Source organism: Microbacterium sp. SCN 71-21, from assembly GCF_001725695.1.
Taxonomy (GTDB): Bacteria; Actinomycetota; Actinomycetes; order Actinomycetales; family Microbacteriaceae; genus Microbacterium; species Microbacterium ginsengisoli.
In genome coordinates this window covers 1-56181 of sequence record NZ_MEGA01000002.1, presented here as the reverse complement: position 1 = coordinate 56181, position 56181 = coordinate 1, and the positions used below count along the sequence as shown (strand labels likewise).

The 56181-nt window shown below is 70.0% G+C and carries 55 protein-coding genes and 3 tRNA genes; 29 read left to right on the top strand and 29 right to left on the bottom strand.

The genetic code is table 11. From position 1 onward, the window contains the following. Positions 1-36 precede the first annotated feature (36 nt). Positions 37-675 carry an alpha/beta hydrolase gene (locus ABT08_RS00615; protein ID WP_056519652.1) on the top strand — a complete coding sequence of 213 codons (639 nt, stop codon included), beginning with the start codon at positions 37-39 and terminating at the stop codon, positions 673-675. Positions 676-723: 48 nt separating this feature from the next. On the opposite strand, the gene ABT08_RS00610 is transcribed toward ABT08_RS00615, so the two are convergent. Both ABT08_RS00610 and ABT08_RS00605 read right to left on the bottom strand, forming a co-directional pair. Then, a complete protein-coding gene (locus ABT08_RS00610; protein ID WP_056519648.1) occupies positions 724-1938 on the bottom strand; it encodes a lactonase family protein in 1215 nt (404 codons plus the stop codon). 8 nt (positions 1939-1946) lie between these two features. Then, positions 1947-3233, bottom strand: a complete 1287-nt coding sequence (locus ABT08_RS00605) for an adenylosuccinate synthase (RefSeq protein ID WP_045247953.1) — start codon at positions 3231-3233, stop codon at positions 1947-1949. Between the two features lie 108 nt (positions 3234-3341). Here ABT08_RS00605 and ABT08_RS00600 point away from each other — a divergent pair, with 108 nt between their 5' ends. From ABT08_RS00600 to ABT08_RS00580, 5 genes are read left to right on the top strand one after another with little or no spacing between them, the layout of a single operon-like run. After that, positions 3342-4046 (top strand): Pr6Pr family membrane protein, encoded by a 705-nt coding sequence (locus ABT08_RS00600; protein ID WP_045247952.1) that lies wholly within the window; start codon positions 3342-3344, stop codon positions 4044-4046. Positions 4047-4096: 50 nt separating this feature from the next. Then, positions 4097-5539: an argininosuccinate synthase gene (gene argG / locus ABT08_RS00595; protein ID WP_045247951.1), complete on the top strand. Its 1443-nt coding sequence runs from the start codon at positions 4097-4099 to the stop codon at positions 5537-5539. 59 nt (positions 5540-5598) lie between these two features. Further along, positions 5599-6237 carry a TetR/AcrR family transcriptional regulator gene (locus ABT08_RS00590; protein WP_056519642.1) on the top strand — a complete coding sequence of 213 codons (639 nt, stop codon included), beginning with the start codon at positions 5599-5601 and terminating at the stop codon, positions 6235-6237. After that, positions 6237-7004, top strand: a complete 768-nt coding sequence (locus ABT08_RS00585) for a hypothetical protein (RefSeq protein WP_288113665.1) — start codon at positions 6237-6239, stop codon at positions 7002-7004. The genes ABT08_RS00590 and ABT08_RS00585 overlap by 1 nt, the downstream gene beginning before the upstream one ends. Then, a complete protein-coding gene (locus tag ABT08_RS00580; protein WP_056206176.1) occupies positions 7001-8860 on the top strand; it encodes a YhgE/Pip family protein in 1860 nt (619 codons plus the stop codon). Before ABT08_RS00585 ends, ABT08_RS00580 begins: the two co-directional genes overlap by 4 nt. 151 nt (positions 8861-9011) lie before the next feature. On the opposite strand, the gene ABT08_RS00575 is transcribed toward ABT08_RS00580, so the two are convergent. Beyond that, on the bottom strand, positions 9012-9902 hold the full coding sequence (locus tag ABT08_RS00575) for an NAD-dependent epimerase/dehydratase family protein (RefSeq protein ID WP_045247948.1): 891 nt from the start codon (positions 9900-9902) through the stop codon (positions 9012-9014). 80 nt (positions 9903-9982) lie between these two features. Here ABT08_RS00575 and ABT08_RS00570 point away from each other — a divergent pair, with 80 nt between their 5' ends. Next, positions 9983-10537: a TetR/AcrR family transcriptional regulator gene (locus ABT08_RS00570; protein WP_056206173.1), complete on the top strand. Its 555-nt coding sequence runs from the start codon at positions 9983-9985 to the stop codon at positions 10535-10537. Positions 10538-10606: 69 nt separating this feature from the next. Here the strand turns inward: ABT08_RS00570 and ABT08_RS00565 are convergent, their stop codons facing one another. Next, the gene (locus ABT08_RS00565; RefSeq protein ID WP_056206172.1) at positions 10607-11452 is read right to left on the bottom strand and encodes an NAD(P)H-binding protein; all 846 of its coding nucleotides are present in this window, start codon (positions 11450-11452) and stop codon (positions 10607-10609) included. A gap of 94 nt (positions 11453-11546) precedes the next feature. Between ABT08_RS00565 and ABT08_RS00560 the strand changes: the two genes are divergently transcribed. The 3 genes from ABT08_RS00560 to ABT08_RS00550 all read left to right on the top strand — a co-directional run bounded on the left by ABT08_RS00560 (position 11547) and on the right by ABT08_RS00550 (position 14754). Further along, the gene (locus ABT08_RS00560; RefSeq protein ID WP_045247945.1) at positions 11547-11927 is read left to right on the top strand and encodes a winged helix-turn-helix transcriptional regulator; all 381 of its coding nucleotides are present in this window, start codon (positions 11547-11549) and stop codon (positions 11925-11927) included. 300 nt (positions 11928-12227) lie between these two features. Further along, complete coding sequence (locus ABT08_RS00555) at positions 12228-13046, top strand: aggregation-promoting factor C-terminal-like domain-containing protein (RefSeq protein WP_045247944.1); 819 nt, start codon at positions 12228-12230, stop codon at positions 13044-13046. A gap of 52 nt (positions 13047-13098) precedes the next feature. Continuing rightward, complete coding sequence (locus tag ABT08_RS00550) at positions 13099-14754, top strand: MFS transporter (protein WP_288113661.1); 1656 nt, start codon at positions 13099-13101, stop codon at positions 14752-14754. On the opposite strand, the gene mnhG is transcribed toward ABT08_RS00550, so the two are convergent. The 7 genes from mnhG to ABT08_RS00515 form a co-directional block, all read right to left on the bottom strand. Next, positions 14751-15161, bottom strand: coding sequence for a monovalent cation/H(+) antiporter subunit G (mnhG, locus tag ABT08_RS00545; RefSeq protein ID WP_045247943.1), 411 nt, complete (start codon positions 15159-15161; stop codon positions 14751-14753). The genes ABT08_RS00550 and mnhG overlap by 4 nt on opposite strands. Then, positions 15158-15424: an MrpF/PhaF family protein gene (locus tag ABT08_RS00540; protein WP_045247942.1), complete on the bottom strand. Its 267-nt coding sequence runs from the start codon at positions 15422-15424 to the stop codon at positions 15158-15160. The genes mnhG and ABT08_RS00540 overlap by 4 nt, the downstream gene beginning before the upstream one ends. Next, entirely contained in the window at positions 15421-15981 is a 561-nt protein-coding gene (locus ABT08_RS00535; protein WP_056206168.1) for a Na+/H+ antiporter subunit E, read from the bottom strand. Before ABT08_RS00535 ends, ABT08_RS00540 begins: the two co-directional genes overlap by 4 nt. Continuing rightward, positions 15981-17555: a Na+/H+ antiporter subunit D gene (locus tag ABT08_RS00530; protein WP_045247940.1), complete on the bottom strand. Its 1575-nt coding sequence runs from the start codon at positions 17553-17555 to the stop codon at positions 15981-15983. The genes ABT08_RS00535 and ABT08_RS00530 overlap by 1 nt, the downstream gene beginning before the upstream one ends. Continuing rightward, positions 17552-18097, bottom strand: coding sequence for a Na(+)/H(+) antiporter subunit C (locus ABT08_RS00525; RefSeq protein ID WP_045247939.1), 546 nt, complete (start codon positions 18095-18097; stop codon positions 17552-17554). The genes ABT08_RS00530 and ABT08_RS00525 overlap by 4 nt, the downstream gene beginning before the upstream one ends. Next, positions 18094-21024 carry a Na+/H+ antiporter subunit A gene (locus tag ABT08_RS00520; protein WP_056519640.1) on the bottom strand — a complete coding sequence of 977 codons (2931 nt, stop codon included), beginning with the start codon at positions 21022-21024 and terminating at the stop codon, positions 18094-18096. The genes ABT08_RS00525 and ABT08_RS00520 overlap by 4 nt, the downstream gene beginning before the upstream one ends. Before the next feature lie 122 nt (positions 21025-21146). Beyond that, positions 21147-22196 (bottom strand): LacI family DNA-binding transcriptional regulator, encoded by a 1050-nt coding sequence (locus ABT08_RS00515; protein ID WP_056206166.1) that lies wholly within the window; start codon positions 22194-22196, stop codon positions 21147-21149. Positions 22197-22260: 64 nt separating this feature from the next. Between ABT08_RS00515 and ABT08_RS00510 the strand changes: the two genes are divergently transcribed. Continuing rightward, entirely contained in the window at positions 22261-23505 is a 1245-nt protein-coding gene (locus tag ABT08_RS00510) for an MFS transporter (RefSeq protein ID WP_045247936.1), read from the top strand. Positions 23506-23513: 8 nt separating this feature from the next. Here ABT08_RS00510 and ABT08_RS00505 read toward each other — a convergent pair whose 3' ends face one another. After that, a complete protein-coding gene (locus ABT08_RS00505) occupies positions 23514-23909 on the bottom strand; it encodes a VOC family protein (protein WP_056519633.1) in 396 nt (131 codons plus the stop codon). Positions 23910-23985: 76 nt separating this feature from the next. Here ABT08_RS00505 and nucS point away from each other — a divergent pair, with 76 nt between their 5' ends. Genes nucS through ABT08_RS00490 form a run of 3 tightly spaced genes read left to right on the top strand, consistent with a single transcriptional unit; the run spans position 23986 to position 27515 of the window. Then, positions 23986-24681 carry an endonuclease NucS gene (gene nucS, locus ABT08_RS00500; RefSeq protein WP_045248013.1) on the top strand — a complete coding sequence of 232 codons (696 nt, stop codon included), beginning with the start codon at positions 23986-23988 and terminating at the stop codon, positions 24679-24681. A gap of 51 nt (positions 24682-24732) precedes the next feature. Next, positions 24733-25401, top strand: coding sequence for an HAD hydrolase-like protein (locus ABT08_RS00495; protein WP_045247934.1), 669 nt, complete (start codon positions 24733-24735; stop codon positions 25399-25401). Between the two features lie 41 nt (positions 25402-25442). Further along, complete coding sequence (locus ABT08_RS00490; RefSeq protein ID WP_288113655.1) at positions 25443-27515, top strand: bifunctional lysylphosphatidylglycerol flippase/synthetase MprF; 2073 nt, start codon at positions 25443-25445, stop codon at positions 27513-27515. Between the two features lie 58 nt (positions 27516-27573). Here ABT08_RS00490 and ABT08_RS00485 read toward each other — a convergent pair whose 3' ends face one another. Continuing rightward, positions 27574-27780 carry a cold-shock protein gene (locus ABT08_RS00485; RefSeq protein ID WP_045247932.1) on the bottom strand — a complete coding sequence of 69 codons (207 nt, stop codon included), beginning with the start codon at positions 27778-27780 and terminating at the stop codon, positions 27574-27576. 672 nt (positions 27781-28452) lie between these two features. Here ABT08_RS00485 and ABT08_RS00480 point away from each other — a divergent pair. Further along, positions 28453-29208: an SDR family NAD(P)-dependent oxidoreductase gene (locus tag ABT08_RS00480; RefSeq protein WP_056519627.1), complete on the top strand. Its 756-nt coding sequence runs from the start codon at positions 28453-28455 to the stop codon at positions 29206-29208. A 51-nt stretch (positions 29209-29259) separates the two neighbouring features. Here ABT08_RS00480 and ABT08_RS00475 read toward each other — a convergent pair. Further along, positions 29260-29343 (bottom strand) — tRNA-Leu (locus ABT08_RS00475). A gap of 151 nt (positions 29344-29494) precedes the next feature. Between ABT08_RS00475 and ABT08_RS00470 the strand changes: the two genes are divergently transcribed. The 7 genes from ABT08_RS00470 to pknB all read left to right on the top strand — a co-directional run bounded on the left by ABT08_RS00470 (position 29495) and on the right by pknB (position 38472). After that, a complete protein-coding gene (locus ABT08_RS00470) occupies positions 29495-30250 on the top strand; it encodes an FHA domain-containing protein (RefSeq protein WP_056206161.1) in 756 nt (251 codons plus the stop codon). A gap of 5 nt (positions 30251-30255) precedes the next feature. Continuing rightward, positions 30256-30834, top strand: a complete 579-nt coding sequence (locus ABT08_RS00465; protein WP_056206302.1) for an FHA domain-containing protein FhaB/FipA — start codon at positions 30256-30258, stop codon at positions 30832-30834. 9 nt (positions 30835-30843) lie between these two features. Then, positions 30844-32082: a Stp1/IreP family PP2C-type Ser/Thr phosphatase gene (locus tag ABT08_RS00460; RefSeq protein WP_045247929.1), complete on the top strand. Its 1239-nt coding sequence runs from the start codon at positions 30844-30846 to the stop codon at positions 32080-32082. Continuing rightward, positions 32079-33467 (top strand): FtsW/RodA/SpoVE family cell cycle protein, encoded by a 1389-nt coding sequence (locus ABT08_RS00455; RefSeq protein WP_045247928.1) that lies wholly within the window; start codon positions 32079-32081, stop codon positions 33465-33467. The genes ABT08_RS00460 and ABT08_RS00455 overlap by 4 nt, the downstream gene beginning before the upstream one ends. Before the next feature lie 52 nt (positions 33468-33519). After that, positions 33520-34977: a peptidoglycan D,D-transpeptidase FtsI family protein gene (locus ABT08_RS00450; protein WP_056519625.1), complete on the top strand. Its 1458-nt coding sequence runs from the start codon at positions 33520-33522 to the stop codon at positions 34975-34977. Beyond that, positions 34974-36710 (top strand): protein kinase domain-containing protein, encoded by a 1737-nt coding sequence (locus ABT08_RS00445; protein WP_056519622.1) that lies wholly within the window; start codon positions 34974-34976, stop codon positions 36708-36710. Before ABT08_RS00450 ends, ABT08_RS00445 begins: the two co-directional genes overlap by 4 nt. A 61-nt stretch (positions 36711-36771) precedes the next feature. Next, the gene (gene pknB / locus ABT08_RS00440) at positions 36772-38472 is read left to right on the top strand and encodes a Stk1 family PASTA domain-containing Ser/Thr kinase (RefSeq protein ID WP_288113651.1); all 1701 of its coding nucleotides are present in this window, start codon (positions 36772-36774) and stop codon (positions 38470-38472) included. On the opposite strand, the gene ABT08_RS00435 is transcribed toward pknB, so the two are convergent. From ABT08_RS00435 to ABT08_RS00425, 3 genes are read right to left on the bottom strand one after another with little or no spacing between them, the layout of a single operon-like run. Then, complete coding sequence (locus ABT08_RS00435) at positions 38436-39113, bottom strand: anthranilate synthase component II (RefSeq protein ID WP_288113649.1); 678 nt, start codon at positions 39111-39113, stop codon at positions 38436-38438. The two genes, pknB and ABT08_RS00435, sit on opposite strands and share 37 nt — an antisense overlap. Then, positions 39110-39265, bottom strand: coding sequence for a hypothetical protein (locus ABT08_RS00430; RefSeq protein ID WP_200934407.1), 156 nt, complete (start codon positions 39263-39265; stop codon positions 39110-39112). The genes ABT08_RS00435 and ABT08_RS00430 overlap by 4 nt, the downstream gene beginning before the upstream one ends. Next, positions 39265-40074: a class E sortase gene (locus ABT08_RS00425; protein WP_235557456.1), complete on the bottom strand. Its 810-nt coding sequence runs from the start codon at positions 40072-40074 to the stop codon at positions 39265-39267. The genes ABT08_RS00430 and ABT08_RS00425 overlap by 1 nt, the downstream gene beginning before the upstream one ends. Positions 40075-40128: 54 nt before the next feature. Between ABT08_RS00425 and ABT08_RS00420 the strand changes: the two genes are divergently transcribed. Beyond that, entirely contained in the window at positions 40129-40365 is a 237-nt protein-coding gene (locus tag ABT08_RS00420; protein ID WP_045247922.1) for a cell division protein CrgA, read from the top strand. A 71-nt stretch (positions 40366-40436) separates the two neighbouring features. Here the strand turns inward: ABT08_RS00420 and ABT08_RS00415 are convergent, their stop codons facing one another. Together ABT08_RS00415 and ABT08_RS00410 are read right to left on the bottom strand one after the other, a co-directional pair. Then, positions 40437-41312, bottom strand: coding sequence for a rhomboid family intramembrane serine protease (locus ABT08_RS00415; RefSeq protein ID WP_288113643.1), 876 nt, complete (start codon positions 41310-41312; stop codon positions 40437-40439). A gap of 8 nt (positions 41313-41320) precedes the next feature. Beyond that, positions 41321-41878, bottom strand: coding sequence for a peptidylprolyl isomerase (locus ABT08_RS00410; protein WP_056206150.1), 558 nt, complete (start codon positions 41876-41878; stop codon positions 41321-41323). Between the two features lie 99 nt (positions 41879-41977). On the opposite strand from ABT08_RS00410, the gene ABT08_RS00405 reads away from it, so the two are divergent. Continuing rightward, entirely contained in the window at positions 41978-42562 is a 585-nt protein-coding gene (locus ABT08_RS00405) for a hypothetical protein (RefSeq protein WP_045247919.1), read from the top strand. 65 nt (positions 42563-42627) lie between these two features. Here ABT08_RS00405 and ABT08_RS00400 read toward each other — a convergent pair whose 3' ends face one another. Beyond that, positions 42628-43053 (bottom strand): NUDIX hydrolase, encoded by a 426-nt coding sequence (locus tag ABT08_RS00400; RefSeq protein WP_045247918.1) that lies wholly within the window; start codon positions 43051-43053, stop codon positions 42628-42630. Between the two features lie 119 nt (positions 43054-43172). Between ABT08_RS00400 and ABT08_RS00395 the strand changes: the two genes are divergently transcribed. The 4 genes from ABT08_RS00395 (at position 43173) to ABT08_RS00380 (ending at position 45983) form a co-directional block, all read left to right on the top strand. Beyond that, positions 43173-44006: a cytochrome c oxidase assembly protein gene (locus ABT08_RS00395; protein ID WP_056206147.1), complete on the top strand. Its 834-nt coding sequence runs from the start codon at positions 43173-43175 to the stop codon at positions 44004-44006. A 65-nt stretch (positions 44007-44071) separates the two neighbouring features. Further along, positions 44072-44446 (top strand): YbaB/EbfC family nucleoid-associated protein, encoded by a 375-nt coding sequence (locus tag ABT08_RS00390; RefSeq protein ID WP_045247917.1) that lies wholly within the window; start codon positions 44072-44074, stop codon positions 44444-44446. Further along, positions 44446-44763 carry a hypothetical protein gene (locus tag ABT08_RS00385; RefSeq protein ID WP_045247916.1) on the top strand — a complete coding sequence of 106 codons (318 nt, stop codon included), beginning with the start codon at positions 44446-44448 and terminating at the stop codon, positions 44761-44763. Before ABT08_RS00390 ends, ABT08_RS00385 begins: the two co-directional genes overlap by 1 nt. Next, positions 44763-45983, top strand: coding sequence for a hypothetical protein (locus tag ABT08_RS00380; protein ID WP_056519614.1), 1221 nt, complete (start codon positions 44763-44765; stop codon positions 45981-45983). Before ABT08_RS00385 ends, ABT08_RS00380 begins: the two co-directional genes overlap by 1 nt. A gap of 55 nt (positions 45984-46038) precedes the next feature. Here ABT08_RS00380 and ABT08_RS00375 read toward each other — a convergent pair. Together ABT08_RS00375 and ABT08_RS00370 are read right to left on the bottom strand one after the other, a co-directional pair. Beyond that, positions 46039-46111: transfer RNA gene (locus ABT08_RS00375), tRNA-Ala, on the bottom strand. 13 nt (positions 46112-46124) lie between these two features. Then, a tRNA-Ile gene (locus ABT08_RS00370) sits at positions 46125-46198 on the bottom strand. Between the two features lie 139 nt (positions 46199-46337). Between ABT08_RS00370 and ABT08_RS00365 the strand changes: the two genes are divergently transcribed. Next, the gene (locus ABT08_RS00365) at positions 46338-47057 is read left to right on the top strand and encodes a VIT1/CCC1 transporter family protein (RefSeq protein ID WP_045247914.1); all 720 of its coding nucleotides are present in this window, start codon (positions 46338-46340) and stop codon (positions 47055-47057) included. 54 nt (positions 47058-47111) lie between these two features. Here ABT08_RS00365 and ABT08_RS00360 read toward each other — a convergent pair whose 3' ends face one another. From ABT08_RS00360 to dnaN, 7 genes are all read right to left on the bottom strand, one after another. Beyond that, on the bottom strand, positions 47112-47522 hold the full coding sequence (locus ABT08_RS00360; RefSeq protein WP_045247913.1) for a DUF3566 domain-containing protein: 411 nt from the start codon (positions 47520-47522) through the stop codon (positions 47112-47114). Further along, positions 47519-50068 carry a DNA gyrase subunit A gene (gyrA, locus tag ABT08_RS00355; protein WP_288113637.1) on the bottom strand — a complete coding sequence of 850 codons (2550 nt, stop codon included), beginning with the start codon at positions 50066-50068 and terminating at the stop codon, positions 47519-47521. The genes ABT08_RS00360 and gyrA overlap by 4 nt, the downstream gene beginning before the upstream one ends. 47 nt (positions 50069-50115) lie before the next feature. Continuing rightward, the gene (gene gyrB / locus ABT08_RS00350; protein ID WP_045247911.1) at positions 50116-52152 is read right to left on the bottom strand and encodes a DNA topoisomerase (ATP-hydrolyzing) subunit B; all 2037 of its coding nucleotides are present in this window, start codon (positions 52150-52152) and stop codon (positions 50116-50118) included. Between the two features lie 121 nt (positions 52153-52273). Further along, on the bottom strand, positions 52274-52759 hold the full coding sequence (locus ABT08_RS00345) for a DciA family protein (RefSeq protein WP_056206138.1): 486 nt from the start codon (positions 52757-52759) through the stop codon (positions 52274-52276). After that, positions 52752-53906, bottom strand: coding sequence for a DNA replication/repair protein RecF (gene recF / locus ABT08_RS00340; RefSeq protein ID WP_288113635.1), 1155 nt, complete (start codon positions 53904-53906; stop codon positions 52752-52754). Before recF ends, ABT08_RS00345 begins: the two co-directional genes overlap by 8 nt. A 32-nt stretch (positions 53907-53938) precedes the next feature. Continuing rightward, a complete protein-coding gene (locus ABT08_RS00335; RefSeq protein ID WP_056206136.1) occupies positions 53939-54688 on the bottom strand; it encodes an alpha/beta fold hydrolase in 750 nt (249 codons plus the stop codon). Between the two features lie 66 nt (positions 54689-54754). Beyond that, positions 54755-55903: a DNA polymerase III subunit beta gene (gene dnaN, locus ABT08_RS00330; protein WP_045247908.1), complete on the bottom strand. Its 1149-nt coding sequence runs from the start codon at positions 55901-55903 to the stop codon at positions 54755-54757. Positions 55904-56181: the final 278 nt, after the last annotated feature.

Here is a 56181-nt window from a genome sequence, read left to right as displayed (position 1 = left end):
CCCGCTCGACCTCGCTCCGCTCGAAAGGCTCCCCCCATGCTGATCCGTGAGACCGCGGCATCCGACCCTCTCGCCACCAGCGCTCCCGTCGTCGCCCTGCTGCTGCACGGCTACGGAGCGAGCGAGCGCGACCTCGCCGGCATCGGCGACCGCCTCACCGCGGGACTCCCGTGGGTGTCCCTGCGCGCCCCGCTGGCCCTACCCCAGGGCGGAGCCGCGTGGTTCCCTGTCACGGTGCCCGGCTCCCCCGACCCGCAGCCCGTCGTCGAGGCGACCGAGGCGATCTGGACCTGGGTCCAGGAGAACCTGCTGCCCGATGCCCGGATCGTGCCGATCGGCTTCTCGCAGGGCGGACTCATGGCGAGCCAGCTGCTGCGCACCCGCCCCGAACGGGTCGCCGCCACCGCGGTGCTGGGGGGTTTCGTGCTCGGCGCCGCACAGCCGGCGGACCCGCTGCTTCGCCGCATGAAGCCGGAGGCGTTCTGGGCGCGGGGTGACGCCGACCGCGTCATCGCGACCCCGGCCGTCGAACGCACCGAGGCCTGGCTCCCCTCGCACACGACCCTCACCGCTCGGGTCTATCCCGGGCTCGGCCACGCGATCGATCAGCGGGTGCTCGATGATCTCGCCGTGTTCCTCGCGGCCGCCGTGCCGCTCGGAGCGTCGACGATCTGACACCGCTCATGCGCACGCTGCCCCGCCGGTGGGCGCCTGCCGTGGCGCTCAGCGCGCGACGAGGATGCGTGTGGGGTTCGGCGCCTCGGTGCGGTGCCGCACGCGTCCCGGTATGCCCGTGCGCAGGTCGAGTGCGAGCGACGCGATGCTGCCGCTGCGCTCGCCTGCGACAAGCAGGGTGTCGCGCTGCACGGTGTGGTCGCGCGGCCAGCTCACCCCCGACTCCACGAGGGCGAGCGGGGTGAGATCGGTGCCGGTGCCGGCCACGCGCACGGTGGCGATCGTGTCGCTGCCCCGCAACCCCAGGTAGACCCGCTCGGCATCACGAGAGAGCACGATGCCCGCCGCGAGGTCGCCGGCGGGCGCACCCAGCGACAGACCCGCCACGATGCGCCACGCACCCGACGCATCCGGCGCGAGCGCGAAGAGCTCGGCGCTCAGCTCGGTGACGACGTACAGGTGACCGCTCGGGTGCCAGACCGCGTGCCGCGGCCCGCTGCCCCGCGGGAGCACGACCTCTCCGACCGGACGCAGCCGCGACCCCGACGGTCGCCAGAACCGCACCAGGTCGAAGCCCATGTCGGTGGTGGCGACGAGTCCGCGCGGCAGGAAGGTCGCATGGTGGGCGCGCGAGACGCGCACTTCGGGGTCGACCTCGACGACGACGGCGGGTTCGACGGATGCCTCGGGCTCGGCGTAGTCGGGAACGAGATGCGCGAACTCCGCCCCCGCCGCCTCACGCAGGGCGCGCGCCGCAGCGGCGAGATCGATCGCGTCCACCGCGGGGCGCGCGGGTGCCTGGCCCACCGAATCCCCCGCGACCGCGAACGGGTCGCCGGACGAGAACGGATCCCCGGCTGACGCCCCGATCTCCGGCGTATGCGGGCGGCCCGCGGCATCCAGCCCCATCGCCACGACACGACCGTCCCCCCAGCAGCTCGCGATGAGCCGCGTGCCGTCGGGGTCGACGGCGACGTGGCAGACCAGGTCGCCGGCGGGAACCGGATCGCCGAGGCGGGCGAAGCCGCGCTCGCTCGTGCGACGGAAGGCCTGCACGGCCCCCTGTCCCTCGAGTGCCGCGTAGACGACGTCGAGCCTCGGGTGGGCGCTGAGCCACGACGGCGAGGATGCCGCCGCCGCCGTGCCGGCGAAGGCCAACGGCCCGCCCGCGAGGTGGTCGATCACCTCACCGGCGCGCAGCTCGCCGATGCCGGCGGCCTCGCCGCCCATGTCGGCACCGTACCCGCCGAGCCAGAACCGCATGGCGCGGGTCAGTCGACGAGATCGTGGCGCACGATGACGGCGTCGCGCGCGGGGCCGACACCGATCACCGAGATGCGGGTGCCGCTCATCTGCTCGAGCGCGAGCACGTAGTCCTGCGCCTCGAGGGGAAGCTCGTCGAAGGTGCGGGCACCCGAGATGTCCTCGCTCCAGCCCGGGAAGTACTCCAGGATCGGGGTCGCGTGGTGGAAGTCGCTCTGGTTCACCGGCACCTCGTCGAACCTCTCACCGTCGACGTCGTAGGCCACGCACACCGGGATCTCGTCGAGGCCGGTGAGGATGTCGAGCTTGGTGAGCACGAGGTCGGTGATGCCGTTGATGCGCGTCGCGTATCGGGTGATGGGCGCGTCGTACCAGCCCACCCGACGCGGACGGCCGGTGGTCGTGCCGAACTCGAAGCCGCGCGATCGCAGCCATTCGCCCTGTTCGTCGAACAGCTCGGTCGGGAAGGGACCGGAGCCGACCCGCGTCGTGTAGGCCTTCACGATGCCGACGATGCGGTCGAGGCGGTTCGGGCCGACACCGGAGCCGGTCGCGGCGCCGCCGGCCGTCGCCGACGAGCTCGTGACGAACGGGTACGTGCCGTGGTCGACGTCGAGCATCGTGGCCTGTCCGCCCTCGAACACCACGACATCGCCCGCGTCGAGCGCCTCGCTGAGCAGCAGGGCGGTGTCGGCGACCATCGGGCGCAGGCGCTCGGCGTAGGAGAGCAGGTCGTCGACGATCTCGTCGACGGCGATCGCGCGACGGTTGAAGACCTTCACCAGCAGGTGGTTCTTCTGGTCGAGGGCGCCCTCGACCTTCTGACGCAGGATGTTCTCGTCGAAGAGGTCCTGCACGCGGATGCCGACACGATTGATCTTGTCGGCGTAGGCGGGGCCGATGCCGCGCCCGGTCGTGCCGATCTGGCGCTTGCCGAGGAAGCGCTCGGTCACCTTGTCGAGGGTGCGGTGGTACTGCGTGATGATGTGGGCGTTCGCGCTGATGCGCAGGCGCGACGTGTCGAGACCGCGGGCGGCGAGCGCCTCGAGCTCGTAGAACAGCACCTCGAGGTCGACGACGACGCCGTTGCCGATGACGGGGTTGACGCCGGGCGACAGGATGCCGGAGGGAAGGAGGTGCAGCGCGTACTTCTCGTCGCCGATCACGACGGTGTGGCCGGCGTTGTTGCCTCCGTTGAACTTGACGACCCAGTCGGTGCGGTCGCCGAGCAGGTCGGTGGCCTTGCCCTTCCCCTCGTCACCCCACTGCACGCCGACGATGACAATTCCGGGCATGGTGGCTCCTCACCTAGCAGAGGGGGTTACACCCCATCCTATCGAGAGGCCCGCTCGGGAGCGGGATGGCGCGGACGCCGGCGTGCGGCATCCCCCTACAGTGAGCAGATGACGACGCTGCAGACCCCCGGCTGGGCACGCACCTGGACGCTCGTGCGCGCCGCGGGAGCGCTCATCATCCTCACGGCGATCATCGGCCAGGCCGAGGTCACCTTCGGCGGCGCGATCGCGAACGGGCTCGACGTGGGCGTCGTGCTCGTGAACTTCTTCAGCTTCTTCACGATCCTCTCCAATGTCGGGTCGGTCGTGATCCTCGCCGCGGTGGCGGTGTGGTCCGTCACCGGCGGGCGGGGTGGCGTCTCGCCTCTCCCCCGGGGTCTCGCGGTCGTGCTCGCCTGCGTGAGCACCTACATGATCATCACGGGCATCGTCTACAACACCCTGCTGCGCGGCATCCCGCTGCCGCAGGGCACGACCGTCGAATGGGCGAACGAGATCCTGCACGTGGTCGGTCCGATCATCCTGTTGGCCGATGTGCTGGTGGGCGCGCGGGTGCGGTCGTTGGGATGGCGCGTGGTGCCGATCGTGCTCGCGTTCCCGATCGTGTGGGTCGTCTACACCCTCGTGCGCGGGCCGCTCGTGACCAACCCCAACACGGGGGCGCCGTACTGGTACCCCTACCCGTTCCTCGACCCGAACGCGCAGGCGTCGGGCTACGCCGGGGTGGCGCTCTGGGTCGCGATCATCTCCGCGGCGTTCATCGTGGTCGGCGTCCTCGTGGTCTGGGTGGGGCGTCTGCGCACCCGCTCCTGACCGCGCCCGAGCGCGGGGCACGCGGCATCCGGCTCGGTAGGCTGGTGCCCATGTCGAAAGTGCTGCAGTCCCTCCCCGTCGGCGAGCGCGTCGGCATCGCGTTCTCGGGGGGCCTTGACACCTCGGTCGCGGTGGCCTGGATGCGCGACAAGGGCGCCATACCCTGCACCTACACCGGTGACCTCGGCCAGCCCGATGAGACCGACATCGATGCGATCCCGGGGCGCGCGCTCGAGTACGGTGCCGAGGTCTCGCGCCTGGTCGACTGCAAGACGGCCCTCGTCGAGGAGGGCTTCGTCGCGCTGACCTGTGGCGCGTTCCACATCCGCTCGGGCGGACGCACCTACTTCAACACCACCCCCATCGGCCGCGCCGTCACCGGCACGCTGCTCGTGCGCGCGATGAAGGAGGACGGCGTCGACATCTGGGGTGACGGTTCGACCTACAAGGGCAACGACATCGAGCGGTTCTACCGCTACGGCCTGCTCGCCAACCCCGCGCTGCGCATCTACAAGCCGTGGCTCGACGCCGACTTCGTGACCGAGCTCGGCGGCCGGCAGGAGATGAGCGAGTGGCTCGTCGCCCACGGCTTCCCCTATCGCGACAGCGCCGAGAAGGCCTATTCGACCGACGCCAACATCTGGGGGGCGACGCACGAGGCGAAGACCCTCGAGCACCTGGATGTCTCACTCGAGACCGTCGAGCCCATCATGGGCGTTCGCTTCTGGGACCCGTCCGTCGAGATCGCCGCGGAGGACGTCACCGTGACGTTCGAGGCCGGGCGTCCGGTGGCGCTGAACGGCGTCGAGTTCCGCGACCCGGTGGCGCTCGTGTTCGAGGCGAACCGCATCGGCGGCCGCCACGGCCTGGGCATGAGCGACCAGATCGAGAACCGCATCATCGAGGCGAAGTCCCGCGGCATCTACGAGGCGCCGGGTATGGCGCTGCTGTTCATCGCGTACGAGCGACTCGTGAACAGCATCCTCAACGAGGACACCCTCGCGACCTACCACGAACAGGGTCGCCGTCTCGGCCGCCTCATGTACGAGGGTCGCTGGCTCGAGCCCCAGTCGCTCATGCTGCGCGAGTCGATCCAGAAGTGGGTCGGGTCGACGATCACCGGCTCGGTGACGCTGCGCCTGCGTCGCGGCGAGGACTACACGATCCTCGACACGACGGCCGTCGGCATGTCGTACGCACCCGAGAAGCTCTCGATGGAGCGTGTCGGCGACGCCGCATTCGGCCCGGTCGACCGCATCGGCCAGCTCACGATGCGAAACCTCGACATCGCCGACTCCCGCGCGCGCCTCGAGCAGTACGCGGCGCAGGGTCTCATCGGCGGTCCGACGGGCGCTCTCGTCGGACGTCTCGAGTCGGGCGCCGCGGACGAGATCGTCGAGAACGCCGAGCCGTTCTCCGACGCGCGCGAGGCCCTCGCCGACGCGACAGACGCGGCGAACGAGTCGTCGGCCTTCGACGCCGGAACCGACTGAAAGCCATCGCCTCGAATTAACTTGCACAGCCCTGTGCAAGTTAGCGTAGACTGACGGGCATGCCCCCCGGTGTGCCCCCTGCCGCGCCCGCACGCGCGCGACGAGCGGATGCCGCGACCAATCGGGTCGCGCTCGTGCGGGCCGCGCAGACCGTGCTCGCCCGCGACCCCCACGCCTCGATCGACACGATCGCCCGCGAGGCCGGCCTCAGTCGTCGCGCCGTCTACGGTCACTTCCCCGACCGCGACAGCCTGGTGCGCGCGGTCATCGCGGTCGCTGCCGAGCGGTTCAACGCGATCGCGACGAGCACGCTCGACATCGACCCCGCGATCGCCCTCGCGACGCTCGCCGCACGGCTGTGGGCGGAGGCCGCACAGGTGCAGGCCTCCGCGAGCCTCGCCGTCGACGACGACCACGTCGACGAGACCGCCCGCTCCCTCGGGCCGTTGCGTGAGCGGCTGCGCGGGATCGTCGACCGCGGCGTCGCCGGCGGCGCATTCCGCGGCGACCTCCCGCCCGCCCTCCTCGCCCGCGTCATCGAGGAGGCCGCGCGCACAGCGCTCCGCGAGCTGACAGACATCGACGACGTCGACGCCCGCGATGTCGCCGTGCGCCTCGTGCTGAGCGTCGCGGGACTGTCATGGCACGAGGCATCCGACCTGCTGAGCACCCACCCCGCCGTTCTCGAGGAGGACTGATGCGCATCGAGCTGACCGACGTGTCGAAGGGTCGCGGCGGCGAGGCGCTGCCGTCGACCACGATCGCCTACGAGTCGGGGGTCGCCCGTCTCGCGACCGCCGAGACCGAGCAGCGGCCGACAGTGCTGGGCCTGCTGGCCGCCGGACGCATGAGCAGCGGCACCGGCGAGGTGCGCATCGACGGACGAGCGGATGCCGCGGCCCTGCGTCGACGCATCGCCCTGGTCGACGCGCCCGACGTGTGCGATCCGGCCGCCGATGTCACGGTCGCCGGCGTCGCCGCCGAGGAGCTGATGTTCGCCGGCGCTCCGTCCCACCCCCGCGCGGTGCGCGCGTGGCTGCGTTCGCACGACCTCGACGCCCATTCCCGCACGCCGATCGCCGACCTCGAGCCGGCCGCGCGGGTGAGGATGCTGCTCGAGCTCGCCCTGCTGCGGCGCGGCGTCGACGGCGTCGTGCTGGTCTCCCCCGACCGCCACGGCGGCGACCCGGTCGCGTGGTGGTCGATCGCCGAGGAGATCGCCGCCCGCGACGTGGCCGTGCTGGTGATCGCCGGCGAGGCGTCGGCGATGGTGCTGGCCGGCGCCGCGGTGCGGGCGACCGACCCGCTCCCGCCCCTGCCCGTCGAGCCCGAGGGGACGGGCGACCAGACGAGCGAGCCCGAGCCGGGCGCCGACGGCGCCTCGGTGTACGCGCCCGTGGGCGACCCGACGAGCGAGCCCCTCGACTCCCCCCACACTCCCGACCCCACCGAGGACCCCCGATGAAGATCCCCGCCATGATCGCGGCGGAACTGCGCCGCCTCACCGCCACCCGCATGGCCGTCATCGCGCTCATCGCGCTCATGTGCGTGCCGATCCTCTACGGCGGCCTGTACCTGTGGGCCAACCAGGACCCGTACGGCAAGCTGGCCGACGTTCCCGTCGGCCTCGTCGTCGAGGACATCGGCGTCGCGGCGTCCGGCGACCAGCCCGCGTCGAACTACGGCGAGCAGGTCGCCGACCAGCTGATGTCGAGCGGAACGTTCGCGTGGCAGCGCCTGACTCCTGCCGAGGCGCGGGCCTCGCTCGCGCAGGGCGGCGTCGACTTCACGGTGACGATCCCGGCCGACTTCTCGGCCGCTCTCACCTCCGCTGCCGGCACCGATCCGCACGCGGCGACGATCTCGCTGCAGACCAACGACGCGAACAACTACCTGGCGTCCACGATCGGCTCGCAGGCGGTCGCGAAGATCCAGGCCTCGGTCACGCAGCTCGTCGGCAAACAGGCGGCCCTGCGGCTGCTCACCGGCATCAGCGACATCCGCTCGAACCTGGTGACGGCGGCGGACGGCGCGACGAGCCTCGCGAGCGGGGCGGATGCCGCGGCATCCGGTGCGAACACGGCCGCCGCAGGAGCGGCGCAGCTCTCCGACGGCACGTCCCAGCTCGCCGCCGGGGCGGGCACGCTCAGCGCGGGCGCCGACCGGGTGGCGAGCGGCGCCGCCCAGGTCGCCTCGGGCACGGCGCAACTCGCGCAGACGGCCGATCAGGTGGGTGCGGTCGCGAACCAGGCCGCCGGTGCGCTGCCGCAGGTGCGGTCGGCCATTGCGCAGCAGCTCGCGGACCAGGGGCTCACCCAGGCCCAGATCAACCAGGTGCTCGCGCAGCTCGATCCGCTCGGCACCCAGCTGACGGCGGCGAACACGCAGCTGCAGGCCGCTGTCGGCAAGATCGACCAGCTCAACGCGGGCGCGCAGCAGGTCTCGAGCGGGGCGAGCCAGGTCGCCGATGGCGCGTCGAGCCTGGCAAGCGGGGCGGATGCCGCGGCATCCGGTGCCTCTCAGCTGAAGGACGGCACGGCCCAGCTGGCGAGCGGGCTGACGACGCTCGATCAGGGCGCCGCGAAGCTGCGTGACGGACTCGAGAGCGGGCTGTCGCAGATCCCGGACTCGTCGGCCGACCTTCGCGAGAAGCAGGCCGAGACGATCTCGGACCCGGTGACGGTCACGTCGGGCAAGCTCGCCTCCGCCGAGGACTACGGCGCGGGCCTCGCCCCCTTCTTCGTGGCCCTCGCCGGCTGGATCGGCATCTACGCCCTGTTCCTGATCGTGAAGCCGATCTCCCGGCGAGCCGTGACCGCGCTGCACTCGCCCCTGCGGGTGACGGTCGCCGGTTGGCTGACCCCGGGGCTGCTCGGCGGCGTGCAGATGCTGGGACTGTTCGGCGTGCTGGCGGTCGCGCTCGGGTTCACCTTCGCGAACCCCGTCGCCACGCTCGGCATCATGCTGGTCGCCTCGCTGACCTACGCCGCGATCGTGCTGGCGCTGAACGTGTGGCTCGGGTCGGTCGGGCAGTTCCTCGGGTTGGTGCTCATGGTGCTGCAGCTGGTCACCGCGGGCGGCACCTTCCCGTGGCAGACGCTCCCCGGGCCGCTCGCCGCACTGCATCATGTACTGCCGATGGGATATGTCGTCGACGCCATGCGCCAGCTCATGTACGGCGGCGACCTGTCGCGCGTGCCCGGCGATCTCGCGGTGCTGTTCACCTGGATGATCGGCGCGCTGCTCCTCGCCGCGATCGGCGTGACGCGGATGACCCACCGCCGCACCCTGCGCGATCTGCAGCCGAGCCTCATCGGGTGAGGTGAGGGGGGCGGATGCCGCGGCATCCGCCCCCCTCACCCTGCGTGGCCGCGAGCGTCGCACCACAGGCGGGGCCCCGCCCGCACAGGAACTCCCGCGGGAACAGGGCGATCACGCCCGAATCGTCCTGTTCTCGCGCATTCTCCTGCACTCAGCCGCTGTAGGCGCCCGCGGCGATGTCCTCGGCGAGGGTCGGCCCGGTCGGCTCCCAGGCGAAGCGCTCACGGGTGAGCGTGGCGGAAGCGGCGATGTCGGCGGCGAAGAACCGCCCGATCCACCCGAAGTGCGCATCGGCGTCGGCGGGGGCGACAGAACGCACCGGCACGCCGAGTGCGGCACCGAGCCACGCCGCGATGTCGCGAGCCGGAATTCCGTCCTCAGCGACAGCGTGCACGATCGTCCCGGGCTCGCCGCCCTCGATCGCGAGCCGCACGAGACGGGCAGCGTCGGTGCGGTGTACCGCGGGCCAGCGGTTCATGCCGTCGCCGACATATCCGGCGAACCCCTGCGTGCGGGCGATGCGGGCGAGCTCCGCGGTGAAGCCGTGGTCGCCCATGCCGTGCACCGTCGGGGCGAAGCGGGCCGCCATGGCCCGCACACCCTGCGCCGCCCAGCCGAGCGCGAGGTTCTCGCTGCCGCCGCGCATCGATTCGATGCCGTGCTGCGTGGACGGCGTCGCCTCGGTGAGGGTCTGCCCGGGGTAGCCCGCCATGCCGGAGGCGACGATGAGCGCACCGCCACGAGGCGCGAGCGTCTCGGCGAGCGCGGCGACGGCATGGTGCTCGATCACCCCTGACTCGGCGAACCGTGCGAAGTCGTGCACGAAGGCGAGGTGGGCCACGGCGTCGGCGCCGGCGGCGCCGGCGCGCAGCGAGTCGAGGTCGGTCAGCTCGCCGCGCAGCACCTCGATGCCGCGGGCGGCGAGGGTGTCGGCGGCGGCCGCGGTGCGAGCGAGGCCGACGACCTCATGTCCTGCCGAGAGCAGTTCGGCCGACACGGCGGTTCCGATCCAGCCGGTGGCTCCGGTGACGAAGATGCGCATGATGCGCTCCCTTCCTGATGTCAGTGTGTGACATCAGGCTAGCACCCAACGTCAGTCACTGTCATCACTATGATCGACGTATGGGTCGATGGGAACCGGGAGCACGCGAGCGACTCGCGCGCGCCGCGCTCGACCTCTATGTCGAGCGCGGGTTCGACGAGACATCCGTCGGCGACATCGCCGCGCGCGCAGGAGTCACTGAGCGCACCTTCTTCCGACACTTCGCCGACAAGCGCGAGGTGCTCTTCCAGGGATCGGCCGTGCTCCAGCAGCGGGTCGTCGCCGCGATCGCCGCCGCCGACCACCGACTCACGCCGTTGCAGATCATGATCACGGTGATGCGGGAGACGCAGGAGTACTTCCCCGACCACGATTTCGTGGCCGCCCGTCAGGCCGCGATCGACCGCAACACGAGCCTGCGGGAGCGCGAGCTGCTCAAGCTCGCCACCATGCGCGCCGCCGCCGCCGACGCGCTGCGCGCGCGAGGCGTCGACGACCTGTCGGCCGACCTCGCCGCCGACGCCGGCGTCTCGCTGTTCCACCAGGGGTTCCAGCGCTGGGTGGCCGGCGCCGCCCCCGACCTCGTCTCGGGCATCGACGACGCGGCATCCGCTCTCCGCGGCCTCACCGCCTGACGCGACGCTCCGCGCTCGACATGACGGAACGCCGCACCCCGAGCGGTGCGGCGTTCCGTGGGGCGGCGCTCAGAGAGCGGCGCGCAGTCCCTCGACGAGAGGCGTCGTGGGGCGTCCGATGAGCGCGGCGAGAGAGCCGTCTCCGCCGTCGAGCTGGCCCTCGGCCGTGCTCGCGTCCATCGCGGCGACGAATCCGGCCGTGCCGGCGTCGAGCCCGGCGGCCTCGAGCGCGGCGGCGCGCTCGGCGACCGTCTGGCGCACGTAGGCCACCTCACGGTCGAAGATCGCGGCCGCGGCCGCGGCGAGGTCGTCGTAGTTCCAGGCGACGTCACCGGCGAGCTCATAGACCCGACCGGCCTGGTCGTCGGCCAGCAGCACCGCGGCGGCAGCGTCCGCGTAGTCCACGCGGCTGGCGCTCGCGATGCGACCGTCGCCCGCGGCGGCCGCGAGCACACCCGACGTGCCCGCGTACTGCACGTCGGCGAGCTGGTTCTCGGTGTACCAGTTGTTGCGCAGCAGCACGGCCGGAACGCCCGACGCGGCGATCGCGGCTTCGGTCTCGACATGCTCGGGAGCGAGGATGTGGGTGCTCTCGCCCGCACGGTAGATGCTCGTGTAGGCCAGCAGCTCGACGCCCGCTGCGACGGCGGCGTCGATGACGACCTGATGCTGGGCGGCACGCTGTCCGACCTCGGAGCTCGAGATCAGCAGCACGCGGTCGACGCCCTCGAGGGCTGCCGCGACGGTCTCGGGCTTCGTGTAGTCGAGCTCGACGACGCGCACGCCGAGGTCGGCGGCCTTCGCGGGAGTGCGAGCGCCGGCGACGATGTCGGATGCAGCGGCACCACGCGCGAGCAGACGCTCGACGACGAGACGGCCGAGGTGCCCGGAGGCACCGGTGACGAGGATGGTCATGGGGTTCCCTTCGACGTGTGAACGGAGGATGCAGCGGCATCGGGCATCGGCACATTCCCACCGATGGGTACCCACTTTCGGGTATGGTACTGGCATGGCGGTGAGTTTTGCGGAAATCCGGGAGGACCGCCCCGGAACTTTCACCCATTCATGCCCGACCCGGGTCGTGCTCGACCACGTGATGAGCCGGTGGGGAGTGCTCGTGATCGCCGCTCTCAGCGACGGCACGCAGCGCTGGGGCGAGCTGCGCCGGGGCGTCGACGGCATCAGCGAAAAGATGCTCGGCTCGACGCTGCGCACCCTCGTCGCCGACGGTCTCGTGGCCCGGCGATCGCTTCCCGCGGTGCCCCCGCACGTCGAGTACAGCCTCACTCCGCTCGGGCTCGAACTGGTCGAGCGCATGCTCCCGTTGCTCTCCTGGGTGGCCGACAACGCCGACGAGATCGTGGGTCAGAAGGCGATCGCCCGCACCTGACGCCCCCGGGAGAGCCGTGGCATCCATACAGGACTCGTCCAGAAATGCCCCCTAACGTGGCCGGGTCCGCCGCGGTCCCACCCGAGGGAGCGGGGCGGATGCCTCGGACTCACCCGTCCAGACGGGTGTGATGCGTCAGCGTCAGGGCACCGGAACCGCCTCGTGCGACCGTCGCCCGCCGCATCGTCCGAGGCGGCCAGCCTGCTCGGCCGCCGCCCGCTGACACGCGCGCGGCCGCCCGACGTCGTCCGCCTGGCGGGCACGCGAGGAGCCGCAGGGAAGCTCGAGAATTGGAGTTCCGTGCGCCTTCGCGTCACTCTCCCCCGTCGTAAGAGAACGCTCATCCCCCTCGCCGCACTCGCGACCACTCTCGCGGTCGGCATCCCCGTCGGCCTGGTCTCCACGGCCGCGGCCCAGACCCCCGCTCCCCCCTCCCTCGCAGGCCCCGCCGCGCGCGACGTCGATCGAGACGCCAGCCTGTACGCGGCCGTCGCCCGAGTCACGGTGACGGGAGCCTCCGGCAAGGTCGACGCCTCCGCCCTCGGTGCGCAGATCGACCAGCTCACCAACTCGGAGGAGCTTCCCGCCGAGACGGTGGCCGCCCTCACCGCGAATCTGCGCGGCACGACGTCCACCGTCGCCGATCAGATCGCCGCCCACGACGCCGAGCAGGCGCGCATCGCCGCCGAGCAGGCCGCGCAGGCCGCAGCGCAGGAGGCTGCCGCGAAGGCCGCCGCCGAGAAGGCCGCGGCAGCCAAGCGCGCCGCCGCCTCGCAGGCGTCGGCGGCCGCCGCGAACGCGGCAGCCGCCGACCCCGCCAGCGCGCAGGCCATCGCCAAGCAGATGGCGGCCGCCAACTACGGCTGGGGTGACGACCAGTTCGCCTGCCTGTACTCCCTCTGGAAGAAGGAGTCGGGCTGGAACTACCGCGCCTACAACGCCTCGAGCGGTGCCTACGGCATCCCCCAGGCCCTGCCGGGCTCGAAGATGGGCGCGAACGGCGCCGACTGGCAGACGAACCCCGCGACACAGATCGCGTGGGGTCTCGGCTACATCAGCCGCGCCTACGGCACGCCGTGCGGCGCCTGGGGTCACTCCCAGTCGACCGGCTGGTACTGATCCGCCACGCTGACGCGCTGGTGGTGCGGCCCCTAGGCTGACCACCAGCGCGTTGCCGCGCCCGCCGTCCGCGGGCCGCTCGGTCGACGCCGATGCCGACGCGAGAGGGGACGCCACGTTGGATGCCGCCTCCCCCCGCCCTGCGACACCGGCCCGGGCGGGGCTCGTGCTCACGGCATTGGTGCTCGCCGCCGTCGTCTGCAACATCAATGTCGCCGCGGCGACGGTGGCGCTGCCGTCGATCGGCGACGCGTTCGGGGCGTCCCAGACGGCCCTGAACCTCGTCGGCATCGGCAACGGGCTGGGGTTGGCGATGTCGGTGCTCTACCTCGGCGCCGTCGCCGACCGCTACGGCCGCAAGCGGCTCCTGCTCATCGGTCTCTCGCTCACCGTGGTCGCGAGCGTCGCGTCCGCTGCGGCATCTTCTGTCGAGGCGCTCGTGCTCGCGCGGGTGTTCACGGGGCTCGCGGCCGGCGCCGCCTACCCGACGACCCTGTCGCTGATCACCGCCCTCTGGGCCGACGGACCGGCGCGCACCCGCGCGATCGCCCTGTGGTCGAGCGTGAGCGCGATGGCGAGCGTCGGCGGCTCTGTGCTCGCCGGTATCGTGCTGACGGATGCCGGCTGGCGCCCGTCGTTCCTCATGGCGATCCCCCTCGCGCTCGTCGCCGCGGTGCTGGTCGCGTGGGCCGTGCCCTCCCGCGTCGCGGAGTCCGAGGAGCCCGTCGATCACATCGGCGGCGTGTTGTCCGTGGTCGGCGTCGGTGCGCTCGTGCTCGGCATCGGGATCGTCTTCGATCCGGGCGAGCAGGTGCCGGGCATCGTGCTGGTGCTCGTCGCCGTCGTCGCGATCGGCGGGTTCGGGTGGCGGCAGCGTCGTACCCGCTTCCCCCTGTTCGACCTGCACATCGCCCGGCGACGCCTGTTCTGGGCGCCTGCCGTCGCCGGCACCATCGCGTTCGGTGCGCTGCTAGGTGCGATCTTCGTCGGTGAACAGTTCCTGCAGAACGTGCTCGGCTACGACCCTCTGAAGGCCGGCGCCGCCGTCATCCCCGCCGCCGTCGGCCTGCTGATCGCGGTGCCGTTCGCCGCTCGGCTGGTCGGTACGCGCGGCACCCGGTGGGCGATGCTTCTCGGCTACGCGATCATCCTCGCCGCGTTCCTGACGATGCTCGGCTGGCGCGAGAGCACGCCCTACGCGCTCGTCGGCGTCGGCTTCCTCTTCGTCGGCGCGGGAGCCGCGTTCGTGATGACCGCGTCGTCGCGCTCACTGACCGGATCGACGCCCGTTCGACGCGTCGGCATGGCCTCCGCGGCATCCGATCTGCAGGGCGACCTCGGCGGGTCGATCATGCAGGCGCTTCTCGGTGCGATCCTCGCTGCGGGGTTCGCGGGCGCCGTCTCCCGCCACATCGCCGACTCGGGACGCGCGGGGGAGATCGGCGCCGAGGTGACGGCGGCGCTGCAGGCGTCGTTCGCCTCCGCGGCCCATGTCGCCCAGGCCTATCCGGCGGATGCGGGCCAGATCCTCGCGGCCGCGCGCGAGTCGCTGGCGGCCGGGGCGTGGGCCGCCTACCTCGTCGGCGCGATCGTGCTCGTCGCCGGCGCACTCGTCGTGCGCTTCGGTATCCCGGACCGCGGGGGCGAGGCGCGCCTGCACGAGCGCTACCGCGCCGACGACGAGCGGATGCCGCAGCCCGGCGCCTAACGCGACGGGCCGGGCTCCTGGGGGCCGGCGCCGCCGGCGGCCTCGCGGTCGATCGTCGAGGCTTCGTCGACGTCGCGTCCGGCGAGCTCATCGACCACGAGGGTGTCGGCGTCGAACGAGCCGTTGCGGTAGGCCTGACGACCGACCATGTGGGCCGACAGCGGGGCGGTCGCGAGCTGGAACATGACGACGGGCACGAGGAACGCCACCACCGGCCACGACCGCAGCGACAGCGCGATCGCCAGGCAGATGAGCACGAGTCCGAGCACCTGCGGCTTCGTCGCCGCGTGCAGGCGCCCGGGGACGTCGCGCAGCCTCACGACGCCGATGGCTGCCGTGAGGCACAGCAGGGCGCCGATGAGGATCAGCACGAGCGAGGCCGTGTCGAGCACGCTGTCGATGGTCATCGCCGATCCTCTCTTCTCGCGACGAACCGCGCGATCGCGACCGACCCGAACACACCGATCGCCGCGAGGCACAGCAGCACCGGCAGCGTGCGGGTGTGGTGGTTGATCGCCATGTCGGCGCCGAGCACGCACATCACCTCGGTGAGGAGCACATCGGATGCCACGGCCCGGTCGAGGATCGACGGGCCCTTCACGATGCGCCACAGCGTGAGAAGCGCGGCGAGCGCGAACACGATGTAGATCGCGACGAGCAGGGGGTTCACGAGGCTCCTCCCGCCGCGGCATCCGTCACTGTCTTCACTTGGGCGCGCGATCCGAACGCCTGCACGACGCGACGTTCCCACGCGAGCACCGTGCGTCGCTGGCGCTCGATGTCCTCCGCGCTGCGCACGCCGATCACGTGCAGGTAGAGCACCCGCCGGTCGCGATCGATGTCGATCAGCAGCGACCCCGGGATGAGCGAGGACGTGACGGCGGTGTGGGTCATGATGAGGTCGTCGTCGACCCGCAGTGGCACCGCGATGACCGCGTTGCGCGGCTGGCGGCGCGCGTCGAGCACGATCCAGGCGACCGACAGCGAGCCGCGCACGACCGCGAACGCGAACATGACCACGAAGACGAGCGCGTGCCACGGATGCAGCCGGCCCGACAGCTCGACCGGCGGCAGCCGGAACACGCGCGTGACGATCAGGGCGACCACGATGCCGGTGAGCGCGGCGAGCACCGTGAACTGGCCCCAGAGCAGCATCCACAGCAGCACGAGCCAGATGAAGAACGGCAGCTGGCGCCACGCGCGCGCGGCGGCGGAGCGACGCACCATCAGTGGCCCCCCTCGCCGGTCGTCGTGTCGCTGATCACCTGGGCGACGTGCACCGGCTCGCTCAGCTGCGCGCCGATGCGCGCGCACAGGTCGAACAGGGGTCCGGCGAACACGGTGAGCGCGATCGTGACCACCACGAGCCCGGCGGTCGAGGCGGTCATGACCTTGGGGATGACGCGGCGCTCGGTCTGGACGGCTGCAGCCGGCGCCGACCCGAGGAAGCGGATGCGGTCTTCGACCTCGGGCTCTTCGGCCGAGGTGCTCTCCCGCCAGAAGCCGAGGTTCCACGCGCGCATCAGCGTGTACAGGGTGAGCAGCGACGTGATGACCCCACCCACGATGAGCACGATCATGAGAGGCGTGCCGACCTGCGCGGCGGCGTCGAAGAGCGCGAACTTGCCGATGAAGCCCGAGAACGGTGGCAGACCGCCGAGGTTGATCGCCGGGATGAAGTAGAGCAGCGCGATCAGCGGCGCCCCCGTCATGAGGCCCTTGAGCTTCAGGATCGACGTCGTGCCGGCCCGGCGCTCGATCAGTCCGACCGCGAGGAACAGCGTCGTCTGCACGACGATGTGATGCACCATGTAGTACACGGTCGCGCCGATGGCCGCCGGCGTCGCGATCGCCAGCCCGAAGATCATGTAGCCGACATGGCTGACGAGTGTGAACGACAGGATGCGTTTGAGCTCGGCCTGGGCGACGGCGCCGAGGATGCCGACGATCATCGTCGCAAGCGAGACGATCAGCAGCAGCGTGTTGATGTTGCTGTCGGGGAACAGCTGCGTCTCGGTGCGGATGATCGCGTACACGCCGACCTTGGTCAGCAGGCCCGCGAACACCGCCGTGACAGGGGCGGGGGCGGTCGGGTACGAGTCGGGCAGCCAGAAGGAGAGTGGGAACACGGCCGCCTTGATGCCGAAGGCGAGCAGCAGCATGAGATGCAGCACGAGCTGCACGGAGGGCGGCTGCAGCGCCATGCGCTCGGCGATCTGCGCCATGTTCACCGTGCCGAGCGCCGCGTAGATGGCCGCGATCGCCGAGAGGAACAGCACCGAGGAGACGAGCGAGACGACGATGTACACGACGCCCGAGCGGATGCGCGCCTCGGTGCCGCCGAGCGTGATGAGCACGTACGACGCGACCAGCAGGATCTCGAATCCGACGTAGAGGTTGAAGAGGTCGCCCGCGATGAACGCGGTGTAGATGCCCGCCGCGAGGATCAGATACGAGGGGTGGAAGATCGAGACCGGGGTGTCCTCGTCGCCGTCGGCAGCGCCCTGGCCGACCGAGAACAGCAGCACCGCGAGCAGCACAATGCTGGAGATCACCACGAGCAGCGCCGCGAGGGTGTCGACGTACAGCACGATGCCGAACGGCACCGGCCACCCGGCGACCGCGACCGCGAGCGGGGCGTGGGCGTCGACGTAGACCAGCAGCACCGACGCGATCACGAGCACCGCGGTCAGCGTGACGATCGACACCCACACCTGCACGCGCCGACGACGACCGAAGATGAGCGCGACGGCCGCGCCGAGCAGCGGCAGCGTGGTCAGCAGGGGGACGAGGGAGCTCACGAGTCATCCCCCCGTCGTCCGTCACCGGTGGGCCGGTCGGTCGGCGCGTCGTCGGCGAGTGCATCGAAGTCGAGGCTCGAGAGCACGGTGATCGGGGCGACCTCCGAGTCGACGAAGTCGGTCGTGGCGTCGTCGTCCTGCTCGGTGATCTCGTCCTCCGTCTCGAGAGCGTCGGCCGGCTCGGCGGCCCGTTCGCGCAGCGCGACGTCGGCCTCGTCGTCCTCGACGGTGTCGGCCTGGCCCAACTGCCACGAGCGGTAGATCAGCGCCAGCAGGAACGCCGAGACCGCGAACGTGATGACGATGGCGGTGAGCGAGAGGGCCTGCGGCAGCGGATCCGAGAAGGACGCGGCATCCTCGGCAGACCCGAAGAAGGGGGCGACGCCGGGCTTGCCGAGCACGATCAGCAGCAGCAGGTTCGCGCCGTTGCCGAGCAGCAGGAAGCCGATCAGCACGCGCGTGAGCGAGCGCTCGAGCATGGCGTAGACGCCGCAGGCGAACAGCGCCGCCATCACGACGATGAGCACGACCGAGACGCTCATTGCACGCTCACCCCCCGGGCACGCAGCTCCTGCGTCTGACGGTCGACCTCGGCGCCGAGGCTGCGCAGCACGTCGAGCACGAGCCCGATGACCACGAGGTAGACCCCGATGTCGAAGATGGTCGACGTCACGAACTCGATGTGCCCGATGACGGGGATATCGGCCTCGAGGATGCCGCTGGTCAGCGGGGCCTCACCGAACAGCAGCGGCACGATCGCGCAGGCGACCGCGAGGGTCATGCCGACGCCGAGCAGGCGTCCGGCGTCGGTGGGCGCGGCGGCGCCGAGCTCGTAGCGGCCGCCCGCGATGTAGCGCATGACCAGGGCCATGCCCGCGACGAGGCCGCCGGCGAAACCGCCGCCGGGAAGGTTGTGGCCGGCGAAGAGTAGGTAGATCGACACGACGATGATCGAATGGAACAGCACCCGCACGATCACCTCGAGCATGATCGAGCGGTTCTCGGCGCGCACCCTCTGACCGGCGTACAGCCAGGCGCGACGGGTCGAGTCGCTGGATGCCGCGGGGCGCAGTCCCTCGTCGGTCTCGACGAGCACGCGGCGTCCGGTCTGGCGGGGGATGGGCCGGGTGAACGACGACAGGTTGTCGGCGCGGTGAGTGACGAACACGAGCGAGGCGACGCCGGTCGCGGCGAGCACGAGCACCGACAGCTCGCCCATCGTGTCCCACCCGCGCAGGTCGACGAGGGCGACGTTCACGACGTTCTTGCCGTGCCCGATCTGGTAGGCGAGCGCCGGGAAGTCGAGCGAGATCGGCGGCAGGGTGCGGGCTCCCGTCGCGACGATCGCGACGAGGGCCATCGTCGCACCCACCGCGATCGCGAGCACCGCCCGTCCGATGGGCGCGACCGACGCGTTGTGGTCGCCGAGCCGCGAGGGGATGCGGCGCAGCACGAGGGCGAACGCGACGAGCGTCACGGTCTCGACGAGGATCTGCGTGAGTGCGAGGTCGGGCGCCCCGCTCGTGGCGAACAGCACCACCATGCCGAGTCCGGTGACCGAGACGAGCACGACGCCGGTGTAGCGCTTCTGGGCACGCACGGCGAGGATGCCGGCGACGATCATGACGGGGGCCACGGCGAGCTGCGCGGGCGTGTGCCACGCATCCAGCTGAGCCTGCCACGAGGGGCTCGCGAGGAGGGCGGTGCCCTCGGCGACGACGAACACGGAGAAGATCACGCCGAGGTGCAGGGGCAGGGATCCGCGCTGGGTGAGCGTGGTCGAGGAGACGGCGAGCCGGATCACCCCGCGCAGCGCCGCGTTGTAGACGTCGACGGCGGTGAACGGCAGCACGCGACGACGCTCGGCCCAGCCGACGCGCAGCGCGAGCCAGAAGACGAGCGCGCCGACCGCGAGGGAGCCGAGCGAGATCCACAGCGCGGGCTCGAACCCGTGCCAGAGGGCCAGGTGCGCGGCCTTGGTGTGGTCGCCGACGCCCTCCGCACCGGCGGGAACTGTCGCCGCGTAGGGGGCGAGAGCGCCATCCACAACGGATGCCGCGGCCCCCAGCACGAGCGTGAGCACCGCGAGGGCGACCGGTGCGAACGAGAACCCGAACGGGGGAGAGGGCCACTCGGTGCGCGGACGCGGGGAGCCCGCGGCATCCTTCTTCGTGAAGAACGCACCCCAGACGAACCGGATGCCGTACGCGGCGGTCAGCACCGACCCGAGCACGATGGCGACGAGCCCGACGCTCGCCCACGGGGCCCCTTCGCTGGCCTGCTCGAGGAACGCGGCGAGCACCGACTCCTTCGCGACGAACCCGATCGTGGGGATGACACCGGCCATCGAGCACACGGAGATGATGGCGGCGGCGGCGAGCACCGGCGCCTGCCCGCCGACGCCCGAGAGCTCGCGGATGTCACGGGTCGACAGCTGCCGGTCGACGATGCCGACCACGAGGAACAGCGCCGACTTGAACAGGGCGTGGCTGATGAGCAGCGCGAGGCCGGCGAGCGCGGCGTCGCGGGTGCCGTAGCCGAGCACGATCGCGAGGAATCCCAGCTGGCTGACGGTGCCGAAGGCGAGGATGCGCTTGAGGTCGTACTCGCGCAGCGCCTGGATGCCGCCGAGCAGCATCGTGAACGCACCGAGGCCGATGACGATCGGCCGCCAGGTCGGGTCGATGGCGAACACGGGGGCCAGGCGCGCGATGAGGTAGATGCCCGCCTTCACCATGGCGGCGGCGTGCAGGTAGGCGCTCACGGGGGTCGGTGCGGCCATCGCGCCCGGAAGCCAGAAGTGGAACGGGAAGATCGCCGACTTCGACAGCGCGCCCACGAGGATCAGCACGAGCGCCGCGTCGACGACCGGGCCGGTGGGCGCCGCCGCGAGGATCCCCGCGATGCTCGTCGTGCCCGTGTGCACCACGAGCAGCACCACGCCGATGAGCATGATGAGGCCGCCGAGGGTCGTGACGAGCAGTGCCTGCAACGCCGCGCGACGGCTCGCGCCGCGCGCGCGGTAGTAGCCGATGAGCAGGTACGACAGGATGCTCGTGATCTCCCACAGCATCACCAGCACGACGATGTCGTCGGTCAGCACCAGTCCGTACATGGCCCCGGCGAACGCGAGCAGCACCGCGGCGAAGAGCCCGACGCCCTGTGTCTTGCCCGCGAAGTACCAGCGGCAGTAGAGCAGCACGAGCGCGCCGACGCCGGTGACCACGAGCGCCATCACCCAGGCGAGGGTGTCCATGCGCATCGTGAGCGAGATGTCGAGACTCGGAATCCACTCGAGTGTCTCGGTCGGCGGGGTGTCGGTGCCGACCAGGGGGAACAGCGACACGGTGTGCACGAACGCCAGCACGGGAAGGGCCGCGGCGACGAAGAACGCGCGCGAGCCGATGCGGGAGACGAGCCACGGCAGCAGCAGGGGCAGGAGGGCGAACGCAGCGAGAAGGACCAGCACGAGGCCTCCTCGGGGTCGTCGGGCCGGGCTCAACGAGGGAGCGCCCAGGCGATCGGGGTTCGGGCCCTCAGTCTATCGGGCGGCCCATAGGAGGCGTGCGGCGTTCGCCCAGACGGGCGTGCCTATGCCCGCGGCGCGGGACCGGTGGTGTTGCCCTCGCGGAAACGGCTCGCGAAGTCGACCCCCGACGTAGGTGTCCCCTGGATGAGGGCGGCGAGCACCTCGCCGGCAGCCCTGCCCTTGTCGGCGGCGGGCTGCGCCATGGTCGTCAGGCGGTGGGGGGCGATGCCGTCGGCGCGGATGCCGTCGAATCCGGTGACGCTGAAGTCCTCGGGCACCCGCACGCCCGCGTCGAGGGCCGCGCGCACGATGCCGACGGCGAGCAGGTCGGTCTGCGCGATGGCCGCCGTGGGCCGCGGATCGAGCGCGAGGATGGCCTGGCCGGCGGCGTACCCCTCGTCGATGAGACTTCCGGTGGCGTGGTAGATCGGGGCATCCGGATACACCTCGAGGGCGCCGCGCAGTCGGTCGCGGGTGACGTCGACAGTGATCGCGTCGAGGTCGACCGACGGAGCCCAGCCGGCGCGGGTCGACGCGTCGAACGCCATCGTCACGTGCACGACCCGTTCGTGTCCGAGACCCTTCGTGTACTCCGCGATGTGCCGCTGCGCGGCCTCGTTGTCGAGTCCGATCTGCGGCACCCCCTCGCCCGCATCGCCCTCGATGACGACGACCGGGATGCCACGCCCACGCACATCGTCCAGCGACGAGCGCATGTGCGCGCTGCACCCGAGGAGCACGGCTCCGTCGATGGGCGCGGTCATGAGCGACGGCCCGGTCTCGGTCGCGTCGTCGCGCAGCAAGAGGATCGCCGCGTCGAGTGGGGCGATGCCCTCGGAGATGCCGTCGAGCACGACGGTCGTGACGGGGTCGAGGAACGCCGAGCGCAGGCGTCCGCCGAGCACGACGCCGATGATGCCGCTGCGCCCGCGACGCAGCGAGGCGGCGCGGGGGTCGGGGCCGGTGTAGCCGAGCGCGGATGCCGCGGCGAGCACGCGCTGGCGCGTGGCATCCGTCACCTGGGTCTTGCCGCTGAACACGACCGACGCGGTCGACGGCGACACCCCCGCCTCGCGGGCGACGTCGGCGATGGTGGCTCGGCGTGCGCTCATGTTGCACCGATGCTAACCCGTCGGAGGCTTGGTGTGTCGAATCGATTCGATTAGGGTGTGCTGCATGCTCCACTCGACCGACCGCCGCGCCTTCGTGCGCTGGCGCGCCGCGATCTTCGTCGTCTTCGCGCTCTCCGGGCTCAGCATCGCCACCTGGGCGTCGCGCGTGCCCGCGATCAAGGCGGCACTCGGCATCTCGCAGCTCGAGATCGGTCTGCTGCTGCTCGGCGCCGGAATCGCGTCCGTCGCGGGCCTCTCCCTCGCCCCGATCGTGTTCACGCGGATCGGCGCGCGGCGCACGATCATCGCGGCGATCGCCGTGTTCGCCGCGGGCGTGCTCGTGATCGGCGTCGGCACGGACCTCGTGCACAGCTACGCCGTGGTGCTCGCCGGGCTCGTGCTGTTCGGGCTCGGCAACGGCGCCGTCGACGTCACGATGAACGTCGAAGGGGCCGCGATCGAGAAGCAGCAGGGCACGACGATCCTGCCGCTGTTCCACGCGTTCTTCAGCTTCGGCACCGTCATCGGGGCGAGCCTCGGCGCCCTCGCTGTCGCGCTCGGGTTCGACGTGTTCACGCACGCCGCCGTGATCGCCGTCACCCTCGTCGTGGCCGGGCTGATCGCCGCGAGCCAGGTTCCGGCACACATCCCCGCCGACGCCGCACCCGCGACCCAGCGCACCCCGTGGCGGGAGCGTCTCCGCATCTCGCTCTCGGCCTGGCGCGAGCCGCGCACGTACGCGATCGGCGTGGTCATGCTCGGCATGGCCTTCGCCGAGGGCGGCGCGAACGACTGGCTCGCACTCAGCGTGAGCGAGGGGCATCGCCAAGGCGAGGCGGCCGGGGCGATCGGCCTCGCCGTGTTCTCGGTGAGCATGACCGCCGCGCGCGTGCTCGGTGGCCCGCTCGTCGACCGCATCGGCCGCGTCGCGACCCTGCGCATCCTCGCGACGACCGCGACGGTCGGCATGATCCTGTTCGTCTTCGCCCCGAACCTGCCGCTCATCTTCGTCGGCGCGTTCCTGTGGGGCGCGGGGGTGTCGATGGGCTTCCCGCTCGGCATGTCCGCCGCGGCCGACGATCCCGCGCGCGCGGCCGCCCGGGTGAGCGCCGCAGCGACGATCGGCTACGTCGCGTTCCTCGCCGGACCGCCGCTGCTCGGCTTCCTCGCCGAGCACATCGGGCTGCTCCCCACGCTGCTCGTGCTCGTGGTGCTGGTCGTCGCCTCGGGTCTCGCATCGGGCGCCGCGAAGCCGCTCACGCCGGTGGCGTCCGCACCGCGGGGGGCCGCGGCATCCACCGACGCCTGAGGCGGCGCTCAGCCGGCGTCGGGGTCGGCCCAGAACGGCGAGAAGTGGTAGCCGTCGGGGTCGTCGAACTGCCGCTGGTACATGAAGCCGTACTCGTCGGTGTCGCCGAGGCGGCCCCCGGCGGACTCGGCGGCGACGGCGAGCGCGTCGACGGCGTCGCGCGTCGGCACGCTGAAGGCGACCGTCACCGGCGACGGGGTGCCTGGCCCGCCCACGAGCTCCTCGGTGCCGCCGAGGCTCTCGTAGAAGCTGCGGCTGATGGCCATGATGTGCGTGTCGCCGTCGATGCGAAAGCAGGCGGCGTTCTCGTTGGTGAACTCGGCGACGGCGCTCCAGCCGAGCGTCGAGTAGAAGGCGGCGGAGCGTGCGACGTCCGCGACGGGGAAGTTCACGAAGATGCTCATGGCCCGATCGTCGCGCGCGGCGGCGAGCGCGTCAACGGCGTCGCCGGGGTGGGGCGGGCGCCGGTACCGTGGTCGGGTGCGTCTCGTCATCGCCCGCTGCTCCGTGGACTACTCGGGGCGCCTCAACGCCCATCTGCCGCTGGCCACCCGGCTCCTCGTACACAAGGGCGACGGCTCGCTGCTCGTGCACTCCGACGGCGGCAGCTACAAGCCGCTCAACTGGATGAGCCCGCCGTGCACGCTCGCGGTCGAAGAGGTCGATGAGGATGCCGCGGCATCCGGTGTCATAGAGCAGTGGCGCGTGACCCACCAGAAGTCCGGCGACGCGCTCGTCGTGAAGCTCTACGAGGTGCTGCACGACTCGTCCCACGAGCTCGGCATCGACCCGGGCCTGCAGAAGGACGGCGTCGAGGCCGACCTGCAGCGCCTGCTCGCCGAGCAGGTCGACGTGATCGGCGAGGGACTCACCCTGGTGCGGCGCGAGTTCCCCACTGCGATCGGCCCGGTCGACCTGCTGCTGCGCAACCCCGAGGGCGGCACGATCGCCGTCGAGGTGAAGCGCCGCGGCGACATCGACGGCGTCGAGCAGCTCACCCGCTACCTGGAGCTCCTGGGTCGCGACCCCCACCTCGCGCCGGTCACCGGCGTCTTCGCCGCGCAGGAGATCAAGCCGCAGGCGCGGGTGCTCGCCGGCGACCGCGGGATCCGCTGCGTGACCCTCGACTACGACGGCATGAAGGGCGTCGAGTCGGGCGCACCCCGGCTCTTCTGACGACCGGATGCCGCGGCATCCCGTGCCGTCGGCGACGACTACCGTTAAGGGGTGTCCCTCCCCTACACCTGCGTCCTCTGGGACGTCGACGGCACGATCGTCGACGCCTCGGTCGGAATCCTCCGTCGGCTGACGATCTCGCTCGAGCGTCTCGGGCTGCCCGCCCCCACTGAGGCGGAGCTCACCCACTGGATCGGCCCGCCGATGTTCGAGTCCTTCCAGACGCAGGCGCACCTGAGCCCGGAGGAGGCAGAGAAGGCCGTCGCGCACTACCGCGAGCTCGGCAAGGCCGACGGCTACACCACCGACGTGCGGCTGTACCCGGGGGTCGCCGACCTCATCCACGAGCTGCACGACCGCGGCGTGCCGCAGGCCACGGCGAGCTCCAAGCCCGAGGTGCAGGTGAAGGCGATCCTCGAGCACTTCGGGCTCGCGCCGCTGTTCGCCTCGATCACCGGTGCCACCGCCGATGAGCGCACGCTCGGCCGCAAGGCCGACATCGTCGCCGAGGCCCTCCGCCGCCTCGAGGCCCAGGGTATCGACGTCTCGCGTCCCGTGCTCATCGGCGACCGCCACCACGACGTCGAGGGCGGCACCGAGCGCGGCGTGCCCGTGATCTTCGTCGACTGGGGCTTCAGCAGCCCGGGCGAGGCCGAGGGCGCGGTCGCCGAGGCGGCTGACATCGAGGCGCTGCGCGCACTCGTGCTGCCGGCCGCCTGAACCCCTCGTCGACCGGCGACCCGGTCGGTAGGCTGGCCGACATGACGGATGCGGCGGCGCCGACGAGGCATCCGGTGATCACCGTCGTCGCGCGCATCCCGGCGACGCTCATCACCCTCGGTCTGGTGCTCGTGGCCGGACTCGTGAGCGCCGCGCTCTGGTTCCCGCTGCGCGAGAACCATGCCTGGCGCTACCTGGCCTACGGCCTGCCCTCGCTCCTCGAGGGGCACTGGTGGACGCCCCTCACCGGTGCACTGCTCGTGCACTCGCCGATCCTCTACCCGGTCGTGATCGTGAGCTTCGCCGGCATGGCGTACCTCGAGTTCCACCGCGGGTGGAAGGTCGCGACCCGATACTTCGTCATCGGCCAGATCGGCACCGTGCTGGTCGCGGCTCTCATCGTGTGGCTGCTCGCGATGACCGGGTGGCCGTGGGCCGTGGCGCAGTCGCATCACCTCGACGTCGGCCCCTCGGGCGGCACGATGGCGTGCATCGCGGCAGCCGTCGGGCTCTTCCGCCCGCCCTGGCGGGTGCGCGCCTGGCTCGTGCTGCTCGCCTTCGTCGGTGTGACGATGGTCTTCTGGGGCAACCTCGGCGATCTCGAGCACGCCGTGTCGGTCATCGGCGTGCTGATCGTCGACCGGTCGCTGCGCCTGCGCAAGGCGTCGCTGCGCGAGAAGCGCTTCATCGCCTTCGTCGCCGTCCTGGCGCTCGGGGCGCTCGAGATCATCGTTCTCGTGGTGCCGACAGCGGGCATGTTCGGCAGTACGACGCCGGACCCCGGTCCGATCCTCGATGTGACGGTCGACGTCGTGGTGATCGTGCTGATCGCTCGCGGCCTGCTGCGCGGCCGGCGCTGGACGTGGTGGGTCGCCGCGGTCTTCGCGGGCGGCAACATCCTCGCCGTGGTCTTCGTGCTCATCGGCGCCGAACTGGTCGGGTGGAGCGAGGTGACGGACGCGATCTCCGGCGATCCCGCCCTGACGATCGTGAGCGGGGTGCTGTGGGCGTTGCTCCTCGTCTACCTGCTCATCGAGCGGCGTGCGTTCCGCGCGGGGCGCGGCACCCGCCTGTCGGCCCTGCCTCCGCCCACGCGGGCGGAGGTGCGACGCGCCCTTCATCGTGACGGCGGCGGCACTCTGTCATGGATGGCCACGTGGGACGCCAACTCGACGGTGCGGACGGCGACGGGCGGGATGCTCACCTACCAGCGGCGCAACGGAGTGGCCCTGGCGCTCGGCGATCCGTTCGGCCCGCCGAGCGACGCCCCGGGTGTGGTCGACGCGTTCGTCGACGGTGCGGAGCACGCCGGGCTCGTGCCGTGCTTCTTCAGCGCGAGCGAGTCGACGCGCGCGCTGCTCCCGTCCACGTGGAGGAGCCTGGTGGTCGCCGCCGACACGATCGTCGATCTTCCGGGGCTGCAGTTCACGGGCAAGAAGTGGAACTCGGTGCGCACGTCCCTCAACCGCGCCGACCGCGAGCAGGTGGAGTTCCGCATGACGCACCTCGTGCACGAGTCCTGGGGCGTGCGCCAGCAGATCCGTGCGATCTCCGAGGAATGGCTCGGCGACAAGGACCTGCCCGAGATGGGCTTCACCCTCGGCAGCCTCATCGAGGCCGCCGATCCGGAGGTGCGGATCGCCCTGGCCGTGACGCCGTCGGGCGATGTCGACGGCTTCTTGTCCTGGCTGCCGGTGTACGGCGCTCAGGGTGTGGTTCGCGGGTGGACGCTCGACCTCATGCGCCGCCGCGAGGGCGGCTTCCCCTCGGTGATGGAGTTCCTCATCGGATCCTCCGCGCAGCAGTTCGAGGCGGAGGGCGCCGAGTTCATGTCACTGTCGGGTGCGCCGCTGGCCCACGATCTCCCGCAGGAGGCCGGCGGCCTCGCCGCGCTGGGCGACCGGCTGGCCGAATCGCTCGAGCCCGTCTACGGATTCCGCTCTCTGCAACGCTTCAAGCAGAAGTTCCATCCCCGCCACGAGCCGCTCTACCTGCTCTACCGCGACGAGAGCGACCTCACCCGCATCGGTCTCGCCCTCGTGCGCGCGTTCCTGCCGACCGCGACGCTGCGTCAGCTCGCGGCGGCGGGGGTGGACGTCGTGCGCGCCGGCTGAGCCCGAACATGACGAGGGGACGGGATGCCGCGGCATCCCGTCCCCTCGAACGCTTCGGTCAGAGCGCGCGAATGCTCGCCGCCTGCAGTCCCTTGGGACCCTGTTCGACCTCGAACTCGACCCGCTGGTTCTCTTCGAGCGAGCGGTATCCGTTTCCCTGAATGGCCGAGTAGTGCGCGAAGACGTCGGCGCCGCCCTCATCAGGAGCGATGAAACCGAAACCCTTCTCCGAGTTGAACCACTTGACCGTACCCGTCGTGCTCATGAACTGCCGTTCTCTACTGCAACCGGCGCCCAGTGCACCGGTGTTCGCTTCACGCTAGCGGGCATCACGGCTCGGGGCGAGGGCGATCGCAGATCGTTAACGCAACCGTTGCGTGGGAGGACCCCGCCTGAGCGCCCGAGCGGGCCCTTAACCCATACGACGCCCGGGCCGAGTGAACTCAAGGCCCGGGCGTCGACGGATCCCCCCGGATATGCCACGCCATGCGTGACAGCGTTCACTCTAATGACCTCGAAACTGCCGCGCATAGCGGGTGAGCCGTGAGAAATCGATGAGCTGCGCGACGTCGGTTCGACGTCGTCGCCGGGCTGTGCGCCCCACCGGAAAAGGGCTGCGAGTTCGCGCCAAGACAGAGAAGAGCCCCCTCCCGGCTGGGGGATCAGGAGGGGGCTCTTGTGGATCCCTCCGCTGGGGGCACGAGGGATGCGAGTCGTTACGTTACGCGGCGGCGGCGGCGCGTGGGGGTGCCCGCGTCGATCTTGCGGCAAGCGCATAAGCAACGCCCAGTCTGACTGTCCGGGAATGCACGATGGTCTTCGACAGTTGTCGAACAAGGACAACCTTTCAGGCTGCCCTACGGCAGGCGCACCCGCGCCGCCGCCATCGGCCGGCGCCGCCTCATCACGGTCACGCCGGATGAGGAAAGGAATCGACATGGCTGTGTACGACGTCGCAGAACGTTCGGCGATCGTGACGGGAGCGGGGTCGGGGATCGGTCGCGCCGTGGCGCACACCCTGGCGGCGAGCGGCGCGAGCGTGCTGGTCACCGACATCAACGCGAATGCCGCGGCATCCGTCGTCGACGAGATCACCGCCGCGGGCGGCACCGCGAGCGCCTTCGTCGGCGACGTGAGCGACACCGCGTGGATCGACGAGTCGATCCAGCGCGCCAACGCCCTCGCGCCGCTGCGCATCGCCGTCAACAACGCCGGGATCGGCGGCGCCGCGGCCCCCGTAGGGGAGTACCCCCTCGACAGCTGGCAGAAGGTCATCGAGGTCAACCTCAACGCCGTGTTCTACGGCGTGCGCGCGCAGGTCGTCGCCATGGCAGCCAACGGGGGCGGCTCGATCGTCAACATGGCCTCGGTGCTCGGCTCCGTCGGCATCCCCTTCTCGTCGGCCTACGTGACCGCGAAGCACGGCCTCATCGGCCTCACCAAGAACGCCGCCCTCGAGTACGGCGCGCAGAAGGTGCGCGTCAACGCGGTCGGCCCGGGGTTCATCGCCACCCCGCTGCTCGACAAGAACCTCGACCAGGCCACCAAGGACGCCCTCGCCGCCAAGCACGCGCTCGGCCGTCTCGGCACCCCCGAGGAGGTCGCCGCGATCGTCGCCTTCCTCTCGAGCGACGCCGCCAGCTTCGTGACCGGCTCCTACCACCTGGTCGACGGCGGCTACGCCGCCCAGTGACCTCAATGACGAAGGCCCCCGGTCATCCCGGGGGCCTTCGTCATTGTGCTGTGCGCGAGGGGGGAGTTGAACCCCCACGCCCTTTCGGGCACTGGCACCTGAAGCCAGCGCGTCTGCCTATTCCGCCACTCGCGCGTTCGGAGAGGATGCCGAGGCATCCGCCCACTCAACCTCCCGAGGATACCACGGGGCCGCGGCCGGCACGCACGTCGGGACGCGTTGTTCACGGCTCCTCCAGGGTGTGCAACTACGATGAAGCAACCCGTCGGCCTGCCTGAGGAGTCACGTGGGACTACTAGACAGCTTCGAGAAAGGTCTCGAGCGCGCCGTCAACGGCGCCTTCGCGAAGACCTTTCGCAGCGGTATCGAGCCCGTCGACATCGCGTCGGCGTTGCGCAGCGACATGGACAAGAAGGCCGCGATCGTCTCGCGTGAGCGCATCCTGGCTCCGAACGCCTTCGTCGTGCATCTGGCCACGTCCGACGAGGAGCGCATGAGTGCGCTCGGCACCCCGCTGCAGGCGGAGCTGCGCGAGGTCATCACGACCCACGCCCGCACGCAGGGCTACACGCTTCCGTCCGCGCTGACGATCTCGCTCGTCTCCGACGACCGCCTCTCCACCGGCACACTGCGGGTCGAGTCGCAGATCGCCGAGGGTCGCGTCTCCTGGCAGGCGGTCGTGGATGTCGCGGGTCGCCGATACCCGATCGCCGGTGCCCGCACGGTCATCGGCCGTGGATCGGATGCCGACATCACGATCTCCGACGCGGGAGCCAGCCGCACGCACGCCGAGATCCTGTGGGACGGCGAACGCGCCATGGTGCGCGACCTCGGGTCGACGAACGGCACGAAGCTCGCCGGCCGCAAGATCTCCGAGGCGGCACTGCCGAGCGACGCCACCATCTCGATCGGCAACACCAACCTCGTCTTCCGCGTGATCGCATCGACCGAGGCGCCCCGGCGCCCGGCACCCGCGGCGGCCGACGATACGACGCGCGCGTTCGATGTACGCGGCGACAACTGGGGGAGTCCGCTGTCATGAGCGATGTGAGCGAGCTCACACTTCTGCTGCTGCGGATCGGCTTCCTGCTGATCCTGTGGTTCTTCGTGTTCGCCGTCATCTACTCGCTGCGCGCCGACCTGTTCGGCGTACGAGTGCGCAAACTCCCCGACGCCGGGGCCGCATCCGGGCCGGTGCGTGCGGCCGCCCCCGCCGCCGCCGCCACCGCGGCGACCGCCGCCCCCCTCGTCGCCGGCACCGGACCGACCCTCGCGACCTCGCCCACCTCCGCGGCCCGCGCCTCGGCGAAGAAGGGCGGGAAGGCGACATCCGAGAACGCCCATCGCATCGTGATCACGAGCGGGCCCAAGGCCGGACTCGAGCTGACGCTCGGCACCGAGCCACTGACGATCGGGCGCTCCAGCGAGTCCGGTCTCGTCATCCGCGACGACTACACCTCGAGCCACCACGCACGCCTGCTGCTGTGGGGCGAGCAGTGGATGATCCAGGACCTCGACTCGACCAACGGCACGTGGCACGACGGCGACCGCGTCAGCTCACCCGTGCCGGTTCTGCTCGGCGCGCCGATCAAGGTGGGCGCCACGACCTTCGAGCTGCGGGACTGATCGCGCCCGATGGTCTTCCAGGGATCGAGCACAGCGCTCTCGCACACCGGCAAGGTGCGATCGAACAACCAGGACTCCGGCTACGCCGGGTCGAACCTGTTCGTCGTCGCCGACGGGATGGGCGGCCATGCCGGCGGGGATGTCGCGTCGAGCATCGCGGTCGACCGGCTCGAGGAGCTCGACCGCCCGTTCGGCTCGTCGCTCGACGCCGAGCGCGCGCTGCAGGAGACGATCCATGAGACGGCGACCGACCTGATCGACACGGTCGCCACCCGCCCGGAGCTCGCCGGCATGGGCACCACCGTCAGTGCGATCGTGATGGTCGACGACTATGCCGTGATCGCCCACATCGGCGACTCGCGCATCTATCTCTTCCGCGACGGCGCGCTCACCCAGATCACGACCGACCACACCTTCGTGCAGCGTCTGGTGGACTCCGGGCGGATCACGCCGGAGGAGGCGCGCTACCACCCGCGCCGCTCGGTGCTGATGCGGGTGCTCGGCGACATGGACCCCGACCCCGAGGTCGACTCGTTCATCATGCCCACCCGCCCGGGCGACCGGTGGCTGCTGTGCTCCGACGGGCTCTCCGGCGTCGTCGACGACACGCACACGGCGAAGGCGCTCGCGGCGGGCCACGCACCCGCCCGCACCGCCGACATGCTCCTCAAGCAGGCCCTCGACGCGGGTGCCCCCGACAACGTGACCATCGTCATCGTCGACGTCGGGGGGCAGCATCCGGTCTTCTCCGGCACGCCGACGATCGTGGGCTCCGCCTCGAACCCGACGGGCGTCGTCGTCACCGCCGCCCGTCCCGGCCGATCGTCCTGGCTGCACCCGGTGCGGCAGGCCGCGAACGAGCCGACGCACTTCGAGCCGCAGCCGCAGTTCCTCGAAGAGCTCATCGAAGAGGACCGGCGGCGCGCGCGACGCCGGCGGATCTCCTGGATCGTGGGTCTGGTCATCGTCATCGCGCTCATCGCGGCCGCGCTCGCGGGCGCGTACGCCTGGACGCAGACGCGCTACTACGTCGGCGCCGACAACGACACGGTGGTGATCTACCGCGGCATCCAGGCGAATATCGGACCTATCCACCTGTCCGAGCTCTACCAGGACACCGGCATCACGCTCGACTCCCTCGCGCCGTTCGACCGTGCCACGGTGACGGCGACGATCTCCGCCGGCTCCCTCGCCGAGGCGCAGAGCATCGTGGAGCGCATCACTCCCCAGAAGGGATCCGGCGGATGACGACCACCCCGGCCGACGCGCCGATCCAGGCCGACACCGCGGTGCTGCGCGCCCTGCGCCGCATCCGCTCGCCGCAGACCCTGCGCAACCGGGAGCTGGGGCTGCTGATCTTCGCGTGCCTCATCTCCGCAGCCGCGATCGTGCTCGTGCAGCTCGGCGCACTCGGTCAGGTGGATGTCACGATCCTCACCTACTCCGGCGGGCTCACCCTGCTCGCGCTCGGTCTGCACGTCGTGCTGCGGTTCCGGGCACCCAACGCCGACCCGTTCGTGCTGCCGATCGCGACCCTCCTCACCGGGCTCGGCATCGCCGAGATCTACCGCATCGACATCGCGTTCCGCTACACCGGGTGGGCGGCCTACTCCACCCGCCAGCTGGCATGGGCGGCGATCGCCATCGCGGGCTCCATCCTCATCGTGGTGTTCCTGCGCAACTACCGCGTGCTGTTCCGCTTCACGTACGTGTTCGGCTTCGTCGGTGTGCTTCTGCTCGTCCTCCCCCTGATCCCCGGCCTCGCCATCAACGCGAACGCCGCCGTCTGGGTGAACCTCGGCATCTTCTCCTTCCAGCCGGGCGAGCTCGCGAAGATCGCCCTCGCGATCTTCTTCGCCGGCTACCTCGTGCGCACACGCGAGAGCCTGTCGTCGGTGGGCAAGCGCTTCCTCGGCATCACGTGGCCGCGCGCGCGCGATCTCGGCCCGCTCCTCGTGGTCTGGGTGATCTCGGTGGGCATCATCGTCGCCCAGCACGACCTCGGCAGCGGCCTGCTCATCTTCGGCATGTTCGTCGGCATGCTCTATGTCGCGACGGGCAAGACCGGCTGGGTGCTGCTCGGCGTCGCGATGGCAGCCGGAGTCGCCGTGGCCGCCGCCCAGGTACTGCCCTACGTCGGTGCCCGGTTCACGAACTGGCTGCACGCGTTCGACCCGTCACTCATCAACAACAGCAGCTACCAGCTCGCGCAGGGCATCTTCGGAATGGCCCACGGCGGCCTGCTGGGCACCGGTCTCGGTCAGGGGCGCCCTCAGATCACGCCGCTCGCGCAGAGCGATTACATCTTCCCGAGCCTCGCCGAGGAGCTCGGGCTCGTCGGAGCCTTCGCGATTCTCTGTCTCTACATGGTCTTCATCAGCCGCGGCCTGCGGGTCGGCATCGCCGGCCAGGACGACTTCGGAAAGCTCCTCGCGACCGGCCTGTCAATCACGATCGCGCTGCAGGTGTTCATCATGGTCGGCGGCGTGACACGTGTCATCCCCCTCACCGGCCTCACCACGCCCTTCCTCGCCGCGGGAGGTTCGTCCCTCGTCGCCAACTGGCTGATCGTCGCCATCCTGCTGCGCATCTCCGACGCCGTGCGTCGCCAGCCGCGGGCGGTGATCGGATGACCCGTCCCGCACGCGTGATCGCGTTCGCCACCGGCATCCGGGGGGAGGCACGATGACCAAAGAGCTCCGGCGCATCAGCATCGTGCTGCTCGCCATGTTCCTCGTTCTCTTCGGCTCGACGAGCATCATCCAGGTCGCGCAGGCCCAGAACCTCGCGGCGAATCCCGCCGACCGCCGCAGCCTCTACGACTCCTACTCGATCGAGCGCGGGGCGATCATCGCAAGCGGCACGGCCATCGCCTCATCGGTGCCGTCGAGCGATGTTTACAGCTGGCAGCGCCAGTATGTCGATCCGCAGATGTGGGCTCCGGTGACCGGATACTTCAACCCCGTGCTCGGGTCATCGACGGGCATCGAGAACGCGATGAACCAGGACCTGAGCGGGACCGGCGGGTCGCAGTTCCTCGCGCGTCTCGAGCAGATCATCTCCGGCAAGCCCGCGCGCGGATCGAACGTGGTGCTCACCCTCGACGCGAGCGTGCAGAAGGCCGCCTACGACGCGCTCGGGTCCCTGCAGGGCGCTGTGGTCGCGATCGAACCCTCGACCGGGCGCATCCTGGCGATGGTCACGAGCCCCAGCTACGACACCAACTCGCTGGCCGGCCACGACGCGACCCAGGTGAACACGACCTACGAACAACTCGTCGCACAGGCGGCGAACCCGCTCTACAACCGGGCGATCGGCGGCAACCTCAACCCGCCCGGCTCGACGTTCAAGCTCGTCACGGCGTCCGCCGCTCTCGCCACGGGAAACTACACGCCGCAGTCCCTGCTCCCCAACGTCGCCAGCTACACGCTGCCGGGCACCTCGACCTCGATCAGCAACGACACCGGAGGCACCTGCGGTCCGGGCGACCAGGTCTCGATCGCCGACGCCCTCCGGCTGAGCTGCAACATCCCGATGGCGGAGCTCGCCGCGCAGCTCGGCGGCGAGACCATCCGCAAGGAGGCCGAGAAGTACGGCTTCAACACGAGCTTCGATCTGCCGATCACCAGCACCGCCTCGGTCTACCCGAGCAACCTCAGCGACACGCGCGCCGCCCTGAGCGGCTTCGGCCAGGGCGATGTGCGCGCGACCCCGCTGCAGATGGCGATGGTGTCGGCGGGCATCGCGAACGGTGGCGTCGTGATGAAGCCGCGCATGGTGGACCAGGTGATCGGGTCCGACCTGTCGGTCCAGCAGACCTTCGGCAACGAGCAGTTCGGACAGGCACTCGACTCGACATTGGATGCGGAGATGGTGCAGATGATGGTCGCCAACGTCAGCAGCGGAATCGCGACGAATGCAAGAATAGACGGCGTCAGTGTGGGCGGTAAGACCGGCACGGCGCAGAACGGTCCCACCGACCCGTACACGCTGTGGTTCACCGGCTTCGCGCCCGCAGAGAACCCGAAGGTGGCCGTCGCCGTGGTCGTCGAGAACGGCGGGGGACGAGGACAATCGGGCAGCGGCAATTCGCTCGCGGCGCCCATCGCAAAGAAGGTCATGGAGGCGGTGCTGGGCAAATGAGACCTACGCAGGGTGCGATGTTCGGGGGACGCTACGAGCTCGAGTCCAGGATCGCCATCGGCGGCATGGGCGAGGTCTGGGAGGCGACCGACCATGTGATCGGCCGCACGGTCGCGATCAAGATCCTCAAGGACGAGTACATGGGGGACCCCGGGTTCCTCGAGCGGTTCCGCGCGGAAGCGCGCCATGCCGCACTCGTGAACCACGAGGGCATCGCGAGCGTCTTCGACTACGGCGAGGAGAACGGCAGCGCGTTCCTCGTGATGGAGCTCGTGCCCGGTGAGGCGCTCTCCACGATCCTCGAGCGCGAGGGGTCGCTCTCAACGGACAAGACGCTCGACATCGTCGCGCAGACGGCGTCCGCGTTGCAGGCGGCTCATGCCGCCGGTCTCGTGCACCGCGACATCAAGCCCGGCAACCTCCTCATCACGCCGGACGGCCGGGTGAAGATCACCGACTTCGGCATCGCGCGGATCGCCGACCAGGTGCCGCTGACCGCGACCGGTCAGGTCATGGGCACGGTGCAGTACCTCTCGCCCGAGCAGGCGTCGGGTCACCCCGCGACCCCGTCGACCGACATCTATTCGCTCGGCATCGTGGCCTACGAGAGTCTCGCCGGAAAGCGCCCGTTCACGGGCGAGTCGCAGGTCGCGATCGCGATGGCGCAGATCAACGAGCAGCCGCCGCCGCTGCCTCCGACGGTTGCCGAGCCGGTGCAGAACTTCGTCATGGCGATGATCGCCAAGAAGCCGGAGGACCGCCCCGGCTCTGCGGCGACGGTGGCCCGCGCGGCGACCGCGCTGCGTCGCGGGGACGTCGCCGCGGCGGCGGCGGCCGTGCCGGCGATCGCCGGTGGTTTCCTCGCGACCGATGCCGCCACCCAGCTGCTGGGCACATCGCCTGCGACGGCAGCGGCGACGCAGCTGCTCGCGGCGGCTCCGGTGGCAGCCACGGAGCAGAAGCGCAAGCGCAGCCCGTGGACATGGCCCCTGATCGCGCTCATCGCCCTGCTGGTGATCGTCCTCGGCGGCACGTTGATCGCCCTGTTCGCGAACCGGGGCGATTCGGCGCCGCCCTCGACGCCGAGCGTGTCGAGTTCGACCCCGTCGAACAGCCCGACGCCGTCCGAGTCGGCCACCCCGGTGAGCATTGCGAGCCTCAACCTCGTCGGAATGACCTGCACCGAGGCCTTCTCGAAGGCCACGAGTGCCGGCCTCACCCCCGCGACCGGGGCGAACCCGCCGGCAGCACCGTCGAGCGACAAGGTGAACACGGTCGCATCGACGTCGCCGAGCAGTGGCAACGTGCCGGCCGGATCCACGATCACGATCACCTGTTACGGCGCGGTGCAGTCGCTCCCGGCCCCGTCCGCAGGCGTGACGTATGAGATCGCCGGTGCGCCGGTGACGCAGGTCCCGGCGGGAAGCACCGTCACGGTGAAGTGGAGCGCCTACACGTGCCCGAGCGGCACGGGGTCGGTCTCCAGCTACACGGTGCAGATCGTCCAGAACGCGGTGTTCGCGAACGGAACTCAGACGCTCACGGTCGACGCGAACACGACCACCGCGCAGATTCAGGTCACCGGTGCATCCGGCAACCGCGTCGGAGTCACCTACACGGCGACCTGCAGCGGTGGGACCGGGCAGACGCAGCAGACCACGCCGCAGGCGCCCCAGGTGGAGGCGACGATCGTCGGCGCGTCCACCCCGACACCTAGCGCGACCACTCCCTGAACACCCCCTCCATGGGGTCGGTCCTCGGCAGGCCTAGGCTTGCCGAGGACCAAGGAGTGATGTGAGCGACGAACCACGCGTGCTCGACGGGCGCTACCGCCTCGACGAGCTCATCGGACGCGGCGGCATGGCGAGCGTCTACCGCGGCTACGACGTGACCCTCGGGCGCGAGGTGGCCATCAAGCTCCTCGCCCGCGAACTGGCGTCTGACGACGGCTTCCGCACGAGGTTCCGTCTCGAGGCGCAGTCGGCATCGAGGATGTCCCATCCGACGATCGTGCGTGTGTACGACGCGGGGGAGACGACGACGACCTTTCCCGACGGCACCGTGGTGCCGGAGCCGTACATCGTCATGGAGCTCGTTCGCGGCACGCTCGTGAAGGATCTCATCGGCGACGAGCCGCTCTCCGTCGAAGACGCCGTGCGCATCACCGACGGCATCCTCGAGGCTCTGCAGTACTCCCATCGCGCGGGCGTCATCCACCGGGACATCAAGCCGGGCAATGTCATGGTGACGCCGACCGGTCAGGTGAAGGTGATGGACTTCGGCATCGCCCGCGCCGTCTCCGACGGGTCCTCGACGGTGGCCGAGACGACGCAGATCCTCGGCACGGCCTCGTACTTCTCGCCCGAGCAGGCCAAGGGCGAGACGGTCGACGCCCGCGCAGATCTCTACTCGGCTGGCGTCGTGCTGTTCGAACTGCTCACCGGGCATCCGCCGTTCCGGGGCGACACTCCGGTCGCCGTCGCGTATCAGCACGTGAGCGAGGCACCGGCCGCGCCGAGCGATGAGCGCGATGACGTGCCGCCTATCATCGACGCCGTCGTCTCCCGGGCTCTCGCGAAGGATCCCTTCGACAGATTCCCGGATGCCGCGGCCTTCCGCGGCGCGCTCGCCTCCGCGCTCCGGGGGGTCGCGTCCGACGAACCGCCCGCTCCGACGCCCACCGAGGTCTCCGACGTGCTGTTCGCTCCGAGCACCCGCGAGGCGACGGCCACGGCGCAGTCGCTGCGGCGCCTGTCGACGACCCGCGCGACGACGAGGACCTCGCCCGCACCGACCACCCTCTGGATCTGGATCGGAACCGCGATCGCGGCGGTCGTGCTGATCGCCGTGCTCGCCTGGGTGATCGCGGCCCGAGCCGGCGCCGGCGCCGAAGCCCCGCCCCACACGGTGCCCGACGTCGCGCAGGTGGCCTTCACGAAGGCGAGCGGCACGCTCAGCGAAGCGGGCTTCACCGTGCAGCAGCGCGCCGAAGCGAGCACGACGGTCGCGTCCGGCAATGTCATCCGCACCGATCCCGCCGCGGGCACCGTGAGCGCGCAGGGGGCGACCGTCGTGGTCTACGTGTCGACGGGTGTGCCCATGGTTCCCGTGCCGACGCTGCAGGGCCTTTCCCAGGATGCCGCCACCTCCGTACTCACGAACGCCGGCCTCGCTCTCGGCGCGGTGACCCAGCAGGACGATCCGACGGCGAAGTCCGGGACGGTGCTGTCCGCGAGCAGCGCGGCGGGCACCAACGTCCCGGCCGGCACGTCGATCGCACTCGTGGTGGCGACCGGAAAAGTCGCTCTCCCCGACCTGACCGGCTTCACGGTCTCCGCCGCGGAGTCCCAGTTGCAGAAGCTCGGCTTGACCCCTGCGCAGACCAACGATGAGTCCTGCACGGCGAGCAAGCCGCCCACGGTGAAGGTGATGTCGGTCGCGCCCGGCGAGGTGCCGATTCAGTCGACGGTCACGCTCACGGTCTGCGCCGGCTGAGCCAACGCACCCCGGTGCGGGGAGAGGGAGGATCCGCGCGCCGCGGCATCCGGAATCCCCACGGATTCGAGCCAGGTGCCCAGCAGCAGATATCCGCCCTCGGTGAGCACGCTCTCGGGATGGAACTGCACACCGTCGACCCGCGCAGTGCGATGCGTGATCGCCATGACGGTTCCACTCGACGTGCGCGCGGTGACCCGCAGCTCGTCGGGGAGCGCCTCCTCGACGACAGCCAGCGAGTGGTAGCGTCCGACGATCGCGGGACGAGGCATCCGCGCCAGCACGCCGCTCGCGTCGTGCTCGATGCGCGACGTCATCCCGTGGCGCAGTTCCGGCGCCTCCTCGACGCGCCCGCCGAGGGCCACGGCGATCACCTGATGGCCGAGGCAGACACCGAGAAGAGGGATGTCCCGGCTCATCGCCAGCGGAACGGCCGCGAGCGAGGCCCGAGCGTCCTCGGGCCGGCCGGGGCCCGGCGAGATCACGACCGCGTCGGCGCGCTGCACGAGCGCCTCGACATCGGCCGTCGCGAGACGGGTCGCGTCGCTCACGTCGACCTGCGCCCCGAGCTCGCGCAGATACCCGACGAGGGTGTGGACGAAACTGTCGCGGTTATCGAGGACGACGACGCGTGCGGTCATCCCACCGTGACGTCTTGATTGCTGGTGATCGAGGCGATGAAGGGGAACGCCCAGAACACGAGGCCGTAGAGCACGGCCGCCGCGAGCACGACGAGGATGATGACCCGAACCCACCAGGGGCCGAGCAGGATGCGCCAGAGAGCTCCGTACATCAGGGGGACACCTCCGTGAGGGACGCCGGCGGTCCTGCCGAGCGCGGGGTGAAGGACTCGAACACGCTGTAGGCGACGATGCGCTCGTCCGCCGAATACATGGGGCTGCAGCTGGTCATCGTCATGTACCGGCCGGAGGCGGGGACATCCGGCACCTGCGGCACCGGCAGCAGCACGTCGACGGCGGTCGGCTTCACGTATTCGAGCGTCCGGAATCGGTAGGTGTACCAGCCGTCGGGGGTCTCGACGACGATCGCGTCACCGACGTGGAGATCGGCGATGCGGTGGAAGGGGGCGCCGAACGTCGTGCGGTGCGCCGCGAGGGCGAAGTTCCCCTCCTGCCCCGGCATCTGCGTCCCCGGGTAGTGCCCGATGCCGATCGGGTCGAGTGTTCCCTGCCGTGTCACTCCGCCGGCGATCGCCACGTTGTAGTCCGAGCCGAAGCGGGGGATGTGCATGGTGGCGAAGATCTGCGCGTTCGCGGGCTGCGGAAGATCGGGCGGCGCCGCGGTCACGGGCTCGCCGCTGGTCGTGGGAGACGGCGAGGGTTCGGTTGTCGCCTCGGTCTGCCACTGCTGCGAGAGGGAGTTTCCGACCGAGTTCTGCTGGGCCCCGATGATGGAGTCGCCCCACCACATCTGCCAGGACACGTAGAGGAGCGCCAGCACTCCGGCCGTGATGAGGATCTCCCCGATGACACCGATCACGCTCACGCGGTGGCGGCGGGGAGCCTGCGGTGAGGCCGACGTCTCCGACGACGACGCGACGGCGCGACGATGGCGACGCAGCGGCGGCTCGGGTTCGGTCACACTCGGATTGTACGTTCCGCGGAGCTGAAGCATCCCCCCGATAGACTGTGCCGCATGGCATCCAAGCGCACGGACGACCAGCGACCCGCAGCCACCTCGGGTGAGCCCGCCCCGAACCCCGCGTGGTTCAAGCCGATCATGATCGGTCTCATGCTCCTCGGCCTCGCCTGGGTGCTCGTGTTCTACCTCAGCGGTTCGCAGTTCCCGATCCCGAACCTCGGCGCGTGGAACCTCGTCATCGGCTTCGGCATCGCCTTCGTCGGGTTCCTCATGACGACCCGCTGGCGCTGAGCCGCGGCATCCGAATTACACCGCTGTCATTCATCCCCACCTGTGGATGACGCTGTGGAAAACTCCGCCGATCAGCCGTAGATCGCGAGCGGGATCAGCATCAGCGCGAACAGCGCGAGCGTGACCACGGTCAGCAGCACGATCTGACGCACCCGCTGGTCCCGACGACGCGTCCGCGCGAACACGAGGCCGACGACGGCGCCCGCGACGAGTCCGCCGAGGTGCGTCTGCCACGAGATTCCGAACCCGGGCACGAACCCGATCACCAGGTTCACCGCGAGCACGACGAGGATCCCCGTGATCTGGGCACCGAGATGGCGGGCGATGATGACCAGCGCGCCGAAGAGCCCGAAGATCGCACCCGATGCCCCGAGCACGGGAGTCGGGAAGGCGAGCAGGGTCACTGCCACCCAGCCGCCGAGCGCACTGATCAGGTAGAGCGCGAGGAAGCGGCCCCTCCCGAGCAACGGCTCCATGATGCGACCGATCATCCAGAGCGAGAGCATGTTGAGCCCGATGTGCAGGATGCTGCTGTGCACCAGTGCGCCGGTCACCAGTCGCCAGGGTTCGAACGTGCCCAGAAGCGACGGGTAGAGCGCGGGCGCGTAGAAGACGAACCACTGCGTCGAGGCCGGGATGATCTGCTGGATCACATAGAAGACGGCCGTGATGGCGATGATCGCGTAGGTCACCACCGGCTGTCCGCGCAGCGCAACAGAGGTCGACCCTCCCGCCCGGCCCCAGCGGCGCTGCGCTCGGGCCTGGGCGGGAGTCTGGTCACGGCGCTGCTGCGCGATGCACTCGGGACAGATGACGCCGACGGCCGCCTGGGTCTGGCATTCGGGGCAGATCGTGCGCAGGCACCGCTGGCAGAGCACGAAGCTCTGCCGGTCGGGATGCCGGTAGCAGAAGTTCTCGCGATTGCGCGCGAAGTCGGCGCTGGTCACCGCTGTGGTCAGGCCGCGACGATGTCGATCGACTCGATGACCACCGGCTCGACCGGACGGTCGCCCGCAGCGGTCGGCACCGCGGCGATGGCGTCGACCACGGCGCGCGAGGCGTCGTCGGCGACCTCGCCGAAGATCGAGTGCTTGCCCTGCAGCCACGGCGTCGGGTCGGTCGTGATGAAGAACTGCGAGCCGTTCGTTCCCTCGGCCTTGCCCGTGATGGCGTTCCGGCGGAGTCCGGCGTTCGCCATCGCGAGGACGTACGGCTTCTGGAAGGTCAGCTCGGGGTGGATCTCGTCGTCGAACTGGTAGCCGGGCCCGCCGATGCCCTGTCCGAGCGGATCACCGCCCTGGATCATGAAGCCGGGGATGATGCGGTGGAAGATGACGTCCTTGTACAGGGCGCCCTCTCCCGGCTGACCCGTCGCCGGGTTGGTCCAGGCCTGCGAGCCGTCCGAGAGGCCGGTGAAGTTCTGCACCGTGCGCGGGGCGTGGTCCCCGAAGAGGTTGACGACGATGTCGCCGTGGTTCGTGTGGATGGTGGCGACTGCCGTGTGAAGAGCCATGCGTACATTCTCACAGAGTTCCCTGCAACCCCGCCCGGCCGCGGCGCCCGATTCTGGCAATATGGGCGGTACCCATCCCATCGAAAAGGGGGTCCGCTCGTGAGTCTCACCCGCAAGCGCAAAAAGGAGCTGCGCAAGCTCCAGAACCAGGTGAACAAGCTGTGGGAAGCCCAGCAGGTCGTGCTCGGCGAGGCTGCCGGCGCCGCCCGCGAGGCCGGCCGGCAGCTCGGCAACTACAACCGTGAGCACGTGGTTCCGGCCGTGCAGCAGGGGTACGAGACCTATGCGGCTCCCTACGTCGACCGTGGGGTGAAGGCGTCCAAGCGCGTGCTGAGCGACGCCGTCGTGCCGGCGGCCGGTGCTCTCGTCGGTGGTGCTCTGTCGGTATGGGATGCCGCGAACGACACACGTGGCCGCATCGCCGCGGGCCGTGGCCTCGAGCTTCCCGATGCGGCGCTGTTCCAGAAGCGCGCCGCCGGCTACAGCAAGAAGGCGACGAAGAAGCTGTCCGCCAAGCTCGCGGCGCTCGAGCCGCAGCGCAAGGGCATCGGCGCGGGCGGGGTGATCGCCATCATCCTCGGTGCGGCCGCTGCCATCGGTGTGCTCTACGCCGCGTGGCAGACCCTGCGCGCCGACGACGAGCTGTGGGTCGCGGACGACCCGCTGCGCGCGCCCGACGCCTGAGTCGCGAACATCGAGGGGGCGGGAGGATGTCGACATCCTCCCGCCCCCCTTCGCGCGTGTGGTGGTCAGTCGATGAGGCCGGCGAAGCGTAGCGAGATGTCGACCAGGCTCACCCGGCGCAGGGCAGCGACCTCGGTGAGCGAGAACCACCGCGCCTCGTCCGTCGAGCCGTCGGCCTCGTTGCGTAGCGCGCCTCCCACGGTCTCCGCGCGGTAGATGATCCTCAGCGCGTGAAGGGGTGACGCCGCTCCCGGGAACCGCTTTCCCGCCGGGATCACCTGCGAATCGATGCCGAGCAGCGCGCCGATGCGGGCCTCGTAGCCGGTCTCCTCGTCCACCTCGCGGCGAGCGGCGTCGATCGGGTCCTCTCCGGGGTCGATGCCCCCGCCCGGCATCGTCCATCCGCTCCGGCCGCCTTCGTTCCAGTGGGCGAGGAGCACCCTCCCCTCCGCATCGGTGATGACGGCGTACGCGGCGACCCGGATGTCCATGTCCGAAGCCTACGACCCGTGCTCTCGGGGCGGGCTGGGCGGCCGGGCGTACACTGTCCGGCACGCCTGACATCGCCACCTTCCTCACCACTTGGCGCGCCGATCCCCTCACGATCGTCGTGCTGCTCGTCGCGGGCGCAAGCTATCTCTGGGGCGTGAGAGCCGCGCGCCGCCGCGGGGTGGAGTGGCCGCTGACGCGCACGCTGCTGTTCTTCGGTCTGGGCCTCGGCTCGTACGCGGTCGTGGAGCTCGGATTCCTCGGCGTCTATTCCGGCGAGCTTCGCTGGGCATTCACGACCCGCATCGCACTGCTGATCTTCGTGGTTCCGGCCGGAGTGGTGGTGGGCCGCCCTCTCGAGCTCGCCGAGGCGGCGACCGGCCCGACCGGCGCGGCGCGCATCGCTCGACTCCTCGCCTCGCGGCTCGTGCGCCTGTTCGGAAATGCGATGTTCGCGACCGTCTTCGTCGCCGCGATCTTCTGCGTCTTCCTCACGCCTCTCGCCGGTGCCCTGCGCTCGAACCCGCTGACCGATGCCCTCCTGGGGGTGATCGTCCCGATTGTCGGGGTGGTTCTGGTCCTGCCGATGGCCGCGCTCTCCGCGGTGCACACCGGTCTGTTCATCACCATCGAGTTCCTGCTGGCCTTCGTCGAGCTGCTCATCGACTCGGTGCCCGGCATCCTGCTGCGACTTAACGACTCGGTGGTGGATGCCGCGGCCACCACGACCTCCTCGCTCGGGTGGTGGCCGAACCCCTTGCACGACCAGCACCTCGCGGGTGACATGCTGTGGTTCATCGCCGAGGTCGCAGACGTGCCGGTGCTCGTCATCCTGCTCCTGCGATGGATGCGCAGCGATCGACGCGAGGCCACCCAGTACGACGAGCTCGACGACGACGAGTACGAGCGTCTGACCCAGGAGCACCTGCGCGGGGGTCGCGCCGAGAGCGCCTGACCCGGCGTTCATCGGGTTGTGGAAAACCCCCTCGCGCGTCGGCGACGCGTGGCTAGCGTGGCGCTGTGTTGCCCGATGCGGAGGAGACGATCGCGCAGGTCGAGGCGGATGCCCGCCTGACCCAGGAGCGCGCTGACAAGATGCCGGCCTTCCAGGCCGCGATGGCGGAGGTGCGCGGCAGCGCGTACTCGGCCGCCAAGGACGTGTTCGTCGAGGTGGATGCCACCGGTCGGGTGACCGGCCTCCGCCTCGGCGATCAGGCCGTTGCGCGCGGTGCGCGACGGCTCACCCAGGAGATCCTCGCGGTGATCGCGGTCGCCCAGGACGACGTGCAGGAAAAGGCGCTGCGGCGCGTGTCCCGGTTGCTCGGTGACGACGACCCGATCGTCAGCGAGCTTCGCGCCGCGGCATCCGCGCCCCCCGTGGAGAGGACGACGTGATGGGCGACGAGATCGCGCTCGACTTCGACAGGCTGAGGCATCACGCCGCGCTCGTCGAATCCCTCGCCGACGACGTGACCCGGGCGATCGGCGCACTGCGCGGGGGCGATCTCGCCTCGGACGCGTTCGGCATCCTGTGCGCGTTCCTCGTGCCTCCCTCGCTCGCGATGACCGCAGCGGCCACGGGCATGTTCGGTACGAACGAGTCATTGCTGCTGCGCACGGCAGGGCAGCTGCGGGGCACGGCTCAGCAGTGGGAGCAGCTCGAGGCCGACATCGTCACGACACTGCATGATCTCGAGAGGGCGATGGACTGATGACCCCTTCTGCACAGACGCTCGCCGCCCCCTACGCGGGCACTCGCCTTCTCGAGGACGGCCGGGCGTTGTCGACCGCGATCCAGAACGGCAACTGGCTCGATGGCGGCATCGCGTTCTTCGACACCCTCAGCAGCGCTGCCGCCGCCGCGGCCGATCCGATCGGAACGATCGCGAGCGCCGGACTCGGGTGGGTGATCAACCTTCTCGGCCCGCTCAAGTCCTGGCTGGAACAGCTCGCCGGGAGCGAGGCGAGTGTCAGCGGCGTCGCGTCCCAGTGGACGAGCGCGGGTGCGTCGATGCGCAGCGCCGGGTCGACGCTCGCCGCGCGGACGAGCGATCTCGAGGGGCTGTCGGGAGCGACGGTGATCGCGTATCTGCGGTTCGCGCAAGAGACGTCGCGTCAGTTGACCGCTTCCGGCGATTGGGCGGATTCGGTCTCGAGCGGACTGACGACAGCCTCAGGTCTCGTGGCGCGTATGCAGAGCGTCGTGAAGTCGGCGATCTCGAAGGTGCTCGCCACGGCGATCGAAGCCATGGCGGTGGTGGCGGCATCCTTCGGACTCGGAATGGGCTACGCGATCGCCCGGGTCGTCACGCGCGTCAACGAGATGGTCAACAAGGTCGCGAAGCCCATCGTGCAGGTGCTGCGGTCGGTGAAGTCCCTCGTCGGCTTCGTGCAGCAGATGCGGTCCCTGTTCGACAGCACGTCGTCGCTCATCGCGACGCTGGCCGGCAACTCGCCCGCAGCGACGGTCGTGACCGCCGGCGGGACGGTGGATGCCGCGGCCGCGACGCAGCTCGGATCCACGGGCTATGACCGACTCACCCTCGCGGGCGGCGCTGCAGACCTCGACCGCACGCGCATCGACGCCGGGATGACCGGCGTCGGCGCCCCGGGCTCGGCGACGGGGGTCGCTGCACTCACCGTCGACGGCTCGTTGGGTGGAGGGGTATCCGGAGGAGCGGGCTTCTCGATCGCATCGGTCGGTGCGCCGACGAGCACGGGCATCTCCGCCGCGGGCCTCGTGGGATCGACCTCGGCGGGAACGGATCCCGCCGGAACCGTCGCCGGCACGACGGCCGCCGGTGCGGCGGCCGCGCGGATGATGCATCCCGGCGTCGCCGGATCGGGTCCGATGTCCGATCAGAGATCGGCCGCCCCGCAACGCGGGGGAAAGCGACGGGGCGTACGTATCGTCTCGGACGACGACGACTGAGTTCGCATCGGAACGTCGAACGGCCGGTCCTTCGGGACCGGCCGTCGTTGTGTTGTGGAGCCTAGGAGATTCGAACTCCTGACATCCTGCTTGCAAAGCAGGCGCTCTACCAGCTGAGCTAAGGCCCCGGAGGGAGAAGAGTGGGGCTACCAGGACTTGAACCTGGGACCTCTTCATTATCAGTGAAGCGCTCTAACCGCCTGAGCTATAGCCCCGTGCGACGGCTCGGCCGTCAACCTCCAAGACTTTACCCGACGCCTCCTCATTTCACGAATTCGACGTCGCCGATGCTCACGGCGCAGGCAAGCCATGCCTTCGTTGCCGAGGCCCGATCCGGGTCGATTTACTGGACGCATGACCCAGGAATCCACGGAGCACGCCGAGCCGCACAACGGTGGTGTGAGCCAGCGTCTCAACTGGCTGCGCGCCGGTGTGCTCGGCGCGAACGACGGCATCGTGTCCGTCGCGTCCCTCGTCGTCGGTGTCGCCGGTGCGACGACCGACGTGCCCGCTCTGCTGACGGCCGGCATCGCCGGCCTCGTCGGTGGCGCCGTGTCGATGGCCCTCGGGGAATACGTGTCGGTGAGCAGTCAGCGCGACAGCGAGCGGGCGCTCATCGAGAAGGAGAAGCGCGAGCTGCTCGAGATGCCCGAGGAGGAGCTCGAAGAGCTCACCCAGCTCTATCAGCAGCGCGGGATCTCGCGGGAGACCGCAGAGAAGGTGGCGGCCGAGCTCACCGCTCACGATGCCCTCGCGGCGCACCTCGAGGTCGAGCTCGGCATCGACCAGGATGACCTGGTCAGCCCGTGGCAGGCCGCGTTCTCCTCGGCGATCGCGTTCACGGCCGGCGCGATCCTTCCGCTTCTGGCGATCCTCCTGCCGCCCCCGGGCCTGCGTGTGCCGATCACATTCGTCGTGGTGATCATCGCGCTGGCGCTGACCGGAACGATCTCCGCGAAGCTCGGCGGCAGCGGTCGCCGCAAGGCGGCGCTGCGCCTGGTGATCGGTGGCGCGCTCGCGCTCGTGGTCACCTACCTGATCGGTCACCTGCTCGGCACCGCCGGCATCGTCTGAGACGGTATGACGAAGGGCCCTGCCGTACGGCGGGGCCCTTCGTCATACCGTCGGTCAGTTCGAGGTGAACCCGACCAGCAGTCCGCCGGTCACCTTGACGGCGAAGTTGTAGATTCCCGCGACGACAGCGCCGAGCACCGTCACCACGATGAGGTTGATGATGGCGACGACCGCGGCGAAGGCGAGCACCTGCGGCAGGCCGATCGTGTGGCTGAGGATGAACGTGCCGCCCGAGATCGACGACGTGAACTCGTCGGCCTTCGAGAGCACACCGGTCGCCGCGACGGCGGCGTAAACCACGACATAGGCGACGACCGTCACGATCGCGAGCGCCACCGCGGCGAGGAAGGAGAGCTTCACAGCCGTCCAGAAGTCGACGTAGACCAGACGCAGTCGCACCTGCTTGGTGCTGGCGCCCTTCGAGCTGCTGGACTTCTTCGCGAGCTTGTCCGCTACGGTGCTCATGCCTCAGTGTTCTCCTCAGTACCTACGTCGACGCCGTCGGACTCGGCCGGGGCATCGGATGTCTCGGCGAGACCTCGCTCGCCGTTGCGAGCGATCGCGAGGATGCGATCGTCGTCGTCGGGCCGGGCGAACACGACTCCCATCGTGTCGCGTCCCTTCGCCGGGACCTCGGCCACGGCAGAGCGTACCACCTTGCCACTTGCGAGAACCACGAGAACCTCGTCGTCCTCGCCCACGATGAGGCCGCCGGCGAGGTCGCCTCGGTCGTCGTGGAGCTTGGCCACCTTGATGCCGAGTCCACCGCGGCTCTGCACCCGGTACTGATCCACGTCGGTGCGCTTCGCGTAGCCGCCTTCGGTCACGACGAACACGAATCCTTCGTCGTGGACGACCGACGCCGACAGCAGGCTGTCATCCCCGCGGAAGGCCATGCCCTTCACACCTTCGGTGGAGCGACCCATCGGACGCAGTGCGTCGTCGGTCGCGGTGAAGCGCAGAGACATGCCGTGCCGCGAGATCAGCAGCACATCGTCGGACTCGTCGACGAGCAGCGCGCTCGTCACCTCGTCGCCCTCGCGCAGCTTGACCGCGATGACGCCGCCCTGACGGTTGGTGTCGTACTCACCGAGTCGCGTCTTCTTCACGAGGCCCGACCGCGTGGCCAGCACGAGATAGGGCGAGGTCGCGTAGTCGCGGATGTCGAGGATCTGCGCCACCTGCTCGTCCGGCTGCAGGGCGAGCAGGTTCGCGACGTGCTGACCCTTCGCATCGCGTCCGGCCTCGGGCACTTCATAGCCCTTGGCCCGGTACACCCGGCCCTTGGTGGTGAAGAACAGCAGCCAGTGGTGCGTGGTCGTCACGAAGAAGTGCTCGACGACGTCGTCCGCGCGCAGCTGCGCGCCCTTCACACCCTTGCCGCCGCGGTGCTGCGAGCGGTAGTTGTCGCTGCGGGTGCGCTTGATGTATCCGTCACGGGTGATCGTGACGACCATCTCCTCCTCGGGGATGAGGTCCTCGATGGACATGTCGCCGTCGAAGCCGAACAGGATCTCGGTGCGACGCTCGTCGCCGAACTTCTCGACGATCTCACTCAGCTCGTCGCGCACGATCGTGCGCTGGCGCTCGGGGCTCGCGAGGATGCCCTTGTAGTCGGTGATCTGCTCCTCGAGGGCGGATGCCTCATCCATGATCTTCTGACGCTCGAGCGCCGCCAGGCGCCGCAGCTGCATCGTGAGGATCGCGTCGGCCTGCACGTCGTCGATGTCGAGGAGCGTCTTCAGTCCTTCACGCGCGTCGTCGACAGTGGTCGACCGGCGGATGAGCGCGATGACCTCGTCGAGCGCGTCGAGCGCCTTGAGGTAGCCGCGCAGGATGTGCATGCGCTCCTCCGCCTTGCGCAGGCGGAACTGGGTGCGACGCACGATCACGTCGAGCTGGTGGTCGATCCAGTGGCTGACGAAGCCGTCGATCGACAGGGTGCGCGGTACGCCGTCGACGATCGCGAGCATGTTTGCGCCGAAGTTGTCCTGCAGCTGCGTGTGCTTGTACAGGTTATTGAGCACGACCTTCGCGACGGCGTCGCGCTTGAGCACGATGACCAGGCGCTGACCCGTGCGCTCGCTCGACTCGTCGCGTATGTCGGCGATGCCGGCGATCTTGCCGTCACGGGCGAGGTCGCGGATCTTGATCGCGACGTTGTCGGGGTTGACCTGGTACGGCAGCTCGGTGACGACCAGGCACGTGCGGCCCTGGATCTCCTCGACGTTGACGACGGCGCGCATCGTGATCGAGCCACGACCCGTGCGGTAGGCCTCGATGATGCCGCGGGTGCCGAGGATCTGCGCCGACGTGGGGAAGTCCGGCCCCTTGATGCGGGCGATCAGGGCGTCCTGCAGCTCGTGAGCGGATGCCTCGGGGTGCTCGAGCGCCCACAGCACACCGTCGGCCACCTCGCGCAGGTTGTGCGGCGGGATGTTCGTGGCCATGCCCACGGCGATGCCGACGGAGCCGTTGACGAGCAGATTCGGGAACCGGGCCGTGAGGACCTTCGGCTCCTGCGTCTGACCGTCGTAGTTGTCCTGGAAGTCGACGGTCTCCTCTTCGATGTCGCGCACCATCTCGAGGGCGAGCGGAGCCATCTTGGTCTCGGTGTAGCGGGGGGCGGCCGCCTCGAGGTTCCCGGCGGAGCCGAAGTTGCCCTGGCCGAGCGCGAGCGGGTAGCGCAGCGACCACGGCTGCACGAGTCGCACGAGGGCGTCATAGATGGGGGCATCGCCGTGCGGGTGGTACTGGCCCATCACCTCGCCGACCACGCGGGCGCACTTGGAGTACGACTTGTCGGGGCGGAAGCCACCGTCGTACATGCCGTAGATCACGCGTCGGTGCACGGGCTTGAGGCCGTCGCGCACGTCGGGCAGCGCGCGCCCGACGATGACGCTCATCGCGTAGTCGAGGTAGCTGCGCTGCATCTCCGACTGCAGGTCGACCTGGTCGATCCTGCCGTGGTTGTGCTCGGATGCCTCGTCGGGCCGGACGTCGTCAGTCATAGTCGTTCAATCTCGTTCGTGTGATCCGGGGCGCGGGGTGGCGGGCCTCAGATATCGAGGAATCGCACGTCCTTGGCGTTGCGCTGGATGAAGGAGCGGCGGGATTCGACGTCCTCTCCCATGAGGGTCGAGAAGATCTCGTCGGCGGCCGCCGCGTCCTCGATGGTCACCTGCAGCAGCGTGCGGGTGACCGGGTCCATCGTCGTCTCCCACAGCTCCTTCGGGTTCATCTCGCCCAGACCCTTGTATCGCTGGATGCCGTTGTCCTTCGGGATGCGCTTTCCGCTCGCGATGCCGTCGGCCAGCAGCGCATCGCGCTCACGGTCGCTGTAGACGTACTGGTGGTCGGAGTTCGACCACTTCAGGCGGTACAGCGGGGGCTGGGCGAGGTAGACGTAACCGGCCTCGATGAGTCCGCGCATGTAGCGGAAGAGCAGAGTGAGCAGCAGCGTCGTGATGTGCTGACCGTCGACGTCGGCATCGGCCATCAGCACGATCTTGTGATAACGGGCCTTCGTGATGTCGAAGTCCTCACCGATGCCCGTGCCGAAGGCCTGGATCATCTCGGTGATCTCCTTGTTGCCGAGCGCACGGTCGAGTCGTGCGCGCTCGACGTTGAGCACCTTGCCGCGCAGCGCCAGGATCGCCTGCGTGTGCGGGTTGCGCCCCTGCACCGCCGAACCGCCGGCGGAGTTTCCCTCGACGAGGAAGATCTCACTGATCGAGGGGTCCTTGCTCGTGCAGTCCTTCAGCTTCTCCGGCATCGACGCGGACTCGAACACGCTCTTGCGCCGGGCCGTCTCGCGGGCCTTGCGCGCGGCGATGCGCGCGGTCGCGGCGTCGATCGCCTTGCGCACGATGTTCTTCGCCTGTGCCGGGTTGCGGTCGAACCAGTCGCCGAGCTGGTCGCCGACGACCTTCTGCACGAACGCCTTGGCCTCTGTGTTGCCGAGCTTCGTCTTGGTCTGTCCCTCGAACTGCGGCTCGGAGAGCTTCACCGAGATGACGGCGGTGAGCCCTTCGCGCACGTCGTCGCCCGAGAGGTTGTCGTCCTTCTCCTTGAGCAGGCCCTGGGCGCGCGCGTACTTGTTGACGAGCGTGGTGAGCGCGGCGCGGAAGCCCTCTTCATGCGTTCCGCCCTCGTGCGTGTTGATGGTGTTCGCGTAGGTGAACACGTTCTCGGTGTACGAGGTGGTCCACTGCATCGCGATCTCGAGGGCGATCTTCTTCTCGGTGTCCTCCGAGTCGAAGTCGATGATCTCGTCGTTGACCGCTTCGATCTTGCGCACCGAGTTGAGGTACTGCACGTAATCGACGAGTCCGCGCTCGTACAGATAGACGTCGCTGGGCTGACGGATGACCGGGGAGCCGTCGACATCCTCTTCGTACGCCTCGTCGGCACGCTCGTCACGGAGGGCGATGGTGAGCCCCTTGTTGAGGAAGGCCATCTGCTGGAAGCGCGTGCGCAGCGTGTCGTAGTCGAAGACGACCGTCTCGAAGATCTCGGGGTCGGGCCAGAAGGTGATGGTGGTGCCGGTCTCGTCGGTCTCCTCGCCCTTCGCGAGGGGGGCGACAGGGGCGCCGCCGGACGTGTACGACTGCCGCCAGACGTGGCCCTGACGCTTGACCTCGACCTCGAGACGTGTGGAGAGCGCGTTCACCACCGAGGAGCCGACGCCGTGGAGACCACCCGATACGGCGTAGCCGCCGCCGCCGAACTTGCCGCCCGCGTGCAGCACGGTGAGCACGACCTCGACGGTCGACTTGCCCTCTGTCTTGTGGATGTCGACGGGGATGCCGCGCCCGTTGTCGATCACGCGCACCGCACCGTCCGCGAGGATCGTCACGTCGATCGTGTCGCAGTAGCCGGCGAGGGCTTCGTCGACCGAGTTGTCGACGATCTCGTAGACGAGGTGGTGGAGGCCGCGGGGACCGGTCGATCCGATGTACATGCCGGGGCGCTTGCGCACCGCCTCGAGGCCTTCGAGCACCTGAATGGCATCGGCGCCGTACTCACCCGGCGTGGACGCGGGAGCCTTCTTCTCGGAGTTCTCGGGTCCGCTGGCAGGGTTTTCAGACGTCATAGGTTTCGAGCGCTCCGGATAGGTCGGCGATACCGGTCCAGTCTACCGCGCCGAGCGGTTTCGCGGGCCCTGTACGCCCGTATGGCGGGATGAAATGATCCGAGCCACCGACGGACGTGCCTCAGCCGTAGGTATCGCGAGGGCCGCGCCCTGGAACCGTTCTGGGGCCCCATTTCCACGAGGGGACGTCGGGTCCGATGAAGCGCACTGCGTCGACGCCCGCGTCCGGGAACCGTCGTGTGATCTCGCTGACGATCTGTGCGCGCATCAGCGTGAGCTGCTTCGCCCACGCGGTCGAGTCGCACTCGACGGTCAATCGGCCATCGTCGAGCGAGAGTGGTCGTGTGTGCTGCGCGGTCTCGGCGCCGGCGACCTCCCGCCACTGGAGGATGATGTCCTCTCGGGCGAGCGCCCCGGTCCACCCGGCATCGCGCGTCAGCGCGTCGACCACATCGCCGAGGCCCTTCGGATCGCGACCGGGCGCGAACGGGGCATCCTCGTCGTCGACCACGGGCCGACGGCCGCGCCGTTTCGCTCGCGGCGACGGCTCGAGACCGCGCAGTCGCCGATAGGTCGCGATGGTCTCCGGAACACCCGGTTCATCCATCGCTGACCCCGACGATCTGACCGCTGTCGATGCGCACCGTGCGCCCTCGGAGCGCCGCAGGCACATCGGCCTCCACAGCCGCCGTCACGATCACCTGCTCGAAATCGTGGATGACGCCGGCGAGCCGGGTGCGACGGTCGGCGTCGAGCTCCGCGAACACATCGTCGAGGATGAGCACGGGATCCCCCGTGGAGCGCTCTTCCCGCAGGAGCGCGGCGGAGGCGAGACGGAGCGACAGCGCCGCCGACCACGATTCGCCGTGCGACGCGTAGCCCTTCACCGGGAGTCCGCGCACGCTCACCAGCAGATCGTCGCGGTGCGGACCGACGAGAGTCAACCCCCGGTCGAGCTCGATCGAGCGTCGCGCGGTCAGGGCCTGACGGAACGCCGTCGCAGTGTCGGATGCCGCGGCCACCTCCGAGGCCGATTCGTCCTCCTCGGGATCACCTCCGTCGATGGAGCGCACCCAACGGACGCTGGGGTCATGGTCCGCGCCCGCGATCGAGGCGTAGGCGCTCGCCAGCGGACCCGCGATGTCGACGGCCAACCCCTGGCGTGCGTCGATGATCTGTGCGCCGAGCTCGATGAGCTTGTCGTCCCACACGTCGAGCGTGGCGAGCCCCGAACCCTGCACCCCGCGCGCCCGCGCCGACTTCAGCAGGGTGTTGCGCTGGCGCAGCACCCGGTCGTAGTCGCCCAGAACGGCAGACATCCGCGGGTGGCGCTGCACGAGCAGCTGATCGGCGAACCGGCGACGCGCGGAAGGGTCGCCACGGACGATCTGCAGGTCCTCCGGAGCGAAGAGCACGACGTGCGCGTAGCGCGGCAGCTCACCCGGACGCACCGGCGACCCGCCGACCCGAGCCTTGTTACCGCCCTGGCGGTTGATCTGCAGCTCGACGACGAGCCGCCGCTCTCCGTGCCCGATGCGTGCGCGCACGATCGCGGCATCCTGTCCACGACGCACCAGCGGAGCATCGAGCGCCACCCGGTGCGACCCGAGGGTGGCGAGATAGGCGATCGCCTCGGCGAGGTTCGTCTTGCCCTGTCCGTTGCGCCCGACGAAGAGGTTGGGACCGCGCTCGAGCGCGAGATCCGCGTGCGCGTAGTTGCGGAAGTCGACGAGACTCAGCTGCTCCACGAACACCCGCCCAGCCTACCGACGGGGTGCGACGACGGTCAGGCTCGCGCGGCCCGCAGCCGCGGACCGGGCACCTGGGCGAGCCACTCGGTGATCGTGCGCATGAAGGCCCCGTGGTCGTCGCGGAACACGGTGTGCCCGGTACCCCCGAGGCGGAGCACGATCATGCCCCGTTCCACGAGAGCGGAGCGCGCGCGGTCGGTGATCAGCAGGCTCTTCTCTGCGAGCACCACGAGAGTCGGGATGCCGAGGTGCCGAGGCGGTCTCAGCCACGCGGTGCGAACGAAGGCGAGGATCGTGCGACGGTCCCAGCGGGCCACGGTCGACACCTCGATCTCGAGGTCGACCTCGCTCCACTTCGGGTTCATCCGCGCGAGCATACGGCGGCTCGGCCGCGGTGCCATCGCAAAGGCAGCTTTGAAGGCGGCCCCCTTGACCCCTCGGGGGAATGCGAAGGCCGGATCCACGTAGATCGCGCTGCGCGCCCCCAGCCGGGTCGCGACCTCACCGGCGACGACGCTGCCGAGGGAGTGCCCCATCACGAGATCGGGGGGCCCGTCGAGGAGCGGTGCGACGGTCTCCACGACATCATCGGTCCAGGATGCCGCCGAGTACCGCGCCGCACGAGGCGAGGAGCCGTGACCGGCCAGATCTACCGCGAGGACGCGGTAGCCCGCGGCATCCAGATCTGCGGCCACCCGGTGCCACGCCTCGGCGCCCGACATGATTCCGTGCACGAGAATCGCCGTGCGGTGCCCTTCACCCTGCGTCACGACGGCCAGCTGCATGCGGCCACCGTAGGCCGACAAGCTGGATGTGGGCCGTCCCCGACCTATGCGGTTCGGGCTGGGGCGTCAGCGCAGGAGCAGGTTGGGCTGGAGCAGGTAGCGGAAGCTCTCCGCACCGCCCTTGTCGACCGAGGTCTGCGGGGTGATGAGGATCGGGCTCAGCTTGTTCTGGTTCTCGCTCGACGTGAACGTGATGCGGGTGAACTCGCTGCGGACAGCACCGAGCGCTTCGAGCAGGTACTGGGGGTTCAAACCGAGCGTGACATCCTCACCGGTCAGGGTGGCATCGACCGCCTCGGATGCGCGTGCCTGCTCGGTGCCCGAGGCATCCATCGAGACGCCGTCGACCGTGAAGGTGAAGCGCAACGGAGCCGAGCGGTCGAGCACGAGTGCGACGCGGCGGACGGCCTCGGCGAGCTCGGCCGTGTTCACGACCGCGTAGTGATCCGTCTGCTCGGGGAACAGCCGGCGCACCGGCGGGAAGTTGCCCTTGATGAGCAGCGACGTCACCGTCTTGTTGCCCGAGGTGAAGGCGATGATCTCGCGGTCGCCCGACCCGGAGAAGTGCACGGAGATGTCGGACCCGTGCGAGAACGTCTTGCCGACCTCCTGCAGGGTGCGCGCCGGCACGAGCGCGGTCGTCGTCTCGTCGCCGGCGACCGTGCCGCCGTCCCACGGGATCTCCCGCAGCGCGACCCGGTAGCGGTCGGTGGCCACCAGGCTGAGTGCGGTGCCGCTGACCTCGAGCTGCACGCCGGTGAGCACCGGCGTCACGTCGTCGCGCGACGCGGCGAAGCCGACCTGCGAGATCGCCGTGGCGAATTCCTCCGCCTGCACGAGGCCGGATTCGCCGGTGACCTCGGGGATCGCGGGGTACTCCTGCACCGGCATGGACGCGAGGGTGAAACGCGCCGAGCCGCAGGTGAGCACGATGCCGTCGTCGTCGACGGAGATCTGGATCGGAGCGTTGGGCAGCCGACTGGCGATGTCGGAGAGAAGACGCCCGTGCACCAGGATCGTGCCGGGCTCATCGACCGTCGCCTCGATCGTGGTGCGCGCGGAGGCCTCATAGTCGAAGGCCGACAGCGACAGACCCGCATCGGATGCCTCGATCAGCACGCCCGCGAGGATCGGCTGCGGATTGCGCTGAGGCAGCAGCTTGACCACGAAGGACACGGCTTCGCTGAAAACGTCTCGACTGACGTGGAACCTCACGGGCGCTCCCTTGACCTTGTTGGGCCTTCCCATGCTAGTGGTGCGTCTCGCGCAGGCGAATGACCCGTGTCGCGGGACGTTCTCCCACCCGACCTGTTCGCAAGGGTGATCGAACCGCTGAAAGGAGAGAGGACTTAAGTGATGGTGTTAACGCCTGTGGACAGTGTGGATAACCCCGCGGATCCCTGTCCTGCGTGGGGAACTACACGCGTGGAAGTTGTGAGTGACCGGGGGAGGCCGATGTGGTGCGGCGATGTCAGGATCGACGCGTTCTCATG

Coding starts and splice junctions, on each gene's coding strand:
- ABT08_RS00615 (WP_056519652.1), top strand. CDS start 37: ATGCTGATCCGTGAGACCGCGGCATCCGACCCTCTCGCCACCAGCGCT.
- ABT08_RS00610 (WP_056519648.1), bottom strand. CDS start 1,938: ATGCGGTTCTGGCTCGGCGGGTACGGTGCCGACATGGGCGGCGAGGCC.
- ABT08_RS00605 (WP_045247953.1), bottom strand. CDS start 3,233: ATGCCCGGAATTGTCATCGTCGGCGTGCAGTGGGGTGACGAGGGGAAG.
- ABT08_RS00600 (WP_045247952.1), top strand. CDS start 3,342: ATGACGACGCTGCAGACCCCCGGCTGGGCACGCACCTGGACGCTCGTG.
- argG (WP_045247951.1), top strand. CDS start 4,097: ATGTCGAAAGTGCTGCAGTCCCTCCCCGTCGGCGAGCGCGTCGGCATC.
- ABT08_RS00590 (WP_056519642.1), top strand. CDS start 5,599: ATGCCCCCCGGTGTGCCCCCTGCCGCGCCCGCACGCGCGCGACGAGCG.
- ABT08_RS00585 (WP_288113665.1), top strand. CDS start 6,237: ATGCGCATCGAGCTGACCGACGTGTCGAAGGGTCGCGGCGGCGAGGCG.
- ABT08_RS00580 (WP_056206176.1), top strand. CDS start 7,001: ATGAAGATCCCCGCCATGATCGCGGCGGAACTGCGCCGCCTCACCGCC.
- ABT08_RS00575 (WP_045247948.1), bottom strand. CDS start 9,902: ATGCGCATCTTCGTCACCGGAGCCACCGGCTGGATCGGAACCGCCGTG.
- ABT08_RS00570 (WP_056206173.1), top strand. CDS start 9,983: ATGGGTCGATGGGAACCGGGAGCACGCGAGCGACTCGCGCGCGCCGCG.
- ABT08_RS00565 (WP_056206172.1), bottom strand. CDS start 11,452: ATGACCATCCTCGTCACCGGTGCCTCCGGGCACCTCGGCCGTCTCGTC.
- ABT08_RS00560 (WP_045247945.1), top strand. CDS start 11,547: ATGGCGGTGAGTTTTGCGGAAATCCGGGAGGACCGCCCCGGAACTTTC.
- mnhG (WP_045247943.1), bottom strand. CDS start 15,161: ATGACCATCGACAGCGTGCTCGACACGGCCTCGCTCGTGCTGATCCTC.
- ABT08_RS00535 (WP_056206168.1), bottom strand. CDS start 15,981: ATGGTGCGTCGCTCCGCCGCCGCGCGCGCGTGGCGCCAGCTGCCGTTC.
- ABT08_RS00525 (WP_045247939.1), bottom strand. CDS start 18,097: ATGAGCGTCTCGGTCGTGCTCATCGTCGTGATGGCGGCGCTGTTCGCC.
- ABT08_RS00515 (WP_056206166.1), bottom strand. CDS start 22,196: ATGAGCGCACGCCGAGCCACCATCGCCGACGTCGCCCGCGAGGCGGGG.
- ABT08_RS00510 (WP_045247936.1), top strand. CDS start 22,261: ATGCTCCACTCGACCGACCGCCGCGCCTTCGTGCGCTGGCGCGCCGCG.
- ABT08_RS00505 (WP_056519633.1), bottom strand. CDS start 23,909: ATGAGCATCTTCGTGAACTTCCCCGTCGCGGACGTCGCACGCTCCGCC.
- ABT08_RS00490 (WP_288113655.1), top strand. CDS start 25,443: ATGACGGATGCGGCGGCGCCGACGAGGCATCCGGTGATCACCGTCGTC.
- ABT08_RS00485 (WP_045247932.1), bottom strand. CDS start 27,780: ATGAGCACGACGGGTACGGTCAAGTGGTTCAACTCGGAGAAGGGTTTC.
- ABT08_RS00480 (WP_056519627.1), top strand. CDS start 28,453: ATGGCTGTGTACGACGTCGCAGAACGTTCGGCGATCGTGACGGGAGCG.
- ABT08_RS00460 (WP_045247929.1), top strand. CDS start 30,844: ATGGTCTTCCAGGGATCGAGCACAGCGCTCTCGCACACCGGCAAGGTG.
- ABT08_RS00455 (WP_045247928.1), top strand. CDS start 32,079: ATGACGACCACCCCGGCCGACGCGCCGATCCAGGCCGACACCGCGGTG.
- ABT08_RS00450 (WP_056519625.1), top strand. CDS start 33,520: ATGACCAAAGAGCTCCGGCGCATCAGCATCGTGCTGCTCGCCATGTTC.
- ABT08_RS00445 (WP_056519622.1), top strand. CDS start 34,974: ATGAGACCTACGCAGGGTGCGATGTTCGGGGGACGCTACGAGCTCGAG.
- ABT08_RS00435 (WP_288113649.1), bottom strand. CDS start 39,113: ATGACCGCACGCGTCGTCGTCCTCGATAACCGCGACAGTTTCGTCCAC.
- ABT08_RS00430 (WP_200934407.1), bottom strand. CDS start 39,265: ATGTACGGAGCTCTCTGGCGCATCCTGCTCGGCCCCTGGTGGGTTCGG.
- ABT08_RS00420 (WP_045247922.1), top strand. CDS start 40,129: ATGGCATCCAAGCGCACGGACGACCAGCGACCCGCAGCCACCTCGGGT.
- ABT08_RS00410 (WP_056206150.1), bottom strand. CDS start 41,878: ATGGCTCTTCACACGGCAGTCGCCACCATCCACACGAACCACGGCGAC.
- ABT08_RS00400 (WP_045247918.1), bottom strand. CDS start 43,053: ATGGACATCCGGGTCGCCGCGTACGCCGTCATCACCGATGCGGAGGGG.
- ABT08_RS00385 (WP_045247916.1), top strand. CDS start 44,446: ATGGGCGACGAGATCGCGCTCGACTTCGACAGGCTGAGGCATCACGCC.
- ABT08_RS00380 (WP_056519614.1), top strand. CDS start 44,763: ATGACCCCTTCTGCACAGACGCTCGCCGCCCCCTACGCGGGCACTCGC.
- ABT08_RS00365 (WP_045247914.1), top strand. CDS start 46,338: ATGACCCAGGAATCCACGGAGCACGCCGAGCCGCACAACGGTGGTGTG.
- ABT08_RS00360 (WP_045247913.1), bottom strand. CDS start 47,522: ATGAGCACCGTAGCGGACAAGCTCGCGAAGAAGTCCAGCAGCTCGAAG.
- gyrA (WP_288113637.1), bottom strand. CDS start 50,068: ATGACTGACGACGTCCGGCCCGACGAGGCATCCGAGCACAACCACGGC.
- gyrB (WP_045247911.1), bottom strand. CDS start 52,152: ATGACGTCTGAAAACCCTGCCAGCGGACCCGAGAACTCCGAGAAGAAG.
- ABT08_RS00345 (WP_056206138.1), bottom strand. CDS start 52,759: ATGGATGAACCGGGTGTTCCGGAGACCATCGCGACCTATCGGCGACTG.
- ABT08_RS00335 (WP_056206136.1), bottom strand. CDS start 54,688: ATGCAGCTGGCCGTCGTGACGCAGGGTGAAGGGCACCGCACGGCGATT.